Source organism: Conexibacter sp. CPCC 206217 (genome assembly GCF_030646165.1).
Classification (GTDB): Bacteria; Actinomycetota; Thermoleophilia; order Solirubrobacterales; family Solirubrobacteraceae; genus Conexibacter.
Genome location: NZ_JAUTDO010000006.1, coordinates 393202 through 449702, shown reverse-complemented (window position 1 = coordinate 449702; position 56501 = coordinate 393202). Strand labels below are relative to the sequence as shown.

Below are 56501 nucleotides of genomic sequence, written 5' to 3'. Positions count from 1 at the left end.
CATGCTGTCGGGGACGCGCTGTCTGCAGAACGGCAGGTCGGCGAAGTGCTCCAGGCCCGCCTGACGGGCCGCGGCCTCGTCGCCGCCGGCGGCGATCACGCGCTCGGTGACCTCGACGATCTCCGCGATCTGTCTGAGGTTGTCGTCGATCCGCTCGAGGCCGCCGACCTCGCCGTGGCCCGGGATGACCACGCTGATGCCCTCGCGCGGGAGCTTCTGCAGCACGTTGCGCAGGCCGTACAGCTCGCCGTCGTGCATGAACAGCGCAACGCCCTCGACGACGAGGTCGGCGGCGATCAGCACGCCGCGCTCTGGGATCGTGACCGTCACGTCGTGGTCGGTGTGCGCCAGCTCGCCGTGGAATCTCAACTCGAGCGTCATGTCGCCGGCTCTCAGCGTCATGCCCTCGTCGCCGAACGTCTCGGTCGGGTAGCGGACTCTGACGCCGATGTCGACCAGCTCGGGCGCGAGGTCGGGGCGGCGGCCGCTCAGCTCAACGACGTAGTTCTGGCCGCGCCGCTGCAGCTCGGCGAGCGCACGCTCGTGGGCGATGATCCGGTCGGTCGGGATCGCCGTGTTGCCGAACGTGTGGTCGCAGTGGAAGTGCGTGTTGATCAGCGCCTTGACCGGGGCGTCGGTGACCTCGCGCAGCGCGGTCATCATCTCGGTCGCGTATCTGGGCGTGAAGAGTGAGTCGACGATCACGACGCCGTCTTCGCCGCCGTCGATGCAGACGGCGTTGGGCATGCCGTTGCTGCCGAGGACTGCGTAGACGTCGGGAGCGACTTCAACGAACCGCGTGCGCACGCGCTCTCCTTTGGGGTGTCGGAAGACCGTGGCGGCGGTGCGAGCTCATGCGAGTCTCGCGAGGCGGGGACACCATGCCGTCGCGGCCTGGAAGGGATCGATGACGCTGGCCTGCGCCTGCGCGGACAGCTCCGCGCTCGTCAGGCTCAGCGGGAAGGGCCAGTCGCTGCCGAGCAGCACGCGACCGGCCGGGAACAGCTCTGTGAGGAAGCTTTGGAAGCGCGGGTCGAAGACGACGCCGTCGACCCAGATCGAGTCGAGGCGCCGCTGCTGGGCCGCCCGCGCCTCGGGGTCGAGCAGACGCGTCGCACGCGAGTGCGCGACCGCGACGAAGCCGCCGCCGTGCGCGGCGCACAGTCTCACGCCGCTGTCCCAGAGGGCGCAGTCGGCTGCGAGCAGGTCCAGCAGGGCGGCCGTCGTGACCGTCGGGAAGCCGAGGATCGACGGCCGCGCACCCGTCTTGGCGGCCCCGAGCGGGTCGCCGTCGGGGTGCACGAAGAGGCCGAGATCGGCCGCGGCGAGCGCGGCCCAGACCTCGTCGAGCGCAGGATCGGACAGCGGTCGCGAGCCAGGTGCGGCTCCGACCGCCATCCCCACCACCACCTGCTCGCCGGCGAGCCGCTCGACTTCGGCGACAGCCGTCGCCGGGTCGCCGAGCGGCAGCCAGCCGAGCACCGCCGCGCGCGGACGGCCGGCCGCGAGCGCGACCATGCCGTCGTTGAGACCGGCGGCGAAGCGCGCGAGGCGCTCGCCCTCCAGGTCGTCGCGGAACGCCAGCGGGGGCGGAGCGACGACGGCCCAGCCGTCGTCGCCGAGGCGCTCCCAGCAGGCGTCCGGCTGCTTCAGCCCGGGGGGCGCCGGCACGCCCGGGGGTGGCGTGCCGGCGCCGAGCTCCCCGACGAGCTCGGGGTAGCTCGCGGGGAGCAGGTGACAGTGGACGTCGATCATCTGCCCGCTTCGTACAGGTAGTCGCTCGCCGGGACGACCGTCTCCTGCAGACCCTGATCGATGAAGTTCTGCTGGAACAGGTCGATCGTGTCGGTGTCGAGGCTGCCGTCGTCGCTGAACAGCACCGGCGCCATCGCGTCGTACAGTCTCGCCTCTCTGACGGGCGTGTTTCTGGCGAGGATCGCGACGACCTCGGGACGGCCGGTGCCTCTGCCGCCGCCTCTGGGGAACGCGGCGTTGTAGTCCGCGACGCCTCTCAGGTAGGCGCTTCTGAGCTTGTCGGCCAGCTCCGGATCCTTCACGAGCTTCTCGCTCGCGACGATCACGCCGTTCTCGCCGTTGGGGACGACCTCGCCCAGCGGCGACAGCTCATGGCCGACGTCTCTGAACTTCGCCAGCGTGATGAACGGCTCCTGCAGCACGGCCGCGTCGACCGCTCTGTTGGTCAGTGCGACGAGCGCGTCGGCCGGGTTGCCGGCCTGGATGCTGACGTCGTCGAGCGTCATGCCTCTCGTTCTCAGCAGCTCGGCGAACTCGGCCGCCGTCGAGGTGCCCTTGCCCGGCAGCGCGACCTTCTTGCCCTTCAGGTCGTCGACGCTCGTGATCGTGCCGTCGTCGAAGAGGTCTCTGCGCACGACGAGCGAGACCCAGCTGTAGCCGGGGCCGATGCGGCCCTTGTCGGTCAGGATCTTGAGGTCGACGCCGCGCTGGATCGCGTTGAACAGACCGGGCGTCGGCGCCGTGCCGGCCGCGTCGACCTGGCCGGCGGCGAGCACGCTGATGACCTGCTCCGCGGTGCCGGTCGGCACAAGGCTGACGTCGAGGCCGGCGTCTCTGAAGTAGCCCTTGTCCTGGGCGATGTAGATACCGGCGTCCGACAGTGCGCCGAACACGCCCAGCTTGATCGGCGTGGAGCCGCCGTCAGAGGAGGACGAGCTGGTGCTCGACCCGCTGCTGCCGCTGCTGCTGTCGTCGGATGAGCCGCAGCCCGCCGCGAACAGACCCAGGCCGACCATGCCCACCACTGCTACCTGCCGCGCGCGCTTGGCGATCGCGATCATTCTCTCTCTCCTTTTCGCATGCGAATCTCGACCCGCTCTCTCGGACGGACCGGTACCTCAGTCGCTCTGGCCGCGCCAGGACACCAGGCGCCCGTTCAGCCAGCGCGAGAACATCTGGATCGCGATCCCGTAGATCGCGACGACTGCGAGTGCGGCGTACATCAGCGGCACGTTGAACGTCTGCCAGGCCTGCCAGATGCTGTAGCCGAGGCCCGACTGCGCGCTGACGAACTCAGCCGCGACGACGAGCAGGAAGCCGACGCCGATGCCCAGCTCCAGGCCGGTGATGATCAGCGGCAGCGCGCCCGGCAGCGTGACGGTGCGCACGCGTCTCCACCACGAGACGCGGTACACGGTCGCCGTCTCGTCCAGCACGGAGTCGATCGTGTTGATGCCCGCGAGCGTGTTGATCGCGACCATGTAGAAGACGCCGACGGCGACGAGCGCCCACTTCGACGTCTCGCCGATTCCGAACAGGACGAGGAAGAGCGGCAGGATCGCGATCTTCGGGATCGGGTACGTCATCGCGATCAGCGGGCGCAGCGCCAGGCGCACCGGGCGCCAGAGGCCCATCCCGATGCCGGCGACCAGGCCCAGCACGCCGCCGATCGCGAGGCCGATCGCGAGGCGACCGGTCGTCAGCAGCGTGTCGTGCATCAGGTCGCCGTGGAAGATGCCGTCCCACAACTGCTGCAGGATGTCCGTCGGCGCCGGCCAGAAGCGCTGGTCGATGATGTCGGTCTTGGCAAGGAACTGCCAGATCAGCAGCACCACGATCGGCGAGATCAGCTCGAGGCTGTTGCGCCCGAGCCGACTGAGGAAGTTGTTCATCGGACGCGCCCTTCGCGCTGGTTCTGCATCTCCTCGCGCAGCTCGTCCCAGAGCTTCGTCGCGAGCTCGGCGTAGCCCTCGTTCTCGGCCAGCGTGAATGAATCGCGCGGGCGCGGGAAGCCGGCGGCGGAGATCGTGCGCACCGACGCCGGAACCGACGTCATTAGCACGACTCTGTCAGCCAGCAGGATCGCTTCGCTGATGCTGTGGGTGACGAAGAAGACCGTCGGTCTCGTGATCTTCCACGCCTCGAGCAGCTCCTGCTGCAGCAGCAGGCGGGTCGGCTCGTCGAGCGCGGCGAACGGCTCGTCGCACAGCAGCAGCTCGGTCTCGGCCGCGAGCGCGCGGGCGATCGCGACGCGCTGCGCCATGCCGCCGGACAGCTCGTAGCCCTTGCGCTTGGCGTAGGGCGTCAGGCCCATCCGCTCGATCCACTCGCGCACGCGCTCGCGGCGCTCCTCGCCCTTGACGGAGCCCTCGATGCCGTAGGCGACGTTGTCCTCGACGCTGAGCCACGGGAAGACGGAGCGGCCCTGGAAGATGAAGCCGGCGCGCGGGTGGTGACCCGGCCAGCGCAGCATCTCCTTGGACGGCGGCTTCTCCAGGCCCGCGAGGATCCGCAGCAGCGACGTCTTGCCGCAACCCGACGGGCCGATCAGGCAGATGAATTCACCCTTGGCTACGTCGAGTGTCACATGGTCGAGCACCGGAACGGGCTCGCCGCGCCGCCCCCGGTAGGCGAACGAGAGATCGTTGATCTCAAGCGCCTCCGATCTATCCGGACCCTCGGACATGTCAGCTACGGGTTGGTGCTTGAGGCTGGGCACCGATGACCTCCTCGATCTGTCGGGCGCGCTGTTGCAGTGCGGCGATCCATGTGTTCATGTCGCGGTCCGCGTCGAAGCGGACCGCCGGCGCGAAGACGGCAAGGGCGAAGACCGCGCCCGACGTCGCGTCTGTGACGGGCACGGCGAGGGCGACGACGCCGCGGGTCTTCTCGCCGCGGCTGATCGTCCAGCCCTGCGCGCGCGTCGTCTCACAGTCACGCTCGAGCGCTTCGCGCTCGGTCAGCGTGAGCGTGGTGAAGCTGTCCAGCTCCTGCGCCAGCACCTGCGCCCGTGCCTGCGGCGAGAGGTAGGCGAGCAGCAGGCGGCCGCTGGCGCCGACGTGCAGCGGCGCGACCGTGCCGATCTCGTGCACGTGGCGCAGCGGCTGAAGGCTGGGGAACTCCTGGATGCAGATGCGGCGGTCGCCGGCCAGCGCGCTGAGGCTGACGGTCTCCCCCAGCTCGTCGCGCAGCTCCTCCATCGGCCGCTGCGAGACGCTCAGCACGGGCGTGCGCGCGAGGTAACGGTGCGCGAGCGCGATCACGGCGGGGCCGAGCGAGTAACGGGCTCTGTCGTCGCGCGAGACCCAGCCGTTCTCCTCCAGCGCGCGCAGGAAGCGCAACGTCGTCGGGCGCGGCAGCTCGACCTGGTCTGCGATCTCGGCGAGCGACTGGAATTCATGGCTCGAGATGTGCTCGAGCAGCAGGAAGATCCGATCGTTGCTACGCATGAATTTCAGTAGTTGAAATCATAAGTACGCTTAGTGGAATGCTCTGCCAAGCTAGCGTGGGGCGAGCGTGCGTGTCAAGCACACTCGGCGTATTGCACGTGTGATCCGGCGCACAAAACGCCGGAATGGGCGGGACGGCGCTATCGGCAGGCTGAACGACCCCGCTGGAGGGGCCGCCGGAACCGGTGGCCGTGGTCGCCGGAGCCCCGTGGGCGCGGCTCAGCTGGGCGCGTCGCCGGACTCGGCGGCCTGGCGTTCGAACCACTGCGCGACGAGTTCCCCGGCGCGGTGGACGTGGTACGTCATCAGCAGGCGGGCGGTCGACGGCTCGCGCCGCTCGATCGCCTCGCGGATGCGGCGGTGCTGGTCGACGTTCTCGCTCAGCAGCTCCAGGCCCGAGCTGAGCGGGGCCCAGGTCATGCTGCGCGGGAACAACATGTGCAGGTCCGAGACCGTCTTCTGCAGCCGCTCGTTGCCCGCCGCCTGCTGGATCACCTCGTGGAAGGCGTCGTTCGCCTCGTTCCACGCCGTCTGCGTCGCCAGCGCCTCCGCCTCGCCGACGCCGGCCGGGCGCGACGCGACCTCGCGCACGGCGGCGAGGAACTGCTGCTCGGTGGCGCGCAGCAGCAACAGCTGGTCGTCGCTGATGCGCGGCGTCGCCAGCTCGACGGCGAGCCCTTCCAGCTCGGCCCGCACCAGATAGGCCTCGCGGATCGCGCGCGGCGTCGGGCCGCGCACGACGGCGCCCACGTTCGGCACGATCGTCAGCAGGTCGGCGGCTTCGAGCTTGCGGATCGCCTCCCGCACCGGCGTGCGGCTGACCTTGAAGCGAGCCGCGAGCGCCTCCTGCGGCAGGCGGCTGCCGACCGGGAACTCGCCGCTCAGGATCGCGTCCTGGATCTCGCCGGCGAGGCGGTCGACGAGCGAACCCGACGTGCGGGCAGGGCCCCTTGGACCGCTGGTCGTGGTCGATGTGGACCGTGTGTCGAAGGTGGTGTCGGCGGTCTTGTGCTCCATTGGATCCCACGCTAGCTTACCGGCCCAGTCATTGGATACAACCTTCCGGGCCGCGCCCCCCACCCGGCAAACCCCACTCAGGGAGAGGAATGGTTGAGGTGCGATGTACGCAAGTCAACGCGTTGCGCGAGCTCTCGTCTTCGAGGGGCGATCGCTTGCGAAGTGACGCGGCAGCACTGAGCGGCGCAGGCGGCCAGAGTGCCGTCCAGGCGACCGGCGGCATCAGCGTCGACCGCCTCTCGAAGACCTACGAGCGGATCGTCGGGCGCGAGCTGTCGCGCACGGCGGCGCTCGCCGACGTGGGCTTCGACGTCGCGCCGCAGGAGTTCGTGTCGGTGATCGGCCCGTCGGGCTGCGGCAAGAGCACGGTGATGAAGATCATCGCCGGGCTGCTGGCGGCCAGCTCCGGCGACGTGCGCGTCTCCGGCGCGAGCGTGACCGGCCCGGGCACCGACCGCGCCTGCGTCTTCCAGTCCCCCGGCCTGATGCCGTGGAAGAACGCGGTCGACAACGTCGCGCTGGCACTGGAGTTCGCCGGCATATCGCGCGCGGAGCGCAGACGGCGCGCCGCGGAGTACGTCGAGCTGGTCGGGCTCGGCGAGTTCAAGCAGCACTACCCCGGCGAGCTGTCGGGCGGCATGCAGCAGCGGCTGGGCATCGCACGGGCGCTGGCGATCGAGCCGGTCGTGCTGCTGATGGACGAGCCGTTCGGCGCGCTCGACGCGCTCAGCCGCACCAGAATGCAGGACGAGCTGCTGCGGATCTGGGAGCAGAGAAAGAAGACGGTCCTCTTCATCACGCACTCGATCGACGAGGCGGTCGTGCTGTCGGACCGCGTGCTCGTGATGGGCAACGGCACGATCGCGGCCGAGGTCGAGATCGACCTGCCGCGCCCGCGCTCGCGCCACGAGCTGCTGCAGGACCCCAAGACGCTGGACCTGATGCGCCGGCTCGAGGACCTGCTCGACGCCACCAGAGGAGGCGATGCCTGATGGCGATCGCAGTCGAACGCCGCCAGCTGTCGCGCGCGACCGTCCTGCGGCGCAGCCTGATCTCGCGCGACCGCCTCGTGCAGATCGGCCTGATCGCCGCGATCCTGCTGATCTGGCAGTACATCGGCGAGCGCGAGGGCGACTTCTTCCTCGCCCCGCCGACCTCCGTGATCGACGCCTTCGGCGAGGAGCTGCGCGACGGCGCGATCTGGGGGATCGTCGGCAGCACCGTCTCCGGCGTCCTGATCGGGTTCGCCATCGCCGCCGTGATCGGCGTCACGATCGGGACGCTGATGGGCACCTCGCGCGCCGCCGCGAAGGCGCTCAACCCGCTGATCTCGGCCGGCTACGTCGTCCCCGAGGCGGCGATGGTGCCGCTGCTGATCATCTGGTTCGGCCTCGGCATGACGCCGCGCGTGATCTCGGTCGTGCTGTTCGCGGTCTTCGAGATCATCGTCAGCACCTACGCGGGCGTGCGCAACGTCGACCCCGTGCTCGGGCAGGTGGCGAGATCGTTCGGCGCCAGCCGCGCGCAGCTGTTCCGGCGCGTCACCTGCATGGCGGCGCTGCCGTACATCTTCGCCGGACTGCGCATGGGCGCGGCCCGCGCGGTGAAGGGAATGGTCGTCGCGGAGCTGCTGTTCGCAGCGACCGGCGTCGGCGGCGCGATCCAGGACGCCGCCAACGCTTACCAGACGGACAAGGTCATGGTCTACGTGATCGTCGTGACGCTGATCGGCGTCGGATTCGCGGGCCTCGTCCAGCTCGCGGAGCGCCTCTGGATGCGCTCCTGGAACGGGCACTACGCCGACAACTAGGAGAACCTGATGAAGAAGACATTCACGGTGGCGGCCGCAGTGGCCGCCTGCTTCGCCCTGGGCGCTTGCGGCAGCAGCGACAGCGGCGACGACGGCGGCGGCGGATCCGCCTCGACCGGCGCGTCGACGACGGCCGCCGACACGTCGGGCATGCGCGTCGCGTACGCCTCGGCGCTGGACCCCAACGACATCGCCGACCAGCTCGGGCTCGAGAAGGCCGGCGCGAAGGTCGACACGCTGACCGACGACAGCGCCGTCGTCGCCGGCCTGCTGCGCGACAACATCGACGTCGGCAACGTCGACTTCGACGCGGCCGTCAAGGCGCGCGCGAGCGGGGTCCCGATCAAGGTGATCGGGATCGCGCAGACGAAGCCGGAGTACGTCTTCGTCTCGCGCCCGGAGATCAGCTCGTTCCAGCAGCTGGCCGGCAAGAAGGTCGGCTACCACGCGAAGGGCAGCCAGACGGACATCTTCGTCAACCAGCTCGTCAAGCAGCAGGCGCCGGACATCTACGACGACGTCGACTTCCTCGCGCTGGAGGAGTCCTCCCGCCGCGCGCAGGCGATGGAGGCCAGAAGACTCGACGCGAGCGCCCTGGAGGCGATCAACCTCGCCGCGCTCAAGCTGGAGGGCGACTACCACGAGCTCGGCACGTGGGCCTCGCTCAGAGGCGACGCGCAGGACATCGTCGGCACCGCCTGGGTCACGACCGAGGACAAGGCCGGCAGCGACAGAGCGCAGCTCGTGAGACTGCTGAGCGACCTGCAGTCCGGCTACGACGAGTTCTACACCGACAAGCAGGCGTGGCTCGACATGGCCAGAGAGAAGGTGCCGGACGTCGACCAGGCGCTGCTGCCCGAGGTCTACGAGTCGTACAAGAGACAGGCGATGTACCCGAGAAGAGGCACCGCGGCGATGACGCCCGAGGCCTTCAGCGTCAACGAGCAGTTCTTCCGCGACCTCGGTGAGTGGGAGGACGAGCAGCCCGACGAGCTGGTCGACTACGGGATCCTCGACGCGGGAGCCGGGGTGAGCGGCAGATGACGCAGCCCGCGAGCGTCCGCGCCGACCGCGGGATGGTGGCCACGAGCCATCCGCTCGCGGCCGGCGCGGGCGTCGCGATGCTCGACGCCGGCGGCAGCGCGGCCGATGCCGCGGTCGCCGCCGCCGCTGTGCTGTGCGTGATCGACCCGCGCTCGACCTCGATCGGCGGGGACGCGTTCGCGCTCGTCTGGCCGGCCGGCGCCTCGGCGCCGGCCGCGCTGGCCGGCGCGGGCGTCTCGCCGGCCGGGCTGAGCGTCGAGGCGCTGCGCACGGCCGGCAACGAGCGCACGCCGGAGCTGGGCCCGTGGACGGTCACCGTCCCGGGCGCGGTCTCGGCCTGGGAACGGCTGCTGGAGCGCTACGGCCGGCTCGGGCTGGAGCGAGTGCTGCAGCCGGCGATCGCGCTGGCCGAGCACGGCTTCGAGGTCGCGCCGGTGATCGCGCGCGAGTGGGCGGCATCGGCCGGTCGCCTCGCGCACGACGCCGAGGCGTCGCGCGTCTTCCTGAAGGCCGACGGGCAGCCGCCGGCCGCGGGCGAGCGGATGACCAATCCAGAGCTGGGCGCGGTTCTGCGCCAGCTCGCCGCGGGCGGCGCGGACGCCTACTACCGCGGGCCGCTGGCGGCGCGGATCGCGGCGGCCGTGGAGGCCGCCGGCGGGCCGTTGCGGGAGCAGGACCTGGCCGGCTGGGAGGGCGCGACCTGGGTGACGCCGCTGCGGCGCGACTACCGCGGCGCCGACGTCTTCCAGCTGCCGCCGCCCGGGCAGGGCATCGTCGTGCTGGAGGCGCTCGGGATCTACGCGGGCCTCGTCGAGACCGGCGCAGGTGCGGCGGCGAGCGCCGCGAGCGACGCCGCCGCCGCGCGCGAGCACGCCGCGATCGAGGCGCTCAAGCTCGCCTTCGACGACGCCGCCGCGCACGTCGCCGACCCCGACCACGTCGCGGTCCCGACCGAGCGGCTGCTGTCGGAGGAGCATCTGGCGGCGCACCGCGCGGCGATCGATCCCGACGCCGCGCGCGCGGGCGGGGCGGCGAAGCGCAGCGACACGGTCTACATCGCCGCGGTCGACGCGGACGGCGGCGCCTGCTCGCTGATCCAGAGCCTCTACGAGGGCTTCGGCTCCGGCATCGCGGTCCCCGGCACTGGGATCCTGCTGCAGAACCGCGGCTCGAACTTCTCGACCGCCGACGGCCACCCCAACCGGATGGCCGGCGGCAAGCGTCCCTACCACACGATCGTCCCGGCGCTGCTGGCACGCGACGGCGCGTTCCTCGGCTGCCTCGGCGTCGTCGGCGGCTTCATGCAGCCGCAGGGGCAGATGCAGATCCTGCGCCACCTGCTCGACGACGGGCTCGACCCGCAGGCCGCGCTGGACGCACCCCGTGCGCGCTGGTGGGAGGGTCGCCGCGTCGCGCTGGAGCCCGGCTTCGACGCCGGCGTCGCGGCGGGCCTGCGCGCCCGCGGCCACGAGCTGACCGAGCTGGGTCCGCTCAACGGCGGCGGCGCGCAGCTGATCCTGGCCCAGCCCGACGGCACGTTCGCCGGCGCCTCAGACAAGCGGAAGGACGGCTGTGCACTCGCCCAGTGAGGAGCGCCCCCGGCTGCTGCTGGTGGGCCTCGGCGGCGTCGGACGCAGCTTCCTGGAGCTGCTGGAAGAGCGCGAGGTGGCGGTCGACGTGGTCGGGGCGGTCGACTCGCGGGGGCCGCTCGGCGGTGACGGTGCAGCCGCGGCGGACCCGCGCGGCGACGCCCTCTCCCCCCGCGACCTGCTCGCGCTGAAGGCCGATCCGGCCCGCGGCGAGCTTCCGCACATCTCATTGGATCCAATCGCGCTGGTCGCGCGCACGGCGCCCGACGTCGTCGTGGACCTGACGAGCTGCTCGTTCGAGACCGGCGAGCCATCGTTGTCGCTTCTGCGCGCGGGGCTGGCGGCGGGCGCGTCGGTCGTGACCGCGAACAAGGCGCCGCTCGCGCGCGCGTGGACGGAGCTGACGCGGCTGGCGCGCGAGCACGGCGGGCAGATCGGCTATGCCAGCGCCGCCGGCGCGGCGTTGCCGGCGGTCGCCGTCGCGCAGGCGCTCGGCCGCGCGGACCGGATCGACGCGTTCGAGGGCGTGCTGACGGGCACCAGCTCCTACGTGCTCGCGCAGGTCGCGACGGGCACGCCGGTGGCAGAGGCGATCGCGGACGCGCAGGCAGCCGGGATCGCCGAGCCGGACCCGACGATGGACCTCGGCGGCTGGGACACGGCCGCGAAGCTCGTGATCCTCGCGAACACGATCTGGCCGGCGACGCTCGCGATCGAGGAGCTCGAGGTCGTCGGGATCGACGAGCAGAGCGTGGCGGGGCTGGAGGGCGCCGCCATCCACCTCGTCGGCCGCGCCGAGCGCGCCGCCGACGGCAGCGTCATCGCGAGCGTGCGTCCGCGCGGGATCCCCGCCGGCGATCCGCTGGCGGCGCTCGAGCCGGGTGAGAAGGCCGTCGTGCTGCGCGGCGGCGGCATCGGCGAGGTCGTCCTCAGCGGCGGCAGATCGAGCCCCCGCGGCGCCGCCTCGGCGGTGCTCGGAGACGTCCTGCGAATCCTGGAGGTGACCGCATGAGCGGGTTCCACGCACATTGCGACGCGGTCGTCGGCGAGGTGAACGCATGAGCGGCTCCCATGCACGCTACGAGGCGGTCGTCGACGGCCTGCTCGACTGGGGGCTGCAGACGTTCGTCTACGTGCCCTCGTCGCATGTCGCCGCGATCATCGCCGGGCTGGAGCGAAACGGCGTGCCCGGCCTGATGGCCAACCGCGAGGAGGAGGCCGCCGGGATCGCCGGCGGGCTGCTGCTCGGCGGCAGACGCGTCGCGATCGTGATGCAGGACAACGGCTTCGGCAACGCGCTGACCGCGCTGACGACGTTCGTGAAGGCCTACCACCTGGGCCTCCCGATCGTCGCCAACACGCGCGGCGGACTCGGGGAGTACAACGCGATGATCCACACGTTCTGCGAGGCCGTCCCCGACCTGCTGAAGACGGCAGGGATCGCGGCCGAGCGGCTCGGGCCGGCGGAGTCGCCGGCGCTGTGGCGCACGACCACGCGCGCCGTCGCCGAGCACGCCGCGATGACGCACCGGCCGGTCGTGCTGCTCGCCGACGTGATGCACCCGGGGAGCGCGGAGGCATGAGACGGATCGATGCGCTCAGAGCGATCGACGCCGTCTTCGCGCACGACCCGCTCGTCGTCACGCTCGGCGCCACCTCGCGTGAGCTGGCGTCGCTGGGCAAGCGCGACTCGCACCTCTACCTGCTCGACTCGATGGGCCTCGCGCCCGCCGTCGGCGCCGGGCTCGCGCTCGCCGGCCGCGGCGGCCCGGTCGCGGCGGTCGAAGGCGACGGCTCGCTGCTGATGGGGCTGTCGATCCTGCCGACGCTCGCCTACCTCGCCCCGCCCCGCTTCACGCTCGTCGTGCTCGACAACCACCAGCACGCCTCGGCGGCCGGGCGGCCGTCGCAGGCCGAGCGGATCGACCTCGCGGCGCTCTGCCGCGGCGCGGGGCTGGCGACACGCCAGGTCGCCGATGCCGTCGCGCTGGAAGAGGCGCTGCACGAAGCCCGCGCGGCGGACGGCACGTCCGTCGTGCTCGGCGCGATCGAGCCGGGCAACGCGCCCGGCACGCCGTTCCTGCTCGAAGACCCGGTGGCGATCGCCACCCGTTTTACCACGTTCCTGAACAACGAAGGAGAGAGATGACCGCCGCACTGTTCGACCGCGAGGAGCTGATCGCGCGCGCCGACCGCGCGCGTGAGGAGATGGCGCGTGCAGGCCTCGACGCGCTCGTGGTCACCGGCGACTTCGCCGCCGGCATGAACTACTACTACCTGAGCGGTCACCTGCCGCGCGACTACCAGCTCAACTACTCGCGCCCGCACGTGATGGTGCTGCCGCGCGAGGGCGAGCCGCTGCTGTGGGTCTACGGGATCAACGAGGCGAACGCGCGCGTGCAGTCGTGGGTGCAGGACGTCGTCGCCTACGGTCCCCCCTTCAGCGGCGCCGCGCTCGCCGACGCCGTCCGCGCGCGCGGGCTCGGCAGAGGCAGGATCGGCGCCGAGTTCGGCACCGACCAGCGGATCGCGATGCCGTTCGACGAGTGGCGCGCGTTCGAGGCCGGCCTGCCCGGCGCGGAGTTCGTCGACGGCACCGACGTGCTGTGGGCGCTGCGGATGATCAAGAGCCCGGCCGAGGTCGAGTGGATCCGCAAGTGCGACACGATCAACGGCGAGGGGCTCGCGAACGCGTTCGGCGCGATCGTCGCCGGCGACTCCGAGGTCGACGTCGGCCGCAAGGTCGGCGCCGCGCTGGTCGAGGCCGGCGCCTTCCGCCCGCCGTACGCGCAGGCGCTGATCGTCTCGGAGGCGAAGGCGAAGGCGCTCGGCCACACCTCGCGGATGCTCGGCCCGCAGACCGACCAGATCCTCAAGCCCGGCGAACTGCTGTTCGTCGACTCCGGCGTGACGCTCGCCGGCTACTGGGGCGAGTTCAACCGCATGGCCGTCGTCGGCGAGCCGAGCGCCGAGCAGACCTTCCACCACGACAACATCCGCGAGATCGTGCGCCGCTCGATCGCGGAGGCACTGAAGCCCGGCGAGTCGTTCAGAGCCGTGATGGAGCACATGGTCCGGCTCTACCACGAGCTGGGGTACGGCGACGAGAAGATCGGCAACTACCTCGGCCCGCCGTACATGCACCTCTGCCACGGCCTCGGGATCGCCTCCAGCGAGCCGCCGTTCGTGCGCCTCGACAGCGACGACGTGCTGCTGCCCGGCATGGTCCTGTCGTGCGAGGCGTACCTGCCCGAGGGCGGCATGACCTACGGCTCCGAGGAGGACGTGCTGATCACCGCGGACGGCTGCGAGGTCCTCTCCGAGCCCGATCCCGGCCTCTACGTGATGGGCGCATGAGCGACACCGTGCTGACGCGCATACTGGGGATGCCCGACGTCCGCCACCTGCTCAGCGTCGAGGCGGCGATCGACCTGCAGCGCGACGCGTTCCTCGCGCTCGGGCGCGGCCTCACGCAGGCCGCGCCGAGCGCGTGGCTGCGGCTGCCCGGCGAGCAGCGCGGCTGGCTGAAGCTGCTGGCCGGCTGGGACGGCTCCTCCGGCGGCCTCGGCGTGAAGGTGCTGGCGCGCTTCCCGAAGAATCCGCCCGGCAGGAACCTCGGCTCGTTGCTGCTGCTGTTCGACGACGAGGACGGCACCCCGCTGGCGATCATGGACTCGGTCTACATCACCGCGGTGCGCACGGCGGCCGGCGCCGCGGTCGCGACGGAGGCGCTCGCGCGGCCGGGCGCGACGCGCTCGCTCGGGATGGTCGGGACCGGCGCGCTGGCGTGGTACGCGGTGCTCGCGCACAAGGCGCGCTTCCCGGCGCTGGAGTCGGTCCGCGTGACGTCGCGCTCGCCGGTGCGGCGCGAGGCGTTCGCGCAGCGCGTGCGCGAGCAGCTCGGGATCGACGCGAACGCGGTCGCGACGACTGCGGAGGCGACCGCCGGCGCCGAGATCGTCGTGACGGCGACCAACTCGCCCGTGCCGGTCGTCCGGCGCGAGCACCTGGAGCCCGGCCAGCACGTCAACGCGATCGGCATCAGAACCGAGCTGGAGAGCGACCTGCTGGCCGCCTGCCGCGTGATCGGCGACGGCCGCGAGGAGACGCTGCACGACGGCAAGTTCGCGGTCGCGCTGGAGGCCGGGACCGTCACCGCGGACGATCTCGGGCCGGACCTCGGCGCGGTCCTCGACGGGACGGTCGGCCGTCGCGACGACGACGAGATCACGCTGTTCGACTCCTCCGGCGTCGCGATCCAGGACATCGTCTGCGCCGTGCACGTGTGGCGGGCGGCCGAGCGCGAGGGGATCGGCGTGCTGGCCGACCTCGGCGCGCGCGAGGTGCTGGAGTAGCGATGGCGCAGACCTGGCTGACTCCCGGTCCGACGCCCGTCCCCGCGGCGGTGCTGGAGGCGCAGGGCCGCCACCCCGTGTTCCACCGCGGGCGCGCCTTCCAGCTGCTGCTGAGCGAGGTCACCGAGGGGTTGCAGTGGCTGCTGGAGACCAGCAACGAGGTGCTGCTGTACACCGCCTCGGGGACCGGCGCGCTGGAGGCGGCGATCGTCAACTGCTTCGCGCCGGGCGAGCGGATCGTCGTCTGCGTCAACGGCTTCTTCGGCGAGCGCGTCGTGACGATCGCGACGCGCGCCGGGCTCGTAGTCGAGCGGCTCGACTACCGCTGGGGCGAGGCCGTCCGCGCCGACGACGTGGCGGCCTGCCTGGCGCGCACGCCGGACGCGCGCGGCGTCGTGCTGCAGCATTCCGAGACGTCGACCAGCGTCGTCAACGACCTCGCCGCGATCGCGCCCGTCGTGACGGCGGCGCCGTCGGCGCCGCTGCTGATGGTCGACGCCGTCTCGGCCGCGGGCGCGCTGCCGATCGGCACCGACAGGCTCGCGCTCGACCTCGTCGTCGGCGCGTCGCAGAAGGCGCTCGGGGCGACGCCGGGCGTGTCGTTCGTAGCCGTCGGCGCCCGCGCCTGGGCACGTCACGGCGAGCTGCCGCCGGCGCCGTACTACTGGGACTTCAGCGAGTACCGCCGCTGGGCCAGACCGGGCACCCCGGAGAGCCCGTATACGCCGGCGATCTCGGTGATCGAGGGGCTCGCGGCGGCGCTGCGCGGGCTGCGCGAACAGGGCCTCGACGCGGTCTTCGCGCTGCACCGGCTCAACGCCGCGGCGGTCAAGGCGGGGGTCGCGGCGCTGGGCTTGGAGCCGTTCGGCGAGAACATCGACGCGGGGGTCGTCGTGACGGCGGTGAGAGCGCCGCCCGGCGTCGATCCGAGCGCGCTCGCGGCGCATCTGGAGACGCGCTACGGCGTCGTCGTCGCCGCCGGCCAGGGACCGCTGAGCGCCGACGTGCTGCGGGTCGGTCACCTCGGCAGCGTCAGCGCGGCCGACGTCGTCGCCGGCATCGCGGCGCTCGAGGCCGCGCTGGCGGACTTCGGCGGCCCGCAGCCGACGGGCGCCGGGGTCGCAGCGGTCGTCCAGACGTACCGAAAAGCGGGGAGCTGGCCGGGGCGCTAGACGGCAGGCCGCGGCGGCGTGCCAGGTCGGTCCGACCACCGAGAGGAGAATTAAGAAACGTCACTCCTGACCGATCACTCCGAGCAGAGGCGACGCCGGTCCGGCCCCAACCGGCGACTCGCCCTTCCCCACTACTGCTTAGAGGAGACAACGGTGCGTTTCACCGTGAAGACGAAGCTGCTCGCCGGCTTCCTCACCATCGTCGCGCTGATGCTCGCCGTCGGGATCGTTGCCGTCACCAAGCTCGGCTCGATGCGGAACGTCACGGACACGTTCGCCGACGCAACCGTTCCCAGCGTCAGATCCGCCGGTGACATCCACCTCGCGATCAGCGAATACCGCAAGGATCAGGTCCGCTACGTCGGCAGCGCCGCGATCGGCCTGCCCGACGACGGCCAGTCCGGCGACCTCGAGGACCTGAGACTGTCGCAGGACCTGATCGCCAGAGCGCCCCGTCTCGACGCGGCCGACATCGCGAACCTGGACAGACTCGACGCGGCCTGGAGACAGTACGTCGACACGTCGAGAGAGTACGCCAGACTCGCGCAGGCCGGCGACTACAGAGAGGGCCTCGGCGTCCTCACGACCGGTGCCGCCAACGACGCCTGGGAAGGCGTCAAGACCGCGCTCGCCGACCTCAAGGACCACCGCTACTCGCTCTCCGCCGCGCAGGCGAACAGCGCCGATTCGACCGTGAGAACCGCGCGCACGACGATCATCGCGCTGCTGATCGCGGCGACGATCATCGGGATCGCGATCGCGCTGCTGCTGGCACGCAAGATCGCCGGCGGGCTGAAGCAGATGCTGACCGCCGCGCGCGGGATCTCGCAGGGCGACATCGAGCAGCGCGTCGAGATCAGATCGCGCGACGAGATCGGCGAGACCGGCGAGGCGTTCAGGGAGATGATCGGCTACCTCGACGAGACCGCGACCGCCGCGCGCCGGATCGCCGCCGGCGACCTCGCCGTCAGGGTCCGGCCGAAGTCCGACAGAGACGTGCTCGGCAACGCCTTCCTGGAGATGGCGACGCAGCTGCGCGACGCGCTCGGCGACCAGTCGAGCCTCGAGGCGCTGGTCGAGCGGATGGAGTCGCTGCGCGGCCGTGACCTGGTCGAGCTGGAAGCCGGGCTGGCGGCCGTCGCGCGCGGCGACCTGACGCTCGACGCGAGCGCCGACACGCAGCCGCTGACGGCCGAGGGGGAGGCCAAGCTGGGCCGTCTCGCGGAGATCTTCAACGAGATGCTCGCGACGACGCACAACTCCGTCGACGGCTACAACGGGATGCGCGACAAGGTCGCCGCGATGCTGCGCCAGATCGCGCAGGAGACGCAGGCCGTCGCCGCCGCCTCGCAGCAGATGGCGTCGACCTCGGAGGAGTCCGGCCGCGCCGTCGGCGAGATCGCCTCCTCCGTCGGCGAGGTCGCCGCGGGCGCCGAGCGCCAGGTGCGCACCGTCGGCGACGCGCGCGACCTGACGAGCGAGGTCGTCGACGCGACCCGCACCGCCGCCGAGAACGCGGAGCAGACCGCGCAGGCCGCCGAGCACGCGCGCGGCGCCGCCGAGGAGGGCGCCGCCACGATCGCCGAGGCGACCGAGGCGATGCAGGCCGTGCAGTCGTCCTCCATGCAGGTGACCGAGACGATCCGCGAGCTGGGTGCGAAGTCCGGCCAGATCGGCGGGATCGTCTCGACCATCACCGGCATCGCGGAGCAGACGAACCTGCTGGCGCTGAACGCCGCGATCGAGGCCGCCCGCGCCGGCGAGCAGGGCCGCGGCTTCGCCGTCGTCGCCGAGGAGGTCCGCAAGCTCGCCGAGGAGTCGCAGCAGGCCGCGCGCTCGATCTCGACGCTGATCACAGAGATCCAGACCGAGACTGGCCGCGCCGTCGAGGTCGTCGAGAGCGGCGCGCAGCGCACGCACGACGGCGTCGCGACGGTCGAGCAGGCGCGCACCTCGTTCCTGCAGATCGGCACGTCGGTCGAGGACATGAGCGATCGCGTCAGCCAGATCGCAGTCGCGACCGGCGAGATCTCCGAGCGCGCCAGCCGCATGCAGGCGAACATGACCGAGGTCGCCGCCGTCGCGCAGCAGTCCTCGGCCGCGACCGAGCAGGTCGCCGCCTCGACGCAGCAGACCTCGGCCTCCACACAGGAGATCGCCGCCTCCGCACAGGAGCTGGCGAAGACCGCCGAGGAGCTGGAGCGGCTCGTCGGCCAGTTCACGCTGAGCGCGCAGACGTAGTCCTCGGACCCCGCCCCCAAACCCCGGCGCACCCACGGCCCGCCGACCGGATCCCTCCCCGGTCGGCGGGCCGGCGTCGTCGCGCGCCGGCACCGCGGGCGTGCGGCGGACCCAAGCCCGACCTTCGCAATACTGAATCTCATTATTGCTAGGCTGCGGTCATGGACCGACGCCTTCTCCTCCTCCCTGCCCTCGTCACGACACTCGCGCTGAGCGCCTGCGGCAGCTCCGACGACAACGCCGCCACGAGCGCCGCCACGGGCGCGTCGAGCGCCACCGCGGACAGCGCGACGACCGCCGCGAGCAGCGCCGACCCGATCGCCGTCGTCGCGACCACGACGCAACTCGGCGACATCGTGCGCCAGATCGGCGGCGACGCGGCCGACGTGACGCAGATCCTGCAGCCCAACAGCGACCCGCACGACTACGAGCCGCGACCGCAGGACGTGACCGAGACGGCCGGGGCGAAGGTCGTCTTCGAGAGTGGCGACAACCTCGACCACTGGATGGCGGACGTCGTCACGCAGTCCGGTGGCGACCCCACGGTCGTGACGCTCGCCGACAGCGCCGTCGACAGAGTGCCCGGCGAGACGTCCGGGCCCGAGGCGTCCAGATACGACCCGCACTGGTGGCACGACCCGGCCAACGTCGAGGCCGCGATCCCGGTCATCCGCGACGCGCTCAGCAGCGCCGACCCGGCCGCCAGAGCGACCTACGACGCCAACGCCGCCGCCTACCTCGCCAAGGTCCAGGCGCTCGACGCGGGCATCAGAAAGTGCTTCGCCGCCGTGCCGGCCGCGCAGCGCAAGCTCGTGACCGACCACGACGCCTTCAACTACTTCGCCAAGCGCTATGACGTACAGGTGATCGGTGCCGTGATCCCCTCCCAGACGACGCAGGCGCAGGCCTCCGCCGGCGACGTCGCGAGACTCGTGCAGACGATCAGAGCCGAGGGCGTCAGAGCGGTCTTCCCCGAGTCGTCGGTCAACCCGAAGCTCGCGCGCGCGATCGCGCAGGAGTCCGGCGCGAGCGCCGACCACACGCTCTACGGCGACACGCTCGGCCCGCAGGACTCGCCCGGCGCGACCTACCTGACGATGGAGCAGGCGAACGCCGACGCGATGCTGCGCGGCTTCACCGGCGGCAGACGGGGCTGCACGATCGCGGGGATCTGACGGTTGCCGCCGCTCGCCTCGATCCCGAGCCCCGCGGAGAACGGCTTCGGCATCGGGCCGTTCTTCTTCCACGCCTACGGCCTCGCCTACGTCGTCGCGCTGCTGGCCGCGATCGCGATCACGTCGCGCCGCTGGGAGCGCGTCGGCGGCCGGCGGGCGCTCGTGCAGGAGGTCGCGCTGTGGGGCTTCCCGGCGGGGCTGATCGGCGGGCGGCTGTACTTCCTCGCGACCAGCTGGGACGAGGTCCCCGACCACTGGTGGGGGCCGTTCGCAGTCTGGGACGGCGGCCTCGGGATCTGGGGCGGGATCGCGCTCGGCTCGCTCGCGGGCGTGCTCGTGCTGCGTCACCGCAGAGCGGACGTGGCGCTGTTCATGGACGCCGCCGCGCCCGCGCTGCTGGTCGCGCAGGCGATCGGGCGGATCGGCAACTGGTTCAACCAGGAGCTGTTCGGCGGGCCGACGAGCCTGCCGTGGGGCCTGCGGATCGACCCTGAGCACCGGCCGGCGCGCTACGCCGACGACACGACCTTCCAACCGACCTTCCTCTACGAGCTGATCTGGAACCTGACGCTCGCGGGCTTCCTCGTCTGGCTCGGCCGGCGCGCGCGGATCCGACCGCCCGGCCTGTTCGCGCTCTACGTCGCCGGCTACTCGCTCGGCCGCATCGGCGAGGAACTGCTGCGGACCGACCCTGCGCACCACGTCTTCGGCCTGCGGCTCAACTTCTTCGTCGCCGTCGTGCTGTGCCTCGCTGGACTGGCGTGGTTCGCGTGGAGCCAGCGGCCACGCGTCACCGCGGGCGCGGGCGCGGCCCGCGCCTAACGGCGCGTGCCGCGCTCTTGCGAGGCGGGCACGATGAGCAGGTCGCGCGTGGCGCTCGCCACCCGGCCGCCGTCGAGACCGCGCGCCTCGTCATCTGCATTGAGTCGCTGGTGACGGTGCGCTACGGGCCTTGACGCGGCGACCGGCGCGCACTAGCCTCGCGCCACGCACGTGGCAATCGATTGCCACCAGCGCGTCGCCAACCGCACAGCACCCACCCGCGCATCAGGAGAGAGCATGGGCACGCAACGGATCAGCTACGTCCCGTACGACGACATGACCGCCGAGATGCAGGCCGAGATGGAGCGCTGCGCGCGCGAGGGCACGCCGCGACCGGAGAGCTCCGCGATCCGCGCGCACGTCCCGGCGGCGTTCTGGTCCTTCGCCGACAGCTGGCGCGACCTCTTCCGCGACGGCGTCCTGGACCACTCGGTCAAGGAGCTGGCGCGCGTCTACATCTCCAGAACGGTCAAGTGCGAGTACTGCGGCAACCAGCGTTCGGAGCAGGGCGCCGCCGCCGGCCTCGTCGAGGGCAAGTACGACGAGCTGCTGAACTTCGAGAGCTCCGACCGCTTCGACGCGCGCGAGAAGGCCGCGCTCGCCTACGCCGAGGCGATCGCCTGGAGACTCGACACCGACGACGCCTTCTGGGAGCGCCTGCACGGGCAGTTCAGCGAGCCCGAACTGGTCGAGCTGGGTTGCATGATCGGCCTGACGCTGGGCCAGCAGAGCTGGCTGCGCCTGCTCAACATCGACCACCACCAGGTGATGCCCGGCACCCGCGCCTCGATGGCCCCCGGCTTCGAGGACGCCGAGAGACTGGCGGCGAGCAAGGCATCGGAGGAGTACTGGGCGAAGGCGTAGCCCCTACGATCCGCTGATGCCGCGGCGACCGACCCTTCGTGACGTCGCCACGCGCGCGGGCGTGCATCAGGCAACCGCCTCGCGCGCCTTGAACCCCGCGCTGCCGGGTCGCGTCACCGCCGCGACGGCCGAGCGCGTGCGTGCGGCGGCGCGCGAACTGGGCTACGTGCCCGACCCGACCGCGCGCAGCCTGCGCACGCGCCGCTCCGGCGTCGTCGGCGTCGTCGTGCCGGACCTCGCGAACCCCGTCCTGCCCCCGATCGTGCGCGGCATCGAGCGCGTGCTGTGGAGCGCGGGGCTCGCCTGCCTCCTGGCCGACACCGACAACGACCCCGAGCGCGAGGCGGTCCACGTCGCCGAGCTGCGCGCGCGCCGCTGCGAGGGCCTGATCGTCGCCACCGCCGCCCGCACCAGCCCGACCGTCAGCGACCTGCTCGGCGCCGAACTGCCCGCGGTCCTGGTGACCCGCGAGATCGACGGCGGCGGCCTCCCCTTCGTCGCCGCCGACGACGCCGCCGGCACCGCCGCCGCGGTCGCCCACCTCGTCGCGCTCGGCCACCAGCGGATCGCGCACGTGACCGGGCCGTTGGACCTGTCAACGACGATGACCCGTCTGGAGGCGTTCCGAGCCGCGTTGGTCTCCGCCTCGCTCCCGCTTGTCGAATCGCTCGTGGTCCATGGGGATGCGTTCACGACCGCTGCGGGGGAGCGGGCGGCGGAGCGGCTGCCGGGGCGCGCGTTCACCGCGATCGTCGCCGGTAACGACATGATCGCCTTGGGCGTGATCGCGGCGCTGCGGCGGGCAGGGGTGCGATGCCCCGAGGACGTGTCGGTCACGGGGCACAACGACATGCCGCTGGTCGATCGCGTCGACCCGCCGCTCACGACGGTTGCGATCCCGCAGGACGAGATTGGCGCCGCGGCCGCGCGGTTGCTGCTGGAGCGGATCGACGGGGGCGGCGGCGCGGACGCAAGCGGCGGCGCGGCGCCCGCGGGCCGCGCGGACACCGCCGACGCCGACGCCCCGCCCCGCGTCCTCCTCCCCACCCGCCTGATCGTCCGCGCCTCCACCGCGCCCGCTCGTTAGCACCGCTCACCCGAGCACCGGCACGTTCCGAACCGCTGCGGTGCCGAAGGTGTCGGTGCTCGACCGAGACCACCGCCGTTGACCCCGGCGCCGCGCCGCCGTAGGGTTTGGCAAACGATTGCAGAGGAGCAGATCTTGAGCACGTCGAACGTCGCGCCGCGAGCCGGTTACGTCCATCATCCCGGCGAGCCGGTGCGCGGGCCGCTCGACGCGAGCGTGCCGCATGCGGCGACCGGCGCGGAGCTGCAGCTGGTCTTCACCGACGACGGGCTGTATGTCCCGTTTCTGTTCAAGCGCCCCGCCGGCGAGGGGCCGCATCCGACCGTGATCTGCCTGCACCCCGGCTCCGGCGGGCTCGGATTGCCGTATCTGAGCGACCAGCTCAACGAGCAGTCCTACCTGCTCGACCGGCTCGTCGAGGCCGGCTTCGCGATCGCCGTCGCCGAGGGGCGCTGCGAGGACGAGGGCGCGTACGGGCGGCCCGAGACCCACCACACGCTCGACCATGACGACGTCGTCGCGATCTTCCGCCGCGTCGTCGAGCTGCCGGACATCGACCCGCAGCGGGTCGCGTTCTTCGGCGTCAGCCACGGCGGCGAGATCCAGCTGAAGGCGACCTCCGCGCTCGGCGGCGGGCCTGCCGCCGGGGCGACCTCCGCGCTCGGCGCGACGCCCGCGGCGCTCGTGCCGACCGAGCCCGCCGTGATCGAGCTGCTCGGGCTGAAGTACCCGGACGCGCGGATCGAGGCGGAGCTGCAGTACCGCCGCGAGGTCGGCGACGAGGAGATCGACCTCGAGCGCGCGCTGGAGCGGATCGCGCGGATCCCCGACGACCTGCCGATCCTCGTGATCGGCCGTGACGACGACCACCTGCAGGGCGTCTTCCGCAAGGCGTTCGAGCTGCTGCAGCGCGCCGGCAAGCGGGTCGAGTGGACGAGCTTCGACCACCCCGACCACGCGTACCAGTTCGGCCCCCGCCGCGAGGCCGGCGGCTACTTCCCCGACGCCGTCACGGTCGCGACCGCCGACCGCGTGATCGCGTTCCTGGGGGAGCAGCTCCTGCGCTAACCGACCCGCACCAGCCCGCGCTCGACGGCGTGCAGCCGCTCCACGCCGTCGCCGGTGATGTGCAGCAGCTCGCCGGTCTGCACGCCCGCGCGCTCGTCGAGCGTGCAGACGTTCGGCTGGACGACGACCGTCATGCCGGCCTCGAACGTGAAGTCCGGTATCGGCTCCAGCTGACGGCTGTCGCTGCCGAGCACCGGCGGCAGGTAGCCGCCGACGAAGCCGTGCATCAGGTCGTCGCGCGTCGTGTAGCCGGCGTCCTCGATGACGCGCGCGGCGGCGACGACGTCGGCCGCGGTCGTGCCCGGTCTCAGAATCGCGACGACCGCGTCGAACGCCGCGTCCGCGACCGCGTGCAGCTCGGCGAACTGCGCGCTCGGCTCGGCGCCGACGGCGAACGTGCGCAGCACCTGGCCGGGATGGTCCCACCACGAGGCGCTGATCTCGCACGTCAGCGCGTCGCCGGCCTGCAGCACGCGCGTCGTCGGCCACTGCGCCGGAACGCCCATCTCCGGCGAATCCATCGAGGTCGCGGCGAAGTAGTGGATGTGGGTCGTGCCGCCCTCGCCGACGTACGCGCGCTCGACCATGTTGCCGAGCTGCAGCTCGTCGACGCCCGGCCGCGCGCCATCTGCCAGCGCCTCGACGGCGAGGTCGGTCAGCGCGCAGCCGCGCCGGATCCACTCCAGCTCCTCGGCCGACTTGCGCAGCCGCAGCTTCGTGTACGCGCCGCCGAGGTCGACGACCTCCCCGGCCAGCTCTGCGAGCCGTCCGCACGCGCGGAACCCGAGCGGCCCGATCACGCCGATCCGCTTGCCGGCCGCACCGCGCCGGCGCAGCTCGTCGACCGCGCGCGCGATCCCGGACGGCGCCGCGCCCTCCACCGTCGCCGCCGTCGCGATCCGGCGCGCGTTCGGGACGTGGTTGTAGAAGTCGACCAGCAGCAGGTCGCGCGCGCCGGGCGTGAAGACGACGAGCGCCTCGCGCGTGACCGGCCAGCGCGTCAGCCACGGCACCGCGGAGCCGAAGCGGTTGGCACCGTAGACGAGCACGTGGTCGATCCCCTGCGCGCGCATCACGTCCGTCAGCGCGTCGCGGCGCGCCTCGATCTCCGCGTCGGAGAAGCGCGGGTAGAGGTCATCGGTCATCGGTTGATCTCCTGGATGGAAGAAGGAGCCCCTGGGCGAGTTCTTCCAATCGATTCAAGGCCGCAGGCCGCGGAATCGACCGCCTCGCGGATCGTTCGCAGCGCGGCGATGCCGACCTCGGCATCGGTCTCCGGCGCGACGCCGTCCGCGATGCAACGGGCGAACTCGGTCAGCTCGTCGGCGAGCATGTCGCGCTCGGCGAACTCGACCGGCGCGCCGCCGAGCGTCAGCGTCGTGACCGCGTCCATCAGCTCGGCGTCGGGCCAGATCGAGAAGTCGGCGTGGTAGTCGAGCACGGCCTCGGTCCCGAACAGGCGCAGCGAGAACGTCTTCGGCGAGACGTACGAGCCCGTCACGGACGCGAGCGCGCCGCCCGCGTACTCGACCGTCACGACGCCGACGTCGTCGATGTCGGCGTTCGCTGCGAGGTGCTTGAAAGCGCCGCTGGAGCCGACCGGCGCGCCGAGCCACGAGGCGAGCGTGTCGACGTGGTGGATGCCGAGCTGCATCAGCGGCCCGCCCGGGTTGCGGGCGCGGTGCGCGCGCCAGGCGCTGGGCGGGAAGGCGCCCGGCAGCGACAGGTTCGCCTCCGCCAGCACGACCTGCCCGAGCGCGCCCTCCGCGATCAGCTCGCCGACGCGCCGCGCCGCGCCCAAGCGCCGGAACGAATGCCCGACCATCAGCGTCACGCCGGCCGCCAAGCAGGCGTCGCGCATCCGCTCGCCGGCCGCGACGGTGTCGGCGATCGGCTTCTCGACGAACACGTGCAGGCCGCGCTGCGCGCACAGCAGCGTCTGCTCCTCGTGCACGTCGTTGGGCGAGACCAACAGCACGCCGCGCACCTCCGGATGCTCCAGCGCCGCCTCCAGCGACGGGGCGGGCGCGCAGCCGAAGCGCTCCGCGAACGCCGCGCGCCGCGCCTCGTCGCGACTGAAGCAGGTGACCAGCGGCATGCCGGCGCGCTGCGCCGCCGCGGCGATCCGCTCGCCCCATCTGCCGGTCCCGACGATCGCCACCCCGGGGAACGTCATCGGCCCAGCTGCTCCTGCGTCCAGTCGCCGACGAGGTTGCGGTACTTGTACGGCACGTTGTTGCAGACGTGGGTGCCGTCGTCGAACAGGACCCAGGTCGAGTCCTGCGCCTCGTCGGCGATCCGCTTCGTCTGCTCCCACGGTATGAGCCGGTCGAGCTTGCCGGTGAGGATCAGCGACGGCTGGTCGATCAGCTCCGCGACGCCGGTCAGGTCGAGCTTCAGCGTCCGCTCGCGCGCCTCGTCGTGGTCCGCCGCGTGCGTGTGGTGCATCAGCGTCTCGCGCGTGACGTTCGGCAGGTCGTCCCAGTTGGAGCCCATCGTGTACGGGCCGCTGATGCCGGCGACCGCCTTGATGCGCTTCTCGAACGCGGCCGCGCGCGGCGCGTAGTAGCCGCCCATCGAGACGCCGACGGCGCCGATGCGGTCGTGGTCGAGGTCGGTGCGGTCGGCGACGTGGTCCAGCAGCGCGCCGACGGGGACGTCGTAGTCGTGGCGGATCGGCAGCTCGAACCCGCTCTCCCCCTGGCCCGGCCCGTCGAACGAGAGCGTCGCGATGCCGCGCTGCAGAAAGACGTTCTCCCAGCCGAAGAACTCCTCCTTGGTCGAGTCCAGGCCCGGGATCAGCACGACGAGCGGCGCGCGCTGCACGCCGGTGGGGTGGCGCAGGTTGGCGGCCAGCGTCGTGCCCTCGAACGGGACCTCCAAGCGCTCGGCGGTCGGGTCCAGCAGCCGGTGGGCGCGCGCGAGCGCGTCGATCGCGCGGCGCGTCGTGGCACGGTTCTTCTCGGCGTCGACGACCCACACGAACTTCGCGAAGTGAAAGCAGGTCGCGGCCGAGACGTACGCCTCGCCGGCGGTCAGCGCGTGGCCGGCGGCCTCGGCCTGCGCGGCGATCTCGAGGTGGACCTCGGCGGCGCCGGACCAGGCGTCGAGCCAGTCCTCCCAGTGCTCGAGTCCGCGCGTCGTGCGCACGAACACGTTGTAGTCGACCCCGTTCGTGATGAAACGGGGACCCCAGTTGTCGATCGCGGCCTGGACGCGTGCGTCGGGCATCGTCGACCACCTCCTCTCGAGTTGTCGTCGGGTCGGGCTACGCCGGCAGCGCGGCTGCGCGCATCAGTGCGGCCAGCTCGTCGTCGGGCTCCAGCACGCAGAGCCCGCCGCTGTGGCGGTCGGTCACCCAGATCAGTCCCTGATGATCGACCCACAGGTCGTTGCTCGCCGGGGCGGCCTGGCCCTCGGGCGGGTCGGAGACCCAGTGCGCCACCTCGACCGGGTTCGCCGGGTCGGCGAGGTCGTAGACGCGCACGCCGGCGTTGAACCAGGTCGCGAACACGAGCCGCTCGCTGCGGTAGGAGCCGACGCGGTTCTCGTGGAAGTTGTGCGGACCGAAGCGCATCGGCTGTGCGTCGAACGACGCGTCGGGGCGCGGGAGCGTGCCGAGCACCCTCGCGGCGCCCCGCTGCGCGACGTCGATCAGGTGGATGTCGCGCTGCGGCGCGTGCGGGCCGTCGGTCTGCTGCTCGTCGGTGACGACGACGAGTCTGCGGCCCGGCAGCGGCATGCAGGTATGGGTCGAGCCGCCGCCCCAGACGACGTGCTCGACCTGCCTGGGCTGCGTCATGTCGGAGACGTCGAGCACGACCATGTTGGCGTCGTCGTAGCCGAGGTAGGCGAGGTCGCCGTCCAGCAGCGCGTGATGCGCCGCGTAGCGCTCGCCCTCCGGCCACGTCGGCTGCTCGCCGGCGCCGACGTTCTGCCCGGGCCACCACCAGCGCGCGGCCTCGACCGGATTGGCCGGGTCGATCAGGTCGACGACGACCCAGATGCGGTCGTTGAAGCCGTCCGGTCGCGCGGACATGTGGGCGTAGCGGCCGCCCGTCCAGACGATCCGGTGCACCCCGCGCCCGCCCGCGTCCCAGAAGCCGATCTGCTGAGGGTCGAACGGGTCGTCGAGGCTGTAGATCGCCAGCCCGCCGCGGAACGGCTCCTGCGGCGGGCGGCCCATCGGGTACGACTCGTGGTTGGTCAGCAGCAGCCCGTCGGCCACCTGCACCTTGTGGGCGTGGGCGTTCGAGGGAGCTGGCCACTGCGTCACCAGCCTGGGACGGCCCGGGTCCGACACGTCGAGAATCGACGTGCCGGCCCGGCTGGTGCCCGTGTGACCGACATAGAGCGCATCGCCTTCGCGCTGGACCTGCATCCCGTCGCCGCAGCCGCCGAGGTCATGGTGGGCAAGCAGCTTCAGGCCACGGGCACTCGCCGTCCCGTGTGTCATCTCACGCTCGCGGGGTCCGGGTTGAGCGGGATGCCGAGCTCTCTCTGGGCGGTCCAGAGCGGCTCGAGGTCGACCATGTCGCGCCAGTCCGTACCCGCCGGGATGATTCTGAGCTCGATCTGCTGATCGACGAATCTGTCCATGTCGGCCGGGTCGAAGCCGCCGTCGACGACGTGGTACTCGGTGTTGTTCTCGTCCGGGTACGCCGCGATGTAGTCGGCCGGCAGGTCGAAGCCCTTGTCTCTGATGATCGAGAGGACCTCGTCCTTGTTCGCCTGGTCGGTGATGAACTGGCGCGCTCTCAGCGTCGCGGCGAGGAACGCGGCCATCGTGTCGGGATCCTTCGCCATGTCCGGCGAGGCGGACCAGCCGACCTGCGGGACTCTGTCGGTTCTCTCGAACAGGAACTGGCCGCCCTCGTCCTCGAGCAGCTTGCGGTGACGCAGCTGGAGGCTGGCGCCGTCGACCGTGCCGGCGATGACCGCCTGCAGGCGCTCGTTGGACTGGCCGCCGGTGGAGACGATCTTGACGTCCTTGTCCGGGTCGATGCCGTTCTCTCTCAGCAGCTGTCTGATCAGGAAGTCGTTGCGGGAGTCGAACTGACCGCCCGTGATCGTCTTGCCCTTGAGGTCCTCGGGGGTCTTGATGTCCTTGCCGACGCCGAGGATGTTCGCCTCGCCGCCGAGGTAGACCGCCAGATACGGCAGCGTCGTGCCGGACTTGGCCGCGGCCGCCATCGTCGTGTCCGTGTCGTAGAGCATGAAGTCCAGCGAGCCGCCGATCAGCGGGGGCAGCGGGTTCTCGGTCTCGACGATTCTGACGTTGTCGATTCCGTACTCTCTGAAGTAACCCTTCTCCTGGGCGATGATTATGTCTTCGTGGAAAAGGTAGTACGGGTTGTCGACGCCGACGGTGAGGTCCTTCTTCACCTTCGCGACGTCGATGCCGTCAGCTCTCGCAGCGGGCGTCTCGGCGGCAGCGGTGGTGTCCGCCGCGGTCGATGCCGACGACGAATCGTCGTCGGAGCTGCTCCCGCACGCGATCAGCGCGACGGCCATCAACGGCAGCAGGAGGGCAGCGACGAGCGCCTTCCAGGTCTTCAGCATTCTCTCTCCCATTCCTTCGGTTGAAACGATGGAACGACGTACTTCACCGGGCGACTTCACGCCAGGGCGCGACGCGACGTTCGAGCCAGCGCATGAACTGCACCAGCCCGACGGACATCACTGCGAGCAGCAGCAGCGTGCCGTACAGCAGCCCCGAATTGAACTGATCCGCCGATCTGTCCAGCAGGTAGCCGAGGCCCTCGCCGCCGCCGCCGAGCAGCTCACCGATGAGCATGCCGACGAGGCCGCGGGCGATGCCCTGGTTGATGCCGGAGATGACGAAGGGCAGCGTGAACGGCAGGATGATCTTGAGGTACATCTGCGGCTGACTTGCGCCGAAGGTGCGACCGGCGCGCAGCAGCGACGGCTCGACGGTCTTCACGCCGGCCATGCAGTTGATGATGATCGGGAAGACGGCCGACAGCACGATGATCACGAGCTGCATCGTGTTGCCGAAGCCGAGGATCAGCAGCAGCAGGGGGATCAGGGCGACGCGCGGCAGCGCCGTCATCGCCCACACGTAGGGGCTGAGGACGGTGTCGACGACTCTGCTGACGCCCATCAGCAGGCCGACGGGCACGCCGATGGCGATCGATATCGCCATGCCGACGAGGAAGTTGATGAGCGAGTGCTTCAGCTCCGGCCAGATGACCCCGTCGCTGAAGCCGGTCCAGAGCGCGTCGAAGGTCTCGGTCGCCGACGGCAGGAACAGCGGGTTGACGATCTCGGCCTTGGCGATCAGCTGCCACAGGACGAAGAAGCACGCGAGGTTGACGATCGTGATGTAGACCGTCTTGTAGCGCATGATGCGCGTGCCGAGCGAGATCTCGATTCTCTCGATCGCGCTCTGCTGCGATCTGGGGATCGCGGTCGTGGCGGGCATCAGGCGGCCTCCTCGCTCTTGGCGCCGAGCGCCTCGGCTCTGAACAGGTTCCAGAGATGCTCACGCAGCTCCGAGAAGCGGGGCATCAGCTTGACCTCGTCCTCGAACCGCGAGCGCGGGAGGTCGACGTCGATCACCTCGCGGATCCTGCCCGGACGACTCGACACGACGACGACGCGATCGGCAAGCGTGATCGCCTCGTCGATCGAGTGCGTGATGAAGACGACGGTCTGCCCGGTCTTGCCGATGATCGCCTCCAGCTCGGCCTGCATCGCCTCGCGCGTCATCGCGTCGACGGCGCCGAACGGCTCGTCCATCAGCAGGATCTCGGGATCGCACGCGAGTGCGCGAGCGATCCCGACGCGCTGGCGCATGCCGCCCGACAGCTCGTACGGATACGAGTTCTCGAAGCCGGTCAGGCCGACCAGCCCGATCGTCTCCGCGACGCGGCGCTTGTTGTGCTCCTTGTCACCGCCGCGGTGGTTCTCCAGCGCGAACATGACGTTGCGCTCGACCGTGCGCCACGGCAGCAGCGCGTAGTCCTGGAACACCATCGCGCGGTCGGAGCCGGGCCCCTTGACCGGCAGGCCGCGGACGAGCACCTCGCCCTCCATCGGCTTGACGAAGCCGGCGATCATGTTGATGAACGTCGTCTTGCCACAGCCGGACGGTCCGACGATCGCGATGAACTCGCCCCTTCTGATCTCCAGCGAGACGTCGCGCAACGCCGTCAGGCGCGTACCCGCGCGCTTGTTGTCGTAGCTCGCGGTCACGTGATGCGCCGCGATCAACGGTGCGTCGGTCATGTCGTCGCGGGCGCCATCGACCGCATCACCCGTCAGCTCTTCTGCCACAGCTCGTTTGAGCATCGAATGGCTCCACTCTCTCCTAAGCAATCGTTTGCAGTGCTCCGGTCGAGCGCCGCCACAATCGTTTGCACTTATACAGGGAGCGAGGGAGCGCAGTCAAGCGAACGGCTCATAAAGACACTCCTCGCGACCGCGCCGACGGGCGCCGCAGTCTCCCCGGAAAGGGGTCTGAACAGCGCCTCACGTCAGCAGTTGCAGCATAGCCGCGATCCCCACCAGCACGATCACGACGCGCAAAGCTGGCGCCGGCAGGCGGCGGCCGATCCGCGCGCCCAGCAGACCGCCCGCCGTCGAGCCGACGGCGATCAACGCGACCACCCGCCAGTCGACGTCCGCGACCAGGATGAAGACGATCCCGGCGATCAGGTTGACGAGCCCCGCGCAGACGTTCTTCAGCGCCACGACGCGGTGCAGCTCGTCGTCGAGCGTGAGCCCGAGGATCGCGATCAGCAGGATCCCCTGCCCCGCGCCGAAGTAGCCGCCGTAGACGCCCGAACCGACCGTCAGCACGGCCGATCCCGTGCCGCCGTCGGGCGAAGCGTGCGCAGGCCTGCGCGCGGCCAGCCAGCGCGCGATCCGCGGCTGGAAGATCACCAGCAGCAGCGCTATCGCGATCATCACCGGCACGATCGCCTCGAACGCCGACTCCGGCAGCGCGAACAGCAGCGCCGCGCCGATCGACCCGCCCAGCAGCGACGCGAGCCCGTAGCGGACCATCCGCCTGCGCTGGCCGGCGAGCTCCTTGCGATAGCCCCAGACGGCCGACAGCGACCCCGGCACGAGCCCGACCGTGTTCGAGACGTTCGCCGTCACCGGCGCGAAGCCGACCGCCAGCAGGACCGGGAACGTCACGAGCGTGCCGCTGCCGACGACGGCGTTGACCGTCCCCGCCGCGACCCCGGCCAGCAGCACCGCGATCGCCTCCAGCAGCGTCACTTCGCGGCCGCGTCCCCGGCCGGCGCCGCGCGGCCGACCGTGATCACCTCGGCCGCGTGCGCCAGCGGCCAGCGGTGGCGCGCCAGCAGCGTCGCGAGCAGGCCGCAGGCCGCGACCAGCAGCGCGGGGCGCAACCCCGCCATCTGCGCCACGACGCCCCAGATCGCGCTGCCGCCCGACATCCCGCCCTGGAAGACGAGCTGGTAGATCGACAGCGCCCGCCCGCGCACTCTCGTGCGCGCCGCCAGCTGCGCCGCCGTCTGCAGCGACGAGACGACGGCCATCCAGGCGACGCCCGTCAGCACGAGCGAGACGACCACGATCGCGGTCACGTGCACGAGCCCGAGCACGAGCAGGTTGACGGCGGCGTAGACGCTGCCGCAGAGGATCAGCGGCTCCAGCCCGAAGCGGGCGCGCACGTGCGGCAGCACCTGCGCGCCGAGCACCGCGCCGACGCCGAGCGCACCGAGGATCCCGCCGAACGCGGCCGCGTCGAGGTGCAGGCTGTCGACCGCGACGGCCGGCAGCACCGCCCACATCGCGCTCGCGGGCAGCACGAACAGGAAGCCACGCACGAGGCAGACCTGCAGCTCGCGCGAGGAGCGCGCGAAGCGCAGCCCGACCTTCAGCGCGTCGCCGATCCGCTCGCCCTTGCCGGGCGGCGGGGTCGTCGAGCGCGGCGCCGTCAGCAGCGTGATCGCCATCGCGCTCAGCGCCGCCGCCAGCAGCGCGAACAGCACGCCCGCGCCGACCAGCGCCAGGATCCCGCCCGCGAGCGCCGGGCCGACGACGCGCGCGAGGTTGATCGAGATCCCGTTCAGCGCGACCGCGTTGGCGATGTCGGCGCGCGGCACGAGGTCCTGGATCAGCGCGGCGAAGGTCGGGATCGCGATCGCGATCGTCGCGCCCATCGCGAACGTCAGGCCCAGCACCACCGCCGGCGACGCCATGTCGCCCGCGACGAGCCCGCTCAGCACCGCCATCGCGAACGCCGTCAGCGCGATCAGGACGATCACGAGGCGGCGGCGGTCGACCATGTCGGCGGCGACGCCGGCCGGCAGCGCGAACAGCACCGCCGGCAGCGTCGAGGCGGTCTGCACGAGCGCCAGCAGCAGCGTCGAGGACGACTGCTCGGAGATCACCTCGACGGCGCCGACCGTCTCCGCCCAGTTCGCGATCTGGACGGCCAGGAACGTCAGCCAGACGATCCGGAAGGCACGATGGCGCAGGGGTGACCACGCCGCGCCCTTGCCAAGCGCGCCCATCCGGACCTGCCCGCTAGCTAACCGTTCGCGATCGCGAAGTACTTCGTCGCGAGGTACTCGTCGATCCCCTCGCGCCCGCCCTCGCGGCCGAAGCCGGAGTGCTTGACGCCGCCGAACGGCGCCGCGGGGTTGGAGACGATGCCCTGGTTGATGCCGAGCATGCCGGTCTCCAGGTGTGCACCGACGCGCAGTGCACGGTCGAGATCGCGCGTGAACACATACGCGACGAGACCGTACTCCGTTGCGTTCGCACGCGCCACGACGTCGTCCTCGTCGGTGAACGTCTGCACCGGCGCGACCGGGCCGAAGATCTCCTCCTCCAGCACACGCGCGCCGAGCGGGACCGACCTCAGCACCGTCGGGGCGTAGAAGTAGCCGGGACCGTCGACCGGCGCGCCGCCCGTCAGCACCTCGGCGCCGCGCTCTCGCGCGTCGTCGACGAGCGCGGCGACCTTCGCGCGCTCGGTGCCGTCGATCAGCGGGCCGACCTGCGTCCCGTCGGCGGCGCCGTGGCCGACCTTGAGGTCACCCATCCGCTCGGCAAGCCGCTTGGTGAATTCGTCCGCGACGCTGTCGTGCACGAAGAAGCGGTTTGCCGCGGTGCAGGCCTCGCCGCCGTTGCGCATCTTCGCCAGCATCGCGCCCTCGACGGCCTTGTCGAGGTCGGCGTCCTCGAAGACGACGAACGGAGCGTTGCCGCCCAGCTCCATCGACGAGCGCAGCAGCTGCTCCGCCCCCTGCTTGACGAGCAGGCGGCCGATCTCGGTCGAGCCGGTGAAGGAGACCTTGCGCATGCGCGCGTCGGTGATCAGCGGCGTGATGATGCTCGACGCGCTGCTGCTCGCGATCACGTTCAGCACGCCCGCCGGCAGGCCGGCGCGCTCGAGGATGTCGGCGAGCGCGAACGTCGACAGCGGCGTCTGCTTCGCCGGCTTCATCACCATCGTGCAGCCGGCCGCGATCGCCGGGCCGATCTTGCGCGTACCCATCGCCATCGGGAAGTTCCACGGCGTGATCAGCAGGCACGGGCCGACCGGCTGCTTCATCACGAGCAGTCTCGATCTGCCGTCGGGCGCGGTCGCGTAACGGCCGTCGATCCGCACCGCCTCCTCGCTGAACCAGCGGAAGTACTCGGCGGCGTAGGCGATCTCGCCGCGCGCTTCGGAGAGCGGCTTGCCCATCTCCAGCGTCATCAGCAGCGACAGCTCCTCGGAGCGGTCGATCAGCTCCTCGAACGCGCGCCGCAGGATCTCGCCGCGCTCACGCGGCGGGTGCTGCGCCCACTGCTCCTGCACGGCGCAGGCGGCGTCGAGCGCCGCGACCGCGTCCTCAGGCGTCGCGTCGGCGATCTCGGCGAGCGTCTCGCCGGTCGCCGGATCCTCGACGCCGAGCGTCCTGCCGCCGGTCGCCGCGCGCCACTCGCCGGCGATGTAGAGGCCGGTCGGGACGCGCTGCAGCAGCGCGTCCTTGTCGGGGTGGATCGTCGTCGCGGCCATCGTTACGCCACGCCCGCGCCGAGACGCTGGTGGACCGATTCGACGATCGTGCTCGCGCTCGGCAGCAGGTTGTCCTCCAGCGGTGGGCTGTACGGCACCGCGACCTCGCCGGGCGCGACGACCCAGACGTCGTCCAGCTCGTGCAGGCCGGCCTCGGCGATCGCGCCCAGCAGGCCGGTCGCCCAGCCGCCCGTGCGCGGTCCCTCGTCGACCGCCAGCAGGCGGTGCGTCTTGGCGACCGACTGCAGCACGGTGTCGACGTCGAGCGGGCGCAGCGTGCGCAGGTCGACGACCTCGACGCTGACGCCGGCTTGCGCCAGCGTCTCGGCGGCGGCAAGCGCATCCTGCACGCCCTTGCCGATCGAGACGATCGTGAGGTCGTCGCCGCCGCGCGGGATCCCGGCCTTGCCGAGCTCGATGACCTCGCCGTCGGCGGGCGCGTCGCCCTTGATCGAGTAGAGCCGCTTGTGCTCCAGGAAGATGACCGGGTTGGGGTCGCGGATCGCGGCCTTCATCAGCCCCTTCGCCTCGGCGGGCGAGGACGGCATCGCGATCTTGATGCCCGGCACGCTCTGAAACCACGGGCCGTGGTTCTGCGAGTGGATCGCGCCGAAGCGGCCGCCGGCGCCGACGGCGCTGCGCACGACGAGCGGGACGGTGCCCTGCTCGTTGGAGATGAACCAGTACTTCGCGGCCTGGTTGACGAGCGAGTCCATCGGCAGCGCCATGAAGTCGCCGTACATGATCTCGACGATCGGGCGCAGGCCCGTGACGGCCGCGCCGTAGGCGGCGCCGGACATCGCCAGCTCGGAGATCGGGGTGTCGAAGACGCGCGCGTCGCCGAAGCGCTCGTGCAGGCCGGGCGTGACGTTGAAGACGCCGCCGGGGACGACGTCCTCGCCGAACAGGATGACGGAGTCGTCGCGCTCCATCTCCTCCGCGATGGCGTCGCGGATCGCGGTGCGGAACTCGAGCGGTCTGGTCATGCGGGTGCGAACTCCGTGAGCTCGATGGCGGGATCGGGGTACGGCGCGGCGAGCGCGGCCGCGACGGCCTGCTCCAGCTCCGCGCGGGTGGCGGCCTCGACGGCGTCGAGCTCCTGCTCGGAGACGCCCTCGTCGAGCAGCCGCTGGCGCGCGACGATCAGCGGGTCGCGCTCTCTCCACTTTTCCAGCTCGCCCTCGGGGCGGTACTTCGCCGGGTCGGACTTCGAGTGGCCGAAGTGGCGGTAGGTCTGGCACTCCAACAACGTCGGCCCGCCGCCGGAGCGGGCGCGGTCGACGGCTTCCCTGGCGGCCTCGACGACGGCGTAGAGGTCGTTACCGTCGACCTTCGCGTTCGGGATCCCGAACGGCTCGGCGCGCTTGGCGATGTCGGCGCCGGCGGTCGACTTCTCCAGCGGCGTCCACTCGCCGTACCAGTTGTTCTCGCAGACGAGGACCAACGGCAGGTTGAGGATCTTGGCGAAGTTCATGCACTCGAAGAAGTACGCCTGATTGGTCGCGCCGTCGCCGAAGAAGGCGACCGCGACACGGTCCTGCTGCTTGCCGCTGAGCGCGGCGCCGGTGGCGGCGGCGATCGAGCCGCCGACGATGCCGTAGCAGCCGACGACGCCCTTCTCCTTGTCGATCACGTTCATCGAGCCGGAGCGGCCGCCGCAGGTGCCGGTGACGCGGCCGATCATCTCGGCGACCATGCCCTCGGTCTCGCTGCCCTTGGCGAGCGCGTGACCGTGACCGCGGTAGGTGCCGGCGATGTAGTCGTCGGGACGCAGCGCCTGGCAGATCCCGGTCGGGATCGCCTCCTGCCCGATCGTCAGGTGGGTCGTGCCGTGCAGATCGCCTCTCAGATAGAGGCGGTGCATCTCCTCCTCGAACAGACGGATCAGCTGCATCCGTCCATACGACGCGAGGTACGGACGGACCGCGTCCGGCGCCGCGGCAGTGTTGGCCTTCGCCACGAGTGACTCCTCCCGGGTGTGCACAAACGATTGCGCCACAGGTGGCAACAGGCCACTGCGGTGTGGTAGAAACCATATCGCAATCGTTTGCATCTCTGCAACCGGGCCACCGTGGAGTTCGTGCGGATGAGCCGCCCGGACGCCCCACCCGAGGAGGACGGACTGCATGTCGGTCGAGATCTTGATGCCGCGCCTGTCGGACGCGATGGAGGAGGCCACCGTCGTGGAGTGGCTCGTCGCCGAGGGCGAGCAGGTCAGCAAGGGCCAGCCGCTCGTGGAGATCGAGACCGACAAGGCGACGGTGACGCACGAGGCCGACGCCGACGGCGTCCTGCTGCGCATCGTCGCCGCCGCCGGCAGCGTCGCGGCGCTCGGCGAGACGATCGCGATCGTCGGGGTGGCGGGTGAGGCGGCGGAAGCGGCTGCTGCGTCCGTCTCCGCGTCCGGCGCGGGTGAGCCGACGCCGTTGGCGGCTGCGGCCGCAGGCACGCCACCTGCGACAGCCGCGAGCGCGGCGGGCAACGGAGTCGTGGCGCCCGCCGCACTCGCCGCAGCGGCCCCGATCGTCGGCGACGGTCGCGTCGCGGCCTCTCCCCTCGCCCGTCGTGTCGCCGCCGATCTCGGCATCGACCTGGCGGGGCTCGTCGGGACCGGTCCGTCAGGGCGAGTCGTGCGAGCGGATGTGGAGCGCGCGGCAACCGAGCAGATCGAGGCCCCCGCCCCCACCGCTGCACCTGCGACGCCCTCCCCCGTCTCCCGTGACGACGCCCGCGACACCGGCGCACCGCAGCCGCTCACGCGCACGCAGGCGACGATCGCGCGGCGGATGGTCGAGTCGCGCACGAACGTGCCGGAGTTCGAGCTGCGCGTCGACGTCGACATGAGCGCCTGCATCGAGCTGCGCGAGCAGTTGCGCACGCTCGGTGCCGATCCGCTGCCGTCGTACAACGACATCGTCGTGAAGGCGTCGGCGCTGGCGCTGCGCGAGCACCCGCTCGTGAACGGCGGCTTCGAGGACGGCGCGTTCGTCAACCACGGCCGCGTCAACGTCGGCGTCGCGGTCGCGACCGAGGGCGCGCTGCTGGTGCCGACGGTCTACGACGCCGACCGCGCCTCGCTCGGCGAGATCGCGCGCACGACCCGCGCGCTGGCGGGGAAGGTCCGCGAGGGCAAGATCAGCCCTGCCGAGCTGGACGGCGGCACGTTCACGGTCTCCAACCTCGGCATGTTCGACATCGACAGCTTCACCGCCGTCGTGAACGAGCCGCAGGCCGCGATCCTCGCCGTCGGCTCGCTCGCCAAGCGCGCGGTCGTGGTCGGCCCCGACGACGACGTCGTCGCCCGCCCGATGGTGACCCTCACGCTCGCCTGCGACCACCGCATCATCTACGGAGCCGACGGCGCCCGCTTCCTCGCCCGCCTGCGCGACCTGCTCGAACAGCCGCTGGCGTTCATGCTCTGAGGCCGCCGCCCGAGCCCGAAACCCAGAGGACCGAAGGATTGCTGTCGCTGAGCGGTAGTGATCCTTCGGTCCTCTGGGCCGACGACGAAAGGGCCGCGACGTTCGTCGCGGCCCTCGGTCAGTTCATATGTCAGTACGACTGATTCAGCTTGCCGCGACCGGCACCGGGGGCTCGAGGCCGTCGGTGACGTCGGCGCCCTCGGACTCGATCTCGTAGCCGGAGGTGCGGGCCTGGAGGGTCAGGAGGGCGGCGAAGTCGACGTCGGTGTAGCCGTGGCCGATCAGCTGCTGGACGACCTCCTGGGTCGTCGCGGCGACCGGCATCGGGACGCCGAGCGACTGGGCGGCCTCGAAGCCGAGGTGGAAGTCCTTCAGCAGCAGCGCCGGGGTGAACGTCGGCGTGTAATCGAGGTTCACGTACGCCGGCGTCTTGTAGCGCGTGAAAACCGAGCCCATGACGCTGTCGTTGAGGAAGTCGAGGAAGTCGGCGCGCGAGACGCCGCCCTTCTCGGCCAGCACCGTGATCTCGGCCAGGCACTGCGAGACGACGCCGAGCATCAGGTTGTGGCAGACCTTCACGAGGCGGGCGCGCTCGCCCTCGCCGACGTACGTGACGCCCTTGCCGAAGATCTCCAGCATCGGCTTCGCCTGCTCCCACGCATCCTCGGGCCCGGAGACGCAGACCGTCAGGTTGCCGGTCTCGACGACCTTCGGGTTGCCGGAGACCGGCGCCGCCAGCATCCCGACGCCCAACTCGGCGGCCCCGGCGCGAACTGCCTCGCCGGCGGCCGGCGAGACCGTCGTGCTGTCGACGATCAGGCTCGGCTTGCGCTCGCCGGAGAGGATCCCCTGCGGGCCGAGCACGACCTCCATGATGTCTCTCGTCCCGGCGACCATCGTGAAGACGACGTCGCAGGAGCCCAGCTCGGCAGGCGTGTCGACGAGCGTCGCGCCCAGCGCCGCCAGCGGCTCGGCCTTAGAGCGCGTGCGGTTGTAGACGGTCACGTCGTATCCCGCGTTGAGCAGCCGCGTGATCAGCGCCGACCCCATCCGGCCCGCGCCAGCCCAACCGAGCCTCAGCGAGCTATCGACAGATGCCATGGACACCTTCCTATCTCCGATGTTTCTGCAAACGTTTGCAACAGGCTACACAGGCCCGTTCGCTCTCGTCAAGATCGCGTCAGTATTCGCCCGGTATGAAGCCGTCCGTGGTAGGGTGTGCAATCGTTTGCAACCAATGGGAGAGCCTCGGCATGAGCATCCACAGCTATGGCGTGCAAGGCGTCGACTGGGAGGAGCGGATCCGCTTCGACCGACTCCGCGACGAGCGTCTCGCACGCGTCAGAAAGATCCTCGACGAGTCGTCGCTCGGTGCGCTGCTGTGCTTCGACATGAACAACGTCCGGTACATCACCGCGACGCACATCGGCACGTGGGCGCAGGACAAGCTGGCGCGTTTCTGCCTGCTGCCGCGCAACGAGAAGCCGGTCATGTGGGACTTCGGCTCGGCCGCCCGTCATCACCAGCTGCACAACCCGTGGCTCGGTGAAGGCCGCTCGCGCGCTGGCATCTCGACGATGCGCGGGGCGATGTCGCCCCAGTCCGGCCGCGCCGAGGCCGTCGCCGAGAAGATCCGCGCCGAACTGGCCGAGCACGACCTGCTGGGCGAGCCCGTCGGCATCGACGCGGTCGAGCCGGAGGTGCTGTTCGCGCTGCAGAAGGCCGGTGTGCAGGTCGTCGACGGTCAGCAGGTCATGCAGGAGGCGCGCATGATCAAGACGCAGGACGAGATCCTGCTGCTGAACCAGGCCTGCTCGATGGTCGACATGGCCTACGACCATCTCTATCAGGCGATGCGCCCGGGTTTCCGCGAGAGCGACGCCGTCGCGCTCGCCAACAAGGTCCTCTACGAGGCCGGCTCGGAGTTCGTCGAGGGCGTCAACGCGATCTCCGGCGAGCGCTGCAACCCGCACCCGCACGTCTTCTCCGACCGCGCGATGCGCCCCGGCGACCCCGCCTACTTCGACATCCTGCACAGCTACAACGGCTACCGCACGTGCTACTACCGCACGTTCGCGGTCGGCGGCGCCTCGCGTGCGCTGATCGACGCCTACAAGCGCTGTCGTTACCTGCTCGACGCCGCGATCGCGCTGATCAGACCGGGCGCCACGACCGCCGACGTCGCATCCGTCTGGCCGAAGGCGCAGGAGTTCGGCTTCGCCAACGAGGAGGACGCGTTCGCGCTGCAGTTCGGCCACGGCATCGGCCTGACGATCTGGGAGAAGCCGGTCTTCAGCCGTCTCGTCTCGCTCGACCACCCCGAGGTGATCCAGGAGGGCATGGTCTTCGCGCTGGAGACCTTCTGGCCGTCGACCGACGGCTGGTCGGCCGCGCGGATCGAGGAGGAGCTGGTCGTGACCGCGACCGGCTGCGAGGTCATCACGCGCTTCCCGGCCGAGGACCTGCTCGTCGCCGGGCGCCCGATGTACACCACCGGCGGCGCCCTGCCGATGGAACGAGAGGTGACATCGGACCGCAACACGATCCTCGACCACGAGGCCGGCCTGGCCTACCCGCGGATCCCCACCAGCGCGTCGAATGGAACGGGCAACGGCCACGTCGCCGACCCCGGCGCGTCGTCGCTCATCTAGCCATGAACCGGGCGCGGCGCTCGCCCGAGCGCGCGCCCGCCCGAGGAGCGGTCGTTTACTGGTCTGTGAGACCAGTAAACGACCGCTCCTCGGCGTTTTACGCCGGATCGACGACGGAGCTGAGGTCGGCGACGCGCTCGGCGGCGGCCTGTCTGACGGCCGCGACGATGCCCTCGTAGCCGGTGCAGCGGCAGAGGTTGCCGGCCACCTCCGCGCGGATCTCGTGCTCGCTCGCGTCCGGGTGGTCGCGGACGAACGGCTCCAGCGTCATCAGGAAGCCTGCCGTGCAGAAGCCGCACTGCAGCGCGTGGTGCTCGTGGAACGCTCGTTGGAGTGGATTGAGCGTGCCGTCCGCGTCGGCGAGCGCCTCGACGGTGCGGATCGAGCGACCCGCGGCCTGGACGGCGAACATCAGGCAGGCGCGCGTCGGCGCGCCGTCGACCTGGATCGTGCAAGCCCCGCAGACGCCGTGCTCGCAGCCGACGTGCGTCCCCGTCAGCCCCAGCTCGTGTCGCAGGAAGTCCGACAGCAGCATCCGCGGCTCGACGTCGGCGACGTGCACCGTCCCGTTGACCTCGACGGCGATTCTCATGCCTGAGCCTCCTGGTGAGCGGCGACGGGGGAGGCGATCATGCTCCGGCCTCCTGCAGCGCGTCGCGTACGAGCGACGTCGTCAGCGATCGCTTCCACGGGTCGGCCAGCAACGCGCCGGCGAGCGCGGCAGCCTCGGCGGCGGAGGCGCCGGCGAGCAGCGCGGCCTCTGCCGCGGAGGCGCGGCGCGGGGTCGGGCCGGCGCCGAGCAGGGCGATGGCGGCGTGCTCCGGCGCCACCACGACCGCCGCTCCGCAGATCGCCCAGTCACCGTGGGTGCGGGCGTACTCCTCGAAGGCGGTGCGGGCGCCGGGCGGGAGCGGCGGGATCTCGATCTCGACCACCAGCTCGCCCTCCTCCAGCGCCGTCGTCAGCTGCGAGACGAAGAAGTCGCTCGCTTCGAGGACGCGCTCGCCCGTGCGGGAGCGCAGGTGGAAGCGGGCGTCGAGCGCGGTCAGCGCGACCGGCAGCTCGGCGGTCGGGTCGGCGTGCGAGCAGGACCCGCCGATCGTGCCGCGCGTGCGGATCGCCGGGTGGCCGACGTGCTTGACCGCCTGGCGCAGCAGCGGCGCGGCGCGCGCGACCAGCTCGGAGTGCTCCAGCGTCGCGTGCCGCGTCAGCGCACCGATCCGCAGCGCGCCGTCGCGGCGGCGCAGGTACGTCAATTCCGCGATGCCGTTGAGGTCGACCAGCCGCGCGGGGGTCGCGAGACGGAAGTTCATCACCGGCACGAGGCTCTGCCCGCCCGCGATCGCCTTCGCGTCGTCGTCGCCGTCGAGCAGCGCCAGCGCCTCGTCGAGCGTGCGCGGTGCCGCGTAGTCGAACGCGGCGGGCTTCACGCCGGCCCCGCTCCCTGCGGCGGCCCGCCGGGCGGCAGGTACGGCGGCCAGCCGGGGTACGGCCCCCACGGGGGCGGAGTCGGAGTGGGTCTGCGTCGGAGGAGTGCTCCGATGATCACTCCCAAGACGATCCCGACGAGGGTTCCGCCGCCGATCAAAGCCGCTCGTTGGAGAAGCGGACCGCGAACCGCGGAGCTGACGTCGAGCGCCTCGTCGGCGTCGTCGAAGCGGGGTGACGGAGCACCTGCACCGTTCAGGTTGGGTTCGCCTCCCCCGCCCCGCAGCTCCCGCTCCAACCGCACCGCGAAGTCGGCCAGGATCGCTCCTGCCACCTCTTCCATCAGGCCGCGGCCGAACTGAGCCTGGCGGCCGGTCACCTGCATGTCGGTCACGACCACGACGTGGGTCGCGCCGCCGGCATCGCTCAGACGCAGGGAGATCGCCGCGGCCGCGGCTCCCTGGCCCTTCGCCTCGCGGCCCTCGACGCGGAAGCGGGCGATGTGGTCGTCGTCGTCGACGTCCTCGATTCTGGCGGTGCCGGCGTACTCCGTCGTGACGGGGCCGAGCTTGATCTTCATCGTGCCGCGGTAGACGCCGCCGTCGCTCTCCGGATCGATCTTCGCGCCCGGCAGCGCGCGCGCCACGCGCGGGACGTCGAGCATCGTCGTCCACGTCTGCGCGAGCGGGACGCTGACGTCGAACTCGTTCGTGATCTTCATCTCTGCGCCATCTCCTGAAGTGCAAGCCACAACTTGTCTGCGGTGTAAGGCGGGTCGACGTGGCGGCCGCCGAGCGCGTCGGCGACGGCGTTGGCGACGGCCGGAAGCGTCCCGATCGTGCCGCCCTCGCCGAGGCCCTTCGCGCCGAGCGGGTTGTGCGGCGAGGGCGTCTCGACCACCCCGATCGACACGCGCGGCATCTCGGCCGCCGTCGGCAGGCTGTAGTCGGCGAACGAAGCGGTCCGCAACTGGCCGGCCTCGTCGTGGACGGCCTCTTCGACCAGCAGGCCGCCGATCGCATGCGCGATCCCGCCGATCACCTGCCCGTGCGCGAGCAGCGGGTTGATCACGACGCCGCCGTCGTCGACGCCGACGAGCTGGACGATCTCCAGGATCCCGGTCTCGCGGTCGATCCGCACGGTCGCCCCGTACGCGCCGGAGCCGAACACCTGCGGCGAATGGAAGCGCGCGGACGCGTGCAGGCCGACGTCGGTGCCGGGCGGGAGCCTCGTCGGCGTGTAGGCGAGTCTCGCGACCTCGCGGAGCGTGACGGTGCGGTCGCCCACGACGAACCGCCCCGTCTCCCACACCACATCGTCCAGATCGGCGTCCGACAACAATGCCGCCAACGGCCGCGCCTGCGCGACGATCCGTTCCAGCGCCTTCACGATCGCGGAGCCGCCCATCGCGGCGGAGCGGCTCGCGAACGTCCCGACGCCGCGCGGGACGACGGCGCTGTCGCCGAAGCGCAGGACGACGTCGTCCATCGCGATCCCGAGACGCTCGGCGACGATCTGCGCGAAGGTCGTCTCGTGGCCCTGGCCGTGCGGCGAGGAGCCGCTGCGCACGACCACGCGCCCGCTCGGCTCGACCGACACGTCGGCACTCTCCCACTGCCCGCCGGCGCGCTCGACGTACATCGCGACCGCCTGTCCGACGACGTACCGATCGTCGCCCGCAGGCGCATCGTCGAGCAGGTCCAGAGCGACGTCGAGCAGCCTGTCGTAGTCGCCGGAGTCGTACGTGAATCCCAGCGGTGTCTTGTGCGGGAAGCTGCTCACGAGGTTGCGCCGCCGCAGCTCGACGCGGTCGATCCCGAGCCGCAGCGCCGCGGCGTCCATCGCCGCCTCCAGGAAGTACGCCGCCTCCGGGCGCCCGGCGCCGCGCAGCGGCCCGGTCGGCGTCTTGTCGGTGCGGGCGCCGTACAGCTCGACCGACGCGGTCGAGACGTCGTAGACGCCGCACATCAGCAGCGCCGCCGTCTGCCCCGGCGTCGGCGAGTTCGTGTAGAGGTAGGCGCCCACGTCGGCGAAGATCGACGTGCGGATCGCGAGCAGGCGCGCGTCGGCGTCGAACGCCAGCGCGACGTCCGCCTCCATCCCGCGCCCCTGGTAGGCGGCCTGGAAGTTCTCGAGCCGGTCCTCGACCCACTTGACCGGGCGCCCCAGCTGCATCGCGGCGACGCAGATCGCGGCGACCTCGGCCGGCACCGCGCCCTTGCTGCCGAACGCGCCGCCGACGTCCGGCACGATCACGCGGATCGTGTCGTCGGGGCGGCCGAGGATGTGCGACAGCTGGCCGCGCGGGCGGTGCGGGTCCTGCGCGGAGACCCACACCGTCAGCTGGTCGTCGCCCGCGTCGTACTCGGCGATCCCGCCGCGCGTCTCCATCGGCGCGGCGATCGTCCGCGGCAGCTTGTAGCTGCCCTCGACGACGTGCTCGGCGGCGGCGAAGACGCCGTCCACGTCGCCGCCGGACTTCGAGATCCGCAGCAGCATCTCGGGCGCGGTGCGCGCGTCCACGACCGGATCGAGCGGTTCGTACTCGACCGCGACCCGCTCCGCCGCGTCCTCGGCGAGCGCGCGCGTGGCTGCGACGACGAGCGCGAGCGGCTGCCCGACGTAGCGAACCTCGCCGGGGGCCAGCACGGGATGGCCGACGCCGTCGGGGATCGTCACGCCGGGCGCTCTGCCCACGTTGCTCGGCCGCACGCGCGCGCCGAGGTCCTCCGCGGTCAGGATCGCGACGACGCCGTCGGCCTCCTCGGGCGCCGCGATCGAGACGATCCGCGCACGCGCGTAGGAGCTGCGCACGAACGCCGCGTGCAGCTGACCTGGCCGCTCGATGTCATCGACGTAGCGGCCCTGCCCGCGCAGGATCCGCGCGTCCTCGCGCCGCCGCATCGCGACGCCGACGCCGGGCTTGGCGTCGGGGTCGACGTGGTGGTGGTCCTCAACTGCCTCCCGCACGCGCGCGACGCCCATCGGCCACCACCTCCTCGATCGACGTGCCGAGGTCCTGCAGCAGGACGGTCGCGGCGTTGCGGCCGGGGCCGCCGGTGATCGAGCCGCCCGGGTGGGTGTTGCCGCCGGTCTGGTAGAGGCCGGGCAGCGGCATCCGGTGCTGCGCCCAGCCGGGCATCGGGCGCAGGCCGCCGCTCTGCGCGATGCTGCGGTCGCCGCCGTGGAAGGTGCCGCGGATCATGTGCTCGTTGGCGCGCTCGATGTCCTCCGGCGCCTTCACGAGCCGCTCCAGGACCGCGTCGCCGCCGAAGCCGTCGGTGACTGCCTCGAGCCGATCCAGCAGGCGGTCCGCGATCGCCTCCTTGCGCTCCTCGAAGCCGTACGACTGCGCCGCGAGGAACTTCACCGTGTGGTGGCCCTCGGGCGCGCGCGAGGGATCGATCAGCGTCGGCGTCGCGACCAGCACCCACGCGGGGTCCTCGACGAAGCCGCCGTCGCGCAGCGTGCGCGAGTCGTCGATCAGCTGCTGCGGCCAGCCGGCGAGGCCGGCGGACACAGCCGTGCGCGGTCCGTCGAACCCGCGAAAGACCGGCGGCGCATTGGTCGCCAGCTGCACCGCCATGCACGAGACGCCGACGTCGAACGTCTCGACGCCGTAGCGGAACTCCTCCGGCCACGCGTCGGCCGGAGCCATCTCGACGAGGTGCTTGAGGTGGATCGTCGAGACGACCGCCTGGCGCGCCAGGTAGCGGTCGCCGGCCTCGGTCTCGACGCCGGCGCAGCGGCCGTCCTCGAGCACGAGCCGCGCGACGCGACGCCCGCACAGGACGTTGCCGCCGTTGTCCTCGATGCTGCGCACGAGCGCGTCAGTCAGCTGGCCGGAGCCGCCGCGGGGGATCGACCAACTGCGCGCCTGGCGCCCGGCGACGATCGAGTAGGCGAGCGGGCCGGTGCCGGGTGCGTCGATCGGCACGAGCGTCTGGTACGCCTGCCAGAGCATGAACGACTGCACGTGTCTGCTCTCGTACTCGCGCTTGATCACGTCCCACGCCGACATCACCCGGCGCTTGAGCCAGATCGAGCCGCGCGGATGCTCGCGCAGGCGCTGCTCCAGCGAGGGACCGAAGCCGACCGGGGTCCAACTGGCGGCGCCGAAGATGTCCTTGACTTCGTCCCATTCGCCCAGCATACGACGGTAGGTCGCGGCATCGGCGGCCGAGTAGCGGGCGATCTCCGCGCACGTGCGCTCGACATCCATCCACGCCGTCAGCTGCTGCCCGTCGGGGAACGCGACGTGGGCGAACGGGTCCGGCGTCAGGTACTCCAGCCCGTAGCGCGATCTCAAGCCGAGCTCGTCGTCGACCAGCAGGGGGTTGCTCTGGATCAGCGTGTGGCCCGTGGAGCACGAGTCGAGCAGGAAGCCCGGCGCCATCAGCTCCTCGCTGGCCGCGCCGCCGCCGGGGATCGCCCGCGAGTCCAGCACGACCACCTCGCGCCCGGACGCCGCCAGGTAGGCGGCGGTGATGAGGCTGTTGTGGCCGGCGCCCGCGACGACGACGTCGGTGGTGGTCGTGCTCATGCGGTCAGCTCCAATCCGAGCAGCGCCGCGGCGTTGCCCTCCAGCACGAGCGCTTCGTCGCGCGGGTCGAGGCCCGCCGCGCGGACCGTGTCAGCGGGGCGCAGGTCGCCCATGTCGAACGGGTGGTCGGAGCCGAGCATCACGCGGTCGGCGCCGACCGTCTCGACGAGCGCTCTCAGCAGGCCCGCGTCGTGCACGACGCTGTCGTAGTAGAAGCGGCGCAGCGAGGCCTCCGGGTCCTCGCGAAGGCGTGAGCGCGCCTGCGGCTGGAAGCTGTGCGCGTGGCGCAGCCGGCCGCGCAGCGCGAGGATCGTGCCGCCGCCGTGGGCGAGCAGGATCCGCAGCCCCGGGTGGCGCTCGATCGTGCCGGTCAGGACCAGATGGGCGGCGGTGATCGTCGTCTCCAGCGGGTTGCCGACGGCGTTCCAGAGGTAGTGCTCGGTGAAGACGGGGTCGTCGAAGCCGCGCGTCGTCGGGTGGATGAAGACGAGCGCGCCGGTCTCCTCGGCCGCCGCCCAGAACGGCTCGAAGCAGTCGTCGCCGAGGTAGGTCCCGCGCACGCTGGCGGCGATCTCGACGCCGCGCAGCACGCCGCGGCCCATCAGTTCGCGCAGCTCCGCGGCGGCCAGCGCGGGGTCCTGCAGCGGCACCGCGCCGAGGCCGGCGATGCGGTCGGGGTGGGCGGTGACCATCGCCTCGATCCCGTCGTTCTGGATCCGGCAGCGCGCCAGCGCGTCGGCCGCGTCGGCGTCGCCGTACAGCAGCGAGACGAGCGGCGACAGCGTCACCACGTCGGTGCCGGCACGGTCCTGGTCGGCGAGGATGCGGTCGACCGCGACCCACTCGCGCACGGACGAGCGGATCTCGCGCCCGCCCATCTCGACGGTCTGGTCGAAGCGGTCGGGCTCGCGGTAGACGTGCGGCCGCCACGTCTCCTGCGGCGCCGCGTCGCGCACCAGGCCGGGGACGATCACGTGGGCGTGGGTGTCGATCGTGCGTGTCATGTGGTCACCAGGAGGAGTGCTCCCGCCACGACCAGGCCGGCACCCGCCCACAACCCTGCCGTGACGCGCTCCTTCGCGCGGCCGGCGAGGATCGGCGCGAGCAGCAGCACGATCGGGACGGACAGCAGGTTGAGCGCGAGCACGGCGCCGACGGTCGCATCGTCGAGCGCCGCCCATCGCCACCATGTCGACAGGCCGACGAGCGCGCCGGCCAGCAGCTTCAGGTTCGTGATCGAGGAGACGATCGTGCGGCGGGCCTGCGACCGTCCTCTCCAGATCGCGTACAGCGCCGCGTACGCCAGCACCGTGATCGCGAGGCCGACGACGAGGCCGGCGAGCGGCGAGTCGTAGCCCTCCAGGCCGCGCGCGATGAAGATCGGGCTGATCGACCACATCAGCGCGCAGCCGAGTCCCGCGACGGCGTCGGCGGGCGCGACCGTCGCGATCCCGCCGCGCGAGGCGACGACGTAGGCGCCGGCGCACATCAGCCCCATCGCGACGAGCGCGATCCCGCTCGGCAGCTGGCCGATCGTCACGAACGCGACGAACGCGCCGAAGACCGGTGCGGTCGTCAGCAGCGGGCTCGTGCGCGCCGCGCCGATCCGCTGCTGGCTGAGGTTCAGCAGCGACCAGCCGGCGAGGAAGTGCAGGATCCCCGACAGCGTGAAGTAGCCCAGCGCCCACAGCGGCGCGTCGAAGACGCCGGCCACGTCGCCGGTTGCGAGCGCGATCACGGCCAGCAGCAGCGCGGCGACGACGACCTGCACGAAGGTGGACGCGTAGGGATCCTCGCCTTCGCGCAGCGCGCGCACGTTGATGCTCTGAAAGACGCCGAATCCCACTCCCGAGGCGGCGGCCAGGACGGCTCCGCTCATCCCCGCGCCACGCAGAGGCGCTGCAGCACGTCTGGTCCTCGCATGCACTCTCCCTCGGGCTCGGTCTCGGTCTCGGTGACAATCGTTTGCAGGGACGATCGTGCAAACGATTGCGGTCGCGTGCGGCCAAGGCTAGCCGCAGGGGCGAGCAGATGTCAAGGCGTGCCGGCCGCGGGGTTCCGGCGTCTGGAGCCGGAGGTGCGTCTGACGGGTCTGGCGGCGGCGCGCGCGGATCTCGCGCCAGTCGGTGCGGCCGCTCTCGCGGCGCTGGCGCCATTCGCGGCCGGCGTCGATCTGGCCGCTCTCGCGCGTCTGGCCGCTCTCGCGGTGGATCGTCTGGCCGCTCTCGCGGCGCTCGCTCGCGCGCCGCTCACTCTCGCAACGGGCACCGGCGCCGTCGAGCCGCGCACGATCAGTCTCACCGGCAGCACGATCTCGCGGCTCGGCGCCGACGGGTTCGCGAGCCGCTCCAGCAGCAGCGAGCCCGCCTCCATGCCCAGCTCGTGATGCGGGACGCGGACCGTCGTCAGCGGCGGCGAGAAGCGCTCGCTCCAGGCCATGTCGTTGAAGCCGACGACCGAGACGTCCTCCGGCACGCGCAGGCCGGCCTCGCGCAGCGCGTCGATCGCGCCGAGCGCGATCAGGTCGTTGCCGGCCGCGATCGCGGTGAACCGGACGCCCGCGCCGAGCAACTGGCGGGTCATCCGCGCGCCCTCCGCTTCCGCGTACATCCCGCCGATCGCGACCAGCGCCGGGTCGACCGGGAGACCGGCCGCCGCCATCGCGTCCTCGTAGCCGCCGAGCCGCTCGGTGCCGGTCGAGATCTCGGCCGAACCGCCGACGTGGGCGATCCGCGTGTGGCCGAGCTCGCGCAGGTGCTCGACCGCCTGGCGCATCCCGTCGCGATCGTCGGCGACGACGGCGGAGATGTCGTGACCGTCGACGACGCGGTTGACGAGCACCAGCGGCCAGCCGCGCGCGATCTCGCGCAGCAGCGGATGGTCACGCCGCGCGGTCGCGGTGATGTAGCCGTCGACCTGGCGCGCCTGCAGCGCCTCGAAGCTGGTGCGCTCGTGCTCGGGATCGTTGTCGGTGTTCGCCAGCAGCGCCGTGTAGCCGCCCGGCTCCAGCCGCTCCTCGATCCCGCGCGCGATCGGCGGGAAGAGCGGATTGCGCAGATCCGGGACGACGACGCCGACGATGTAGGAGCGGTTCGTCTTCAGCCCGCGCGCGATCGAGTTGGGCCGATATCCCAGCCGCGCCGCGGCGCGCATCACGCGCTCGGCCGTCGCGGCGTTGACGAAACCGCGCGTGCTGTCGTTCAGCGCGCGCGAGGCGGTGCCCGTATGGACCCCGGCCTCGGCCGCGACCTCTCGCAACGTGACCGGGGCCGTGCGGGGCTCCGGCGTCCGTGACCGGTCTCTTGGCATCCGCAGATCATTACCTGGATCGCGCCCGGAGGACAACCAGACCCCTGCCGCGTGGCGGCCCGCCGGATGGCGGACCACCACCTTTCAGGTCAGCGGTTGCCGGAGCTGAACGCGTTTGCGAACGCCCACGGTGCGCCGACGACGCCGCTGCAGGTGTTGCCCGTCACGGTCGTCGGGGTCGGGCACGGCGCGTCGCGGTTGGCCGACCAGGTCGCGAGCCGGCCGAGGCCCTTGCGGGCGGCGAAGTCGGCGAGCTTGCGGGCGTCGGCGATGGTGAAGATCTCCGCCGGGTTGTCGTTGATCCCAAGCATCGGCGTGACGCCGACCATCGCCCACAGCTGCGCGTCGGTGCGGTAGGGGTAGAGGGCGGCGAGCTGGTCGTGCGTGCTGGTCGCGGCCTCGATCGCGAGGTCGCCCATGTGGCCGGCGACGTCCAGCGACGGGTCGAAGTAGTCCATCGCCATCACGTTGACGACGCCGTTGGCGATCGCCGATCTCAGCACGCCGAGGCCGTCCGGCGTGAGGCCGTACGGCATCACCGGCAGCGTGAAGGAGACCTTCACCGGTCTGCCGGCCGCACGACCGGCCCCCTGCAGCCGCGCGATCGCCTTCGGCCGACACAGTAAACGGGGCTTTCGCCCCGCGGTGGTGTCCGTCTGGACAAGAAGGCGAACTGCGTTGTCTGCAGTGCGCCAACAGTAGGGTCCCGCGGATGAGCGAGGGTGACGAGGGGACCGACGAGTTCGCGCTCGCCCGCAGAGGGCTCGTCGCGAGCGAGCCGGAGCTGGCGATCCGGGCGGACGACGGGACCGCCGTGTGGGACGCCGACGACTACGCGTTCCTCGACGGCGACACGCCGCCTGCCACCGTCCACCCCGGCCTCTGGCGCCAGGCGCAGCGCAACCAGCTGCACGGGCTGTTCGAGGTCGCCGAGCGGATCCACCAGGTGCGCGGCTACGACCTCGCGAACATGACGCTGATCGCGGGCGACACGGGCTGGATCGTCGTCGACCCGCTGACGGTGCCGGAGACCGCGCGCGCGGCGCTCGCGCTCGCCGACGCCACGCTCGGCGCGCGGCCCGTCGTCGCGGTGATCTACACGCACTCGCACGTCGACCACTTCGGCGGCGCGCCGGGCGTCGTGTCCGCCGAGGACGCCGCCGCCGGCCGCGTGCGCGTGATCGCTCCCGACGGCTTCCTCGAGGCCGCGATCAGCGAGAACGTGCTGGCCGGCAACGCGATGGCGCGGCGCGCCGACTACATGTACGGCTCGCTGCTGCCGCGCGGCCCGCGCGGCCACGTCGACGCCGGCCTCGGCAAGGGCATCCCGCACGGCCTGCCCGGCCTCGTCGCGCCGAACGAGCTGGTGACGCAGGACGGCGCGGAGCTGACGATCGACGGCCTGCGCTTCGTCTTCCAGCTCGCGCCCGACAGCGAGGCACCGGCCGAGCTGCACTTCCACCTCCCCCAGCTGCGCGCGCTCTGCATCGCGGAGAACTGCACCTGCACGCTGCACAACCTCTACACGCTGCGCGGCGCGCAGGTGCGCGACGCGCTCGCCTGGAGTGGGGCGATCGACACGGCGCTGGAGCGCTTCGGCGGCGCGACCGACGTCGTCTTCGCCGGCCACCACTGGCCGCGCTGGGGCGCGAACGAGGTCGAGCACTTCCTTTCGCTCCAGCGCGACCTCTACCGCTACCTGCACGACGAGACGCTGCGGCTCGCCAACCGCGGCCACACGATGGACGAGTGCGCGGAGCTGGTGCAGCTGCCGCCGGCGCTGCGCACGGAGGCGTTCACCGCCGGCTTCTACGGCACCGTCAGCCACAACGTGAAGGGGGTCTATCAGCGCTACCTCGGCTGGTTCGACGGCAACCCGGCGCACCTGCACCCGCTGCCGCAGGTGGAGCGGGCCAAGCGCACGGTGGCGTACATGGGCGGCGCCGCGGCCGTCCTCGCGCGCGCCCGCGAAGACCTCGCGGCGGGTGAGCTGCGCTGGGTCGCCCAGGTCGTCAACGACGTCGTCTTCGCCGAGCCCGACAACGCCGAGGCGCGCGAACTGCAGGCCGACGTGCTGGAACGGCTCGGCTTTCAGGCCGAGTCCGCGCCGTGGCGCGACTTCTACCTCAGCGGCGCGCACGAGCTGCGCCACGGCGTCCGACCGGCCGCGCCGCTGGTGCCGGCGAGCTTCGTCGCGCAGATGCCCGTGACGATGGTGTTCGACTTCCTCGGCGTGCGGCTCGACGGGCCGCGCGCGGCGGACAGACGACTCACCGTCAACTGGCACTTCACCGACCGCGACGAGCGCTACGTGCTGCGGATGCGCAACGGCGCGCTGACGCACGTGCGCGGCCGGCTCGATCCCGACGCGGACGTGACCGTGACGCTGACGCACGCCGCGTTCGTCGCGCTCCTGCTGGTCGCGGCCGGCGTCGCGGGCGTCGACCCGCCGACCGAGATCGCGATCGACGGCCGCCCCGAGGCGCTCGGCGAGCTGATGTCGCTGCTCGACGCATTCACGCCGGACTTCCCGCTCGTGACCCGTTAGGAGCGCCCCCGCCGGTGTCTCGCCGCCGGCCGTCTCCCGCCAAGCGGTCTGTGCGCGCGCGGGCGGCAGACCTTGCGCACGACCGCGACGACGCGGCGCTTGGTCCCGTGCGGGCCGCGGACCGTCTTGCGGCGCTTCACCTTGACGCACTTCTTCGCTCTCTTCGCTCTTCTTCTCGCAGCGGCTCTTCTGCTCGCCGGCGGCGTGGCGCCCGCTCTCTGCGGCGCCGTCACGGGCGGCGTCAGCACCGGCCCGGGGCCGACCGGCGGATCGTCGATGTGGTCGACCGGTCTGGTCTGCGGCGGCGTCGTCGGCGGGGTGACGGGCGGTGTCACGGGCGGTGTGACCGGCGGCGTCACGGGCGGGGTCACGGGGGCGCCCGGCCACGGCGTCGTCGCGACGTGCGTGCTGGTGCCGGGCGGCGCGACGCCCCAGCCGGAGCGCGTGCCGCCGTACAGCTCGCCCACCTCGGTCCCGCTCAGCGGCAGCGCGACGCCCGACGCGCCGGCGTTGACGATCGTCACCTGCGCGCCCTGGACGTAGCCGCTGACGGGCCCCGCGCCGGCGGCCGCCCACGCGTCCTGGCGCCCGATCAGGTCCGCGATCTCGGCGTGGCCGAGCTGGACGATCGGGGCGTTGGGGGCGAACGCGGCGGTGTAGTCGGCGAGCACGGCGTCGAGGATCGGGAAGAGGACCCCGCCGCCGGCCGCCTGCGTCTGCGCGATGTTGGTCTGGTGGAAGTAGTGCGGCCGCGGGTCGTTGCCCATCACGTGGCCGAAGATCCGCTGCGACTCGCCCGCGACCACGTCCGCCCATGTCGACGGCTGCGTCTGGCAGGTCGTCGTCGCCGTGTCGACGCAGATGCCGCCGAGCGCCGGCGGGTTGTAGAGGTAGTTGAACTCGTCCAGCAACTGCGCCTGGGTCGCGACGTTGTAGTAGACGTTGGTCGGGTAGCGCGGGACCGTGCGCGCCGGGCCGTCGAGGAACGACGCGCCCGCCGGCCACTGCGCGCCGCCCGTGCTCGCCGGATTCTGCGGGTAGGGCTTGGAAGCGTCGGTGGCGACCGCCCGGACGCCCGCGTCGGAGAGCGCGCCGGCGAAGTTCGGGTTCTGCGCGTACGGGTTGATGCGCGCGCCGTTGGAGGCCGGCGGCGCGGCGGCGCTGCCGGCCGCGCCGGTGTCTCTGAACGACAGCCCGACCGGTCCGCTGTCGGTGAACGCCGTCGCCGGCTGCGCGACCGCGCCGATCAGCGCCCACGCGCCGGCCGGCGAGACGCGGCGGTAGACCTTGTACGTGGACGCGTGGCAGATCGCCTCCCAGCTGACCGTCACCGAGCCGGTCGCGCCGGTCGTCGCCGCGGTCGCGATCGAGCCGATGCTCTCGCCGTTGGCGGTCGTCGCGGTGACGCTGTAGTCGTAGCTGCCGGCCGGGAGCGTGCCGCCGGTCGCCGCCGGGTCGGCGTCGTCGATCCCGGGCGGGTCGATCGTGCCGGGGTTGCCGGGCACGAGGTTCGCGAGGCCGGAGTGCTCGCCGGTCACCAGCTCGCCGCCGTCGACGGCGAAGCCGTTGGCCTGCGCCCAGGCGACGTTGTCAGCGATCTGTCTCGCGATGAACGATCTCGTCGAGCAGTCGAGGTTCGGATGGTCGTAGGTGTGGTTGATCCATTCGAACTGCGACTTGACGGCCTGGAAGGCGGGCAGCAGCGGGTCGCTGCCGTTGGCCAGCTGCTCGGCGACGCTGCCGCCGCCGTTGTAGACCATGTCCAGGCGGATGCCGGTCGTGCTCGACCAGTTCGACAGGAACGTCACGTCGGCCGGCGTCATGCGGATTGCGGCGGCCGGGTCGTAGTTGGTCACGTGTCTAACGGGATCCCATGCGTCGTCGGGCAGGAAGATGTCGTCGACCTGCAGTTCGAGGTAGTTGCGCTGGAGGCCGAGATAGGTGCCGCGGGTGACCCACTCCAGCTGCCCGTGACGCAGCAGCCACGAGTGCAGCTGGTACTGGTTGCCGTCGAACGTCTGGACCATCTCCTCGCGTCCGTCCGCGTGCGTCACGACGCCGACGAGCGCGGAGCCGCCGGGACCGGCGAGCAACGTCTGGAAGTTCGCCCCCATGGCCGGCGCGGCCTGGTAGCCGTACGTGCCGGTGGCGATCGTGACCGGCCCTCTGAGGTACGGGAACGCCTGCAGGCCGGCGCTGGTGAGGTTCGCGACGGTGCCGTCGAGCGGCCCCGACGCGGCCGGCGGATCGAGGCCGAAGTCGGCGCCGGGGAAGGCGTAGGCGGTCAGCTGGCGGATGTGGAAGGTCCGCTCGAACGTCTGCAGCGCGGCCCACTCCGCGGCCGACAGCGCCGACGCGCACGGCGTCGCCTCGCAGGTCAGCAGTCCCCCGGTCGCGACGACGACCGCCTCGTACTTTGCGACGAGCGTGCCGTCCGGCAGCGTCGTCGACAGCGTCGCGGCGGTGATCGGCGCGTGGCCGGGTCTGGCGATCAGCGCGTCGAACGGGACGCCCTCACGCCGCAACTGCGCCTGCCATGCCTCGAAGGAGGGCTCGCTGCCGGTCGCGCCCAGCAGCAGCACCTTCAGCTGGATGCGCTGCGCGGGTTCCGCGCTCGCGGGTGCCGTGAGTGAGAGCGTGCCGGTGATCGTCATGACGGTCATCGCGAGGGCGAGCATCATCCTCCGCATGGTCCCTGCGCTCCTTCGATGGGGAACCGAATGGAGTCTCAACGATCGGGTCGCGCCGCCCAATGGGCCGCGCGGCGCATTGAGCGTTCAATTGATTGAACGCCCCTTCTCTGTGTTACGGTGACACTTCTCTCCGCCGAGGAGTCTGCGATGAGCACGAAGGACCGACTGGCAGCGCTCGCGCGCCGTCGCGTCGCGCTGCGAACCGCCCACCGCTGGGCGCCGGCGTTCGGCTGCGACCCGGCCCGCTGCGACCTGTCCGGCTACGAGCTGATCGTGCTCGACGGCGTCGGCGAGTCGGCTCGCGACCAGCTCCGCGTCGCGAAGCTGCTGCCGCCGCTGCAGCGGCACGCGCTGGTGCTGGGATATCTGTCGCTCGGGACCGTCGAGGCGTGGCGGCCGTATGCGAGCCAGGTCCCGGACGCGTGGACGATCGGCGCGGTCGACGACTGGCCCGGCGAGCGCTACGCGGACGTGCGCGAGCGCGGCTGGCGCGAGCTGATGACCGAGCAGGCGATCACGCTGAGCGCGCGCGGCTTCGACGGCCTCTACCTCGACAACCTCGACGTCGCCGAGGACCATCCGCCGCTCGCCGACGCGCTCGTCGCGCTGGTCCGCGGCCTGCGCGAGGCCGCGCCGGAACTGCTGCTCGTCGCGCAGAACGGGCTCGCGGTCGACGAGCGGCTGCCGATCGACGCGGTCGCCCACGAGGACGTCTTCTGGCGCTGGGAGGACGGTTATCGCCGCTCGCCGCCGGCGGAGACGGAGCAGCTGCTGCGCGGCCTGCGCCGGCTGCACGCGCGCGGCCTCCCGGTCTTCACGCTCGACTACGCCGAGCCCGGCTCCGCGGGCGCCGCCGACGCTGTCCGGCGCTCGCTGCAGGAAGGCTTCCACCCGGCGGTGAGCGTGCTGGAACTGGACCGTCCTCCCCACCTCGCCGAACCGGCCCGGAGCGTCGTGTGACGATTCTGCCGCTGGCGCTGGCGGTGGTCGCGGCGATCTTGATCCCGCCGCGCACGCAGCCGGCCGCGCCCGCTGCCCCGCAGCCGGTCGCCGACGTCGCCGCGCGCATCCAGCGCCCGCCGCCCCACGCCTCCTGGCAGTGGCAGCTCGACGGCCGCCTCGACGCCTCTGTCCCCGCGCGCGTCTACGACGTCGACGGGTTCGACACGAGCGCCGCCGCGGTCGCGCGGCTGCACCGCGACGGGCGCTACGTCGTCTGCTACTTCAGCGCCGGGGCGTGGGAGAACTGGCGGCCCGACCGCGACCGCTTCCCCGCCGCGACGCTCGGAGCCGACAACGGCTGGCCCGGCGAGCGCTGGCTCGACGTGCGTCGCCTGCGCGCGCTGGCGCCGGTCCTGCGCGACCGCATCGCGATGTGCGCGCGCAAGGGCTTCGACGCGGTCGAGCCCGACAACGTCGACGGCTACGCCAACGACAGCGGCTTCCCG

General features: G+C 71.8%; 51 protein-coding genes (2 of these 51 only partly in view). 21 read left to right on the top strand and 30 right to left on the bottom strand.

Annotation, left to right across the window (positions count from 1 at the left end):
• The 7 genes from Q7L65_RS19040 to Q7L65_RS19010 all read right to left on the bottom strand — a co-directional run.
• Positions 1-807, bottom strand: the 5' portion of a protein-coding gene (locus tag Q7L65_RS19040) for an MBL fold metallo-hydrolase (protein ID WP_304723534.1). The gene continues 39 nt to the left of window position 1, outside the view; the window shows 807 of its 846 coding nt (coding positions 1-807); it begins with the start codon at positions 805-807; its stop codon lies off the left edge, out of view.
• A gap of 45 nt (positions 808-852) precedes the next feature.
• Positions 853-1755: an amidohydrolase family protein gene (locus Q7L65_RS19035; RefSeq protein WP_304723531.1), complete on the bottom strand. Its 903-nt coding sequence runs from the start codon at positions 1753-1755 to the stop codon at positions 853-855.
• Positions 1752-2816: an ABC transporter substrate-binding protein gene (locus tag Q7L65_RS19030; protein ID WP_304723530.1), complete on the bottom strand. Its 1065-nt coding sequence runs from the start codon at positions 2814-2816 to the stop codon at positions 1752-1754. Before Q7L65_RS19030 ends, Q7L65_RS19035 begins: the two co-directional genes overlap by 4 nt.
• Positions 2817-2873: 57 nt before the next feature.
• A complete protein-coding gene (locus Q7L65_RS19025) occupies positions 2874-3647 on the bottom strand; it encodes an ABC transporter permease (protein WP_304723529.1) in 774 nt (257 codons plus the stop codon).
• Positions 3644-4441 (bottom strand): ABC transporter ATP-binding protein, encoded by a 798-nt coding sequence (locus tag Q7L65_RS19020; RefSeq protein ID WP_304723528.1) that lies wholly within the window; start codon positions 4439-4441, stop codon positions 3644-3646. Before Q7L65_RS19020 ends, Q7L65_RS19025 begins: the two co-directional genes overlap by 4 nt.
• Before the next feature lies 1 nt (position 4442).
• Positions 4443-5204 carry an IclR family transcriptional regulator gene (locus Q7L65_RS19015; RefSeq protein WP_304723526.1) on the bottom strand — a complete coding sequence of 254 codons (762 nt, stop codon included), beginning with the start codon at positions 5202-5204 and terminating at the stop codon, positions 4443-4445.
• A gap of 219 nt (positions 5205-5423) precedes the next feature.
• A complete protein-coding gene (locus tag Q7L65_RS19010; RefSeq protein WP_304723524.1) occupies positions 5424-6221 on the bottom strand; it encodes a GntR family transcriptional regulator in 798 nt (265 codons plus the stop codon).
• 155 nt (positions 6222-6376) lie between these two features.
• Between Q7L65_RS19010 and Q7L65_RS19005 the strand changes: the two genes are divergently transcribed.
• The 16 genes from Q7L65_RS19005 to Q7L65_RS18930 all read left to right on the top strand — a co-directional run bounded on the left by Q7L65_RS19005 (position 6377) and on the right by Q7L65_RS18930 (position 23448).
• On the top strand, positions 6377-7213 hold the full coding sequence (locus Q7L65_RS19005; RefSeq protein WP_304723522.1) for an ABC transporter ATP-binding protein: 837 nt from the start codon (positions 6377-6379) through the stop codon (positions 7211-7213).
• A complete protein-coding gene (locus Q7L65_RS19000; RefSeq protein ID WP_304723521.1) occupies positions 7213-8031 on the top strand; it encodes an ABC transporter permease in 819 nt (272 codons plus the stop codon). Before Q7L65_RS19005 ends, Q7L65_RS19000 begins: the two co-directional genes overlap by 1 nt.
• 9 nt (positions 8032-8040) lie before the next feature.
• Entirely contained in the window at positions 8041-9075 is a 1035-nt protein-coding gene (locus tag Q7L65_RS18995) for an ABC transporter substrate-binding protein (RefSeq protein WP_304723520.1), read from the top strand.
• Positions 9072-10664 carry a gamma-glutamyltransferase family protein gene (locus Q7L65_RS18990; RefSeq protein ID WP_304723518.1) on the top strand — a complete coding sequence of 531 codons (1593 nt, stop codon included), beginning with the start codon at positions 9072-9074 and terminating at the stop codon, positions 10662-10664. The genes Q7L65_RS18995 and Q7L65_RS18990 overlap by 4 nt, the downstream gene beginning before the upstream one ends.
• Positions 10648-11676, top strand: a complete 1029-nt coding sequence (locus Q7L65_RS18985) for a hypothetical protein (RefSeq protein WP_304723516.1) — start codon at positions 10648-10650, stop codon at positions 11674-11676. Before Q7L65_RS18990 ends, Q7L65_RS18985 begins: the two co-directional genes overlap by 17 nt.
• A 46-nt stretch (positions 11677-11722) precedes the next feature.
• Entirely contained in the window at positions 11723-12247 is a 525-nt protein-coding gene (locus Q7L65_RS18980; protein WP_304723514.1) for a thiamine pyrophosphate-binding protein, read from the top strand.
• Positions 12244-12813 (top strand): thiamine pyrophosphate-dependent enzyme, encoded by a 570-nt coding sequence (locus Q7L65_RS18975; protein WP_304723512.1) that lies wholly within the window; start codon positions 12244-12246, stop codon positions 12811-12813. Before Q7L65_RS18980 ends, Q7L65_RS18975 begins: the two co-directional genes overlap by 4 nt.
• Positions 12810-14021, top strand: a complete 1212-nt coding sequence (locus tag Q7L65_RS18970; RefSeq protein WP_304723510.1) for a Xaa-Pro peptidase family protein — start codon at positions 12810-12812, stop codon at positions 14019-14021. The genes Q7L65_RS18975 and Q7L65_RS18970 overlap by 4 nt, the downstream gene beginning before the upstream one ends.
• Positions 14018-15019 (top strand): ornithine cyclodeaminase family protein, encoded by a 1002-nt coding sequence (locus tag Q7L65_RS18965; RefSeq protein WP_304723509.1) that lies wholly within the window; start codon positions 14018-14020, stop codon positions 15017-15019. The genes Q7L65_RS18970 and Q7L65_RS18965 overlap by 4 nt, the downstream gene beginning before the upstream one ends.
• Before the next feature lie 2 nt (positions 15020-15021).
• The gene (locus Q7L65_RS18960) at positions 15022-16191 is read left to right on the top strand and encodes an alanine--glyoxylate aminotransferase family protein (RefSeq protein ID WP_304723508.1); all 1170 of its coding nucleotides are present in this window, start codon (positions 15022-15024) and stop codon (positions 16189-16191) included.
• 153 nt (positions 16192-16344) lie between these two features.
• A complete protein-coding gene (locus Q7L65_RS18955; RefSeq protein ID WP_304723507.1) occupies positions 16345-18432 on the top strand; it encodes a methyl-accepting chemotaxis protein in 2088 nt (695 codons plus the stop codon).
• 161 nt (positions 18433-18593) lie between these two features.
• On the top strand, positions 18594-19607 hold the full coding sequence (locus Q7L65_RS18950; protein ID WP_304723504.1) for a metal ABC transporter substrate-binding protein: 1014 nt from the start codon (positions 18594-18596) through the stop codon (positions 19605-19607).
• 3 nt (positions 19608-19610) lie between these two features.
• A complete protein-coding gene (lgt, locus tag Q7L65_RS18945) occupies positions 19611-20429 on the top strand; it encodes a prolipoprotein diacylglyceryl transferase (protein ID WP_304723503.1) in 819 nt (272 codons plus the stop codon).
• A gap of 237 nt (positions 20430-20666) precedes the next feature.
• On the top strand, positions 20667-21293 hold the full coding sequence (locus Q7L65_RS18940; protein WP_304723502.1) for a carboxymuconolactone decarboxylase family protein: 627 nt from the start codon (positions 20667-20669) through the stop codon (positions 21291-21293).
• Between the two features lie 16 nt (positions 21294-21309).
• A complete protein-coding gene (locus Q7L65_RS18935; RefSeq protein WP_304723501.1) occupies positions 21310-22380 on the top strand; it encodes a LacI family DNA-binding transcriptional regulator in 1071 nt (356 codons plus the stop codon).
• Positions 22381-22515: 135 nt separating this feature from the next.
• A complete protein-coding gene (locus Q7L65_RS18930; RefSeq protein ID WP_304723500.1) occupies positions 22516-23448 on the top strand; it encodes a S9 family peptidase in 933 nt (310 codons plus the stop codon).
• On the opposite strand, the gene Q7L65_RS18925 is transcribed toward Q7L65_RS18930, so the two are convergent.
• The 12 genes from Q7L65_RS18925 to Q7L65_RS18870 all read right to left on the bottom strand — a co-directional run bounded on the left by Q7L65_RS18925 (position 23445) and on the right by Q7L65_RS18870 (position 36419).
• Positions 23445-24593 carry a M24 family metallopeptidase gene (locus Q7L65_RS18925; protein ID WP_304723499.1) on the bottom strand — a complete coding sequence of 383 codons (1149 nt, stop codon included), beginning with the start codon at positions 24591-24593 and terminating at the stop codon, positions 23445-23447. The genes Q7L65_RS18930 and Q7L65_RS18925 overlap by 4 nt on opposite strands.
• Positions 24590-25624, bottom strand: coding sequence for a Gfo/Idh/MocA family protein (locus Q7L65_RS18920; RefSeq protein ID WP_304723498.1), 1035 nt, complete (start codon positions 25622-25624; stop codon positions 24590-24592). Before Q7L65_RS18920 ends, Q7L65_RS18925 begins: the two co-directional genes overlap by 4 nt.
• Positions 25621-26679, bottom strand: a complete 1059-nt coding sequence (locus Q7L65_RS18915) for a S9 family peptidase (protein ID WP_304723497.1) — start codon at positions 26677-26679, stop codon at positions 25621-25623. Before Q7L65_RS18915 ends, Q7L65_RS18920 begins: the two co-directional genes overlap by 4 nt.
• Positions 26680-26716: 37 nt before the next feature.
• Positions 26717-27904, bottom strand: a complete 1188-nt coding sequence (locus Q7L65_RS18910) for an LVIVD repeat-containing protein (RefSeq protein ID WP_304723495.1) — start codon at positions 27902-27904, stop codon at positions 26717-26719.
• Positions 27901-29010: an ABC transporter substrate-binding protein gene (locus tag Q7L65_RS18905; RefSeq protein WP_304723494.1), complete on the bottom strand. Its 1110-nt coding sequence runs from the start codon at positions 29008-29010 to the stop codon at positions 27901-27903. The genes Q7L65_RS18910 and Q7L65_RS18905 overlap by 4 nt, the downstream gene beginning before the upstream one ends.
• A gap of 43 nt (positions 29011-29053) precedes the next feature.
• Positions 29054-29893 (bottom strand): ABC transporter permease, encoded by an 840-nt coding sequence (locus tag Q7L65_RS18900; RefSeq protein ID WP_304723492.1) that lies wholly within the window; start codon positions 29891-29893, stop codon positions 29054-29056.
• Positions 29893-30762, bottom strand: a complete 870-nt coding sequence (locus Q7L65_RS18895) for an ABC transporter ATP-binding protein (protein ID WP_304723490.1) — start codon at positions 30760-30762, stop codon at positions 29893-29895. The genes Q7L65_RS18900 and Q7L65_RS18895 overlap by 1 nt, the downstream gene beginning before the upstream one ends.
• A gap of 180 nt (positions 30763-30942) precedes the next feature.
• A complete protein-coding gene (locus Q7L65_RS18890; RefSeq protein WP_304723488.1) occupies positions 30943-31698 on the bottom strand; it encodes a sulfite exporter TauE/SafE family protein in 756 nt (251 codons plus the stop codon).
• The gene (locus tag Q7L65_RS18885) at positions 31695-32963 is read right to left on the bottom strand and encodes an MFS transporter (RefSeq protein ID WP_304723486.1); all 1269 of its coding nucleotides are present in this window, start codon (positions 32961-32963) and stop codon (positions 31695-31697) included. The genes Q7L65_RS18890 and Q7L65_RS18885 overlap by 4 nt, the downstream gene beginning before the upstream one ends.
• 17 nt (positions 32964-32980) lie before the next feature.
• The gene (locus Q7L65_RS18880; protein WP_304723485.1) at positions 32981-34459 is read right to left on the bottom strand and encodes an NAD-dependent succinate-semialdehyde dehydrogenase; all 1479 of its coding nucleotides are present in this window, start codon (positions 34457-34459) and stop codon (positions 32981-32983) included.
• Between the two features lie 2 nt (positions 34460-34461).
• Positions 34462-35445 (bottom strand): alpha-ketoacid dehydrogenase subunit beta, encoded by a 984-nt coding sequence (locus Q7L65_RS18875; protein ID WP_304723483.1) that lies wholly within the window; start codon positions 35443-35445, stop codon positions 34462-34464.
• Positions 35442-36419, bottom strand: a complete 978-nt coding sequence (locus Q7L65_RS18870) for a thiamine pyrophosphate-dependent dehydrogenase E1 component subunit alpha (RefSeq protein WP_304723481.1) — start codon at positions 36417-36419, stop codon at positions 35442-35444. Before Q7L65_RS18870 ends, Q7L65_RS18875 begins: the two co-directional genes overlap by 4 nt.
• A 166-nt stretch (positions 36420-36585) precedes the next feature.
• Here Q7L65_RS18870 and Q7L65_RS18865 point away from each other — a divergent pair, with 166 nt between their 5' ends.
• Positions 36586-37881 (top strand): dihydrolipoamide acetyltransferase family protein, encoded by a 1296-nt coding sequence (locus tag Q7L65_RS18865; protein WP_304723480.1) that lies wholly within the window; start codon positions 36586-36588, stop codon positions 37879-37881.
• A gap of 144 nt (positions 37882-38025) precedes the next feature.
• Here the strand turns inward: Q7L65_RS18865 and Q7L65_RS18860 are convergent, their stop codons facing one another.
• Positions 38026-38982 (bottom strand): NAD(P)-dependent oxidoreductase, encoded by a 957-nt coding sequence (locus Q7L65_RS18860; protein WP_304723477.1) that lies wholly within the window; start codon positions 38980-38982, stop codon positions 38026-38028.
• A gap of 152 nt (positions 38983-39134) precedes the next feature.
• On the opposite strand from Q7L65_RS18860, the gene Q7L65_RS18855 reads away from it, so the two are divergent.
• Entirely contained in the window at positions 39135-40532 is a 1398-nt protein-coding gene (locus Q7L65_RS18855; RefSeq protein WP_304723476.1) for a Xaa-Pro peptidase family protein, read from the top strand.
• A gap of 97 nt (positions 40533-40629) precedes the next feature.
• Here Q7L65_RS18855 and Q7L65_RS18850 read toward each other — a convergent pair whose 3' ends face one another.
• The 9 genes from Q7L65_RS18850 to Q7L65_RS18810 all read right to left on the bottom strand — a co-directional run bounded on the left by Q7L65_RS18850 (position 40630) and on the right by Q7L65_RS18810 (position 50375).
• Positions 40630-41124, bottom strand: coding sequence for a (2Fe-2S)-binding protein (locus Q7L65_RS18850; RefSeq protein WP_304723475.1), 495 nt, complete (start codon positions 41122-41124; stop codon positions 40630-40632).
• 37 nt (positions 41125-41161) lie between these two features.
• Positions 41162-41962: a xanthine dehydrogenase family protein subunit M gene (locus Q7L65_RS18845; protein WP_304723473.1), complete on the bottom strand. Its 801-nt coding sequence runs from the start codon at positions 41960-41962 to the stop codon at positions 41162-41164.
• Entirely contained in the window at positions 41959-42681 is a 723-nt protein-coding gene (locus Q7L65_RS18840; RefSeq protein ID WP_304723471.1) for an SRPBCC family protein, read from the bottom strand. Before Q7L65_RS18840 ends, Q7L65_RS18845 begins: the two co-directional genes overlap by 4 nt.
• Complete coding sequence (locus Q7L65_RS18835) at positions 42678-44945, bottom strand: xanthine dehydrogenase family protein molybdopterin-binding subunit (RefSeq protein WP_304723469.1); 2268 nt, start codon at positions 44943-44945, stop codon at positions 42678-42680. Before Q7L65_RS18835 ends, Q7L65_RS18840 begins: the two co-directional genes overlap by 4 nt.
• Complete coding sequence (locus Q7L65_RS18830) at positions 44914-46503, bottom strand: NAD(P)/FAD-dependent oxidoreductase (protein WP_304723467.1); 1590 nt, start codon at positions 46501-46503, stop codon at positions 44914-44916. Before Q7L65_RS18830 ends, Q7L65_RS18835 begins: the two co-directional genes overlap by 32 nt.
• Positions 46500-47507, bottom strand: a complete 1008-nt coding sequence (locus Q7L65_RS18825) for an amidohydrolase family protein (RefSeq protein WP_304723466.1) — start codon at positions 47505-47507, stop codon at positions 46500-46502. Before Q7L65_RS18825 ends, Q7L65_RS18830 begins: the two co-directional genes overlap by 4 nt.
• On the bottom strand, positions 47504-48382 hold the full coding sequence (locus Q7L65_RS18820) for an EamA family transporter (RefSeq protein ID WP_304723464.1): 879 nt from the start codon (positions 48380-48382) through the stop codon (positions 47504-47506). The genes Q7L65_RS18825 and Q7L65_RS18820 overlap by 4 nt, the downstream gene beginning before the upstream one ends.
• A gap of 155 nt (positions 48383-48537) precedes the next feature.
• Positions 48538-49812, bottom strand: a complete 1275-nt coding sequence (locus Q7L65_RS18815; RefSeq protein WP_304723463.1) for a LacI family DNA-binding transcriptional regulator — start codon at positions 49810-49812, stop codon at positions 48538-48540.
• A gap of 89 nt (positions 49813-49901) precedes the next feature.
• Complete coding sequence (locus Q7L65_RS18810; RefSeq protein ID WP_304723462.1) at positions 49902-50375, bottom strand: hypothetical protein; 474 nt, start codon at positions 50373-50375, stop codon at positions 49902-49904.
• 149 nt (positions 50376-50524) lie between these two features.
• On the opposite strand from Q7L65_RS18810, the gene Q7L65_RS18805 reads away from it, so the two are divergent.
• On the top strand, positions 50525-52360 hold the full coding sequence (locus tag Q7L65_RS18805) for an alkyl/aryl-sulfatase (protein WP_304723461.1): 1836 nt from the start codon (positions 50525-50527) through the stop codon (positions 52358-52360).
• Here Q7L65_RS18805 and Q7L65_RS18800 read toward each other — a convergent pair.
• Complete coding sequence (locus Q7L65_RS18800; RefSeq protein ID WP_304723460.1) at positions 52357-55041, bottom strand: hypothetical protein; 2685 nt, start codon at positions 55039-55041, stop codon at positions 52357-52359. The genes Q7L65_RS18805 and Q7L65_RS18800 overlap by 4 nt on opposite strands.
• Before the next feature lie 159 nt (positions 55042-55200).
• Between Q7L65_RS18800 and Q7L65_RS18795 the strand changes: the two genes are divergently transcribed.
• Entirely contained in the window at positions 55201-56013 is an 813-nt protein-coding gene (locus tag Q7L65_RS18795; RefSeq protein ID WP_304723459.1) for an endo alpha-1,4 polygalactosaminidase, read from the top strand.
• Positions 56010-56501, top strand: the 5' portion of a protein-coding gene (locus Q7L65_RS18790) for an endo alpha-1,4 polygalactosaminidase (RefSeq protein ID WP_304723458.1). Its footprint extends 315 nt past the window's final position; only the first 492 of its 807 coding nucleotides appear in the window; it begins with the start codon at positions 56010-56012; the stop codon falls past the right edge of the window. Before Q7L65_RS18795 ends, Q7L65_RS18790 begins: the two co-directional genes overlap by 4 nt.

Coding starts and splice junctions, on each gene's coding strand:
- Q7L65_RS18795 (WP_304723459.1), top strand. CDS start 55,201: ATGAGCACGAAGGACCGACTGGCAGCGCTCGCGCGCCGTCGCGTCGCG.
- Q7L65_RS18835 (WP_304723469.1), bottom strand. CDS start 44,945: ATGGGCGTCGCGCGCGTGCGGGAGGCAGTTGAGGACCACCACCACGTC.
- Q7L65_RS18900 (WP_304723492.1), bottom strand. CDS start 29,893: ATGCCCGCCACGACCGCGATCCCCAGATCGCAGCAGAGCGCGATCGAG.
- Q7L65_RS18885 (WP_304723486.1), bottom strand. CDS start 32,963: ATGGGCGCGCTTGGCAAGGGCGCGGCGTGGTCACCCCTGCGCCATCGT.
- Q7L65_RS18960 (WP_304723508.1), top strand. CDS start 15,022: ATGGCGCAGACCTGGCTGACTCCCGGTCCGACGCCCGTCCCCGCGGCG.
- Q7L65_RS19015 (WP_304723526.1), bottom strand. CDS start 5,204: ATGCGTAGCAACGATCGGATCTTCCTGCTGCTCGAGCACATCTCGAGC.
- Q7L65_RS18895 (WP_304723490.1), bottom strand. CDS start 30,762: ATGCTCAAACGAGCTGTGGCAGAAGAGCTGACGGGTGATGCGGTCGAT.
- Q7L65_RS18800 (WP_304723460.1), bottom strand. CDS start 55,041: ATGATGCTCGCCCTCGCGATGACCGTCATGACGATCACCGGCACGCTC.
- Q7L65_RS19035 (WP_304723531.1), bottom strand. CDS start 1,755: ATGATCGACGTCCACTGTCACCTGCTCCCCGCGAGCTACCCCGAGCTC.
- Q7L65_RS18820 (WP_304723464.1), bottom strand. CDS start 48,382: ATGAGCGGAGCCGTCCTGGCCGCCGCCTCGGGAGTGGGATTCGGCGTC.
- Q7L65_RS18925 (WP_304723499.1), bottom strand. CDS start 24,593: ATGACCGATGACCTCTACCCGCGCTTCTCCGACGCGGAGATCGAGGCG.
- Q7L65_RS18990 (WP_304723518.1), top strand. CDS start 9,072: ATGACGCAGCCCGCGAGCGTCCGCGCCGACCGCGGGATGGTGGCCACG.
- Q7L65_RS18865 (WP_304723480.1), top strand. CDS start 36,586: ATGTCGGTCGAGATCTTGATGCCGCGCCTGTCGGACGCGATGGAGGAG.
- Q7L65_RS18915 (WP_304723497.1), bottom strand. CDS start 26,679: ATGCCCGACGCACGCGTCCAGGCCGCGATCGACAACTGGGGTCCCCGT.
- Q7L65_RS18995 (WP_304723520.1), top strand. CDS start 8,041: ATGAAGAAGACATTCACGGTGGCGGCCGCAGTGGCCGCCTGCTTCGCC.
- Q7L65_RS18980 (WP_304723514.1), top strand. CDS start 11,723: ATGAGCGGCTCCCATGCACGCTACGAGGCGGTCGTCGACGGCCTGCTC.
- Q7L65_RS19000 (WP_304723521.1), top strand. CDS start 7,213: ATGGCGATCGCAGTCGAACGCCGCCAGCTGTCGCGCGCGACCGTCCTG.
- Q7L65_RS18825 (WP_304723466.1), bottom strand. CDS start 47,507: ATGACACGCACGATCGACACCCACGCCCACGTGATCGTCCCCGGCCTG.
- Q7L65_RS19030 (WP_304723530.1), bottom strand. CDS start 2,816: ATGATCGCGATCGCCAAGCGCGCGCGGCAGGTAGCAGTGGTGGGCATG.
- Q7L65_RS18830 (WP_304723467.1), bottom strand. CDS start 46,503: ATGAGCACGACCACCACCGACGTCGTCGTCGCGGGCGCCGGCCACAAC.
- Q7L65_RS18920 (WP_304723498.1), bottom strand. CDS start 25,624: ATGACGTTCCCCGGGGTGGCGATCGTCGGGACCGGCAGATGGGGCGAG.
- Q7L65_RS18840 (WP_304723471.1), bottom strand. CDS start 42,681: ATGAAGATCACGAACGAGTTCGACGTCAGCGTCCCGCTCGCGCAGACG.
- Q7L65_RS19020 (WP_304723528.1), bottom strand. CDS start 4,441: ATGTCCGAGGGTCCGGATAGATCGGAGGCGCTTGAGATCAACGATCTC.
- Q7L65_RS18935 (WP_304723501.1), top strand. CDS start 21,310: ATGCCGCGGCGACCGACCCTTCGTGACGTCGCCACGCGCGCGGGCGTG.
- Q7L65_RS18950 (WP_304723504.1), top strand. CDS start 18,594: ATGGACCGACGCCTTCTCCTCCTCCCTGCCCTCGTCACGACACTCGCG.
- Q7L65_RS19010 (WP_304723524.1), bottom strand. CDS start 6,221: ATGGAGCACAAGACCGCCGACACCACCTTCGACACACGGTCCACATCG.
- Q7L65_RS18975 (WP_304723512.1), top strand. CDS start 12,244: ATGAGACGGATCGATGCGCTCAGAGCGATCGACGCCGTCTTCGCGCAC.
- Q7L65_RS19025 (WP_304723529.1), bottom strand. CDS start 3,647: ATGAACAACTTCCTCAGTCGGCTCGGGCGCAACAGCCTCGAGCTGATC.
- Q7L65_RS18965 (WP_304723509.1), top strand. CDS start 14,018: ATGAGCGACACCGTGCTGACGCGCATACTGGGGATGCCCGACGTCCGC.
- Q7L65_RS18875 (WP_304723483.1), bottom strand. CDS start 35,445: ATGACCAGACCGCTCGAGTTCCGCACCGCGATCCGCGACGCCATCGCG.
- Q7L65_RS18850 (WP_304723475.1), bottom strand. CDS start 41,124: ATGAGAATCGCCGTCGAGGTCAACGGGACGGTGCACGTCGCCGACGTC.
- Q7L65_RS18815 (WP_304723463.1), bottom strand. CDS start 49,812: ATGCCAAGAGACCGGTCACGGACGCCGGAGCCCCGCACGGCCCCGGTC.
- Q7L65_RS18905 (WP_304723494.1), bottom strand. CDS start 29,010: ATGCTGAAGACCTGGAAGGCGCTCGTCGCTGCCCTCCTGCTGCCGTTG.
- Q7L65_RS18910 (WP_304723495.1), bottom strand. CDS start 27,904: ATGACACACGGGACGGCGAGTGCCCGTGGCCTGAAGCTGCTTGCCCAC.
- Q7L65_RS18855 (WP_304723476.1), top strand. CDS start 39,135: ATGAGCATCCACAGCTATGGCGTGCAAGGCGTCGACTGGGAGGAGCGG.
- Q7L65_RS18880 (WP_304723485.1), bottom strand. CDS start 34,459: ATGGCCGCGACGACGATCCACCCCGACAAGGACGCGCTGCTGCAGCGC.
- Q7L65_RS18970 (WP_304723510.1), top strand. CDS start 12,810: ATGACCGCCGCACTGTTCGACCGCGAGGAGCTGATCGCGCGCGCCGAC.
- Q7L65_RS18940 (WP_304723502.1), top strand. CDS start 20,667: ATGGGCACGCAACGGATCAGCTACGTCCCGTACGACGACATGACCGCC.
- Q7L65_RS18805 (WP_304723461.1), top strand. CDS start 50,525: ATGAGCGAGGGTGACGAGGGGACCGACGAGTTCGCGCTCGCCCGCAGA.
- Q7L65_RS18860 (WP_304723477.1), bottom strand. CDS start 38,982: ATGGCATCTGTCGATAGCTCGCTGAGGCTCGGTTGGGCTGGCGCGGGC.